This is a genomic window from Wenzhouxiangella sp. XN201 (assembly GCF_011008905.1).
In the GTDB taxonomy this organism is placed as follows: Bacteria; Pseudomonadota; Gammaproteobacteria; order Xanthomonadales; family Wenzhouxiangellaceae; genus Wenzhouxiangella.
This window is the reverse complement of record NZ_JAAIVI010000020.1, coordinates 287,754-344,419: the sequence shown is the minus strand read 5'-3', so window position 1 is coordinate 344,419 and position 56,666 is coordinate 287,754. Positions and strand designations below refer to the sequence as shown.

Genomic DNA, 56,666 nt, shown 5'->3' with positions numbered 1-56,666 from the left:
CCGCAAAGAAACGTCAAGAAACGACTGCTGACAATTAGCCAGCTTCAGCGAATGCCTGTCGCGTGAAATTCACCGGCTCGCTCTCGCTGACCAACACGTTGTCCTCGATGCGAATGCCGCCGAAGGGCGCCAGCCGATCGACGGACTGCCAGTCCACCCGGTCGGCATGTTCGCCGGCTTTGAGCTTTTCGAGGAAAGTGTCGATGAAATACAGCCCCGGCTCGACGGTGACCACATTGCCGGCCTCGAGTTTGCGGGTCAGCCGTAGTGCCGGATAGCTTTCGGGCGCTGGCAAATCCTGTCCGGACTTGTCCCTGAGCCCGGCCACGTCGTGCACCTGGGCACCGATGAAGTGCCCGAGGCCGTGCGGCAGGAAATGGGCGCTCACCCCCGAATCGACCTGTTCGTCGGGCGGCATGTCGACGATGCCGGCCTGCTCGAGAACCGCTGCCACCGCCAGGTGGGCCTGGCGATGCAGGTCCACGAAGCTGCGGCCCGGCCGGACCTGATCGACCAGGCGGCGCTGGGCCTCGTCCATGGCCTCGATCAGTGCGCCGAACTCGCGATGCTCGTCGAGCGTCCAGGTACGCGTGATGTCGGCGGCATAGCCGCGCCAGTCGGCGCCTGCGTCGATCAGGAAGCTGCGCGGGGATTTCGGGCGTTCGGGCGCGCGGAACTGGTAGTGCAGCACGGCAGCGTGATCGTTGAGAGCAACGATGTTGTTGTAAGGCAGCATGTCCTGATCAAGGCCGGTCGCAGCCAGGTAGGCCAGGTGAATCTCGAGCTCGCTGCCGCCTTCGCGGAAAGTCCGTGCGGCGGCCATGTGACCCTTCACCGCCAGGCGGTTGGCGTGCTCGATGCAGTCGCGCTCGAACGCCGTCTTGCGGGTTCGGATTTCGTCCAGGCGCCACATCAGTTCGGGCGGATTGAGATCGGCACCGTCGAGCAATTCGCCCAGCGCGCGTTCGTCACCGATGACCGCCAGCGCGCGCTGACGGCCGAAGCGCTCGTGCCACTGTTCAGGCGAACTGACGATCTCGATATCCAGCGGGTCGGCCAACCAATCGGCCGGGGCTTTCGGCGGCATATGCCAGAAATCATCGGGCTGGCAGAACCAGAGCGTCGGGCGCCGGCCCGGTCGAATCTCGAGCAGGCTGTCAGCCGCAAAGGGCTGCGGCACCAGGGCGACGAAGGGCCCGTGGGCGCGAAACGGCGGATGCGAATCGTCGAACAGTCGGTTCTCGGGGCGACCGGAGTGAATCAGCAGTCCGTCGTAGCCGAGTTCGGCAAGAATCGAGTCGATTTCCTCGCGGCGGTGCTCGATGTGCCGGGCATACAGCAGCGCGTCCGGATTGGGCATGAGTTCGGGCCTCGATCGGTTAGAATTTCAAGATGATCATTCTAGCGCGTCAGCGCCCGTTCTTTCCCCGATGAGCATCCGCGTTTACAACACCCTGACCCGGCAGAAGGAAGACTTCGTGCCGCTCGATCCAGAGCGGGTCACGATGTATGCCTGCGGCCCGACGGTCTACAACTACGCCCATATCGGCAATGCCCGGCCGGCGGTGATCTTCGATTTGCTCCATCGCGTGCTTTCGCGGCGTTTTGAGCAGGTCATTTACGCCCGCAACATCACCGACGTCGACGACAAGATCAACAAGGCGGCGGCTGAACAAGGGGTGCCGATCGACACCATCACGAAGCGTTTCGCCGACATTTACCATCAGGACATGGCCGCCCTGGGCGTTGCCCGGCCGACCGTCGAGCCGCGTGCCACCGAGCACATCGGCGAGATCATTGCCATGATCGAGCACCTGGTCGAGAAGGGTTGTGCCTACGAAGCCGAAGGCCACGTGCTGTTCAGCATCGAGTCGGCCGCGGACTACGGCGAGCTCTCGCGCCGCGACATGCGCGAGATGATCGCCGGCGCGCGCGTCGAGGTCGCACCCTACAAGAAGCATCCGGGCGATTTCGTGCTGTGGAAGCCCTCGAGCGAAGAGCAGCCGGGCTGGGACAGCCCCTGGGGCCGCGGCCGGCCAGGTTGGCATATCGAGTGCTCGGCCATGAGCGCGGCCCACCTGGGCGATGTCATCGACATCCACGCCGGCGGCCAGGACCTGATCTTTCCGCACCACGAAAACGAGATCGCCCAGAGCCGCTGCGCCCACGGCACCGACCACTTTGCCCGCTACTGGTTGCACAACGGCTTTGTCACGGTCGAGAAGCGCAAGATGTCGAAGTCGCTGGGCAACACCCTGATCGTGCACGATCTGCTCGAGCAGTGGCCGGGCGAAGTGCTGCGCTACGTACTGCTTTCAGCCCACTATCGGCAGCCGCTGGACTGGTCGGTCAAGGCGCTCGAACAGGCCCGGACCACGCTCGACCGCCTCTACGGCCTGCTGCGCGAAACGCCGCCAGGCGATGTCGCCGCTGAACCCGATCCGGTCGTGATCGAGGCTCTGGAAGACGATCTCAATACTCCCACGGCGCTGGCCGAGATCAACGGCCTGGCGCGCGAACTCGGCACGGCAGCCGCCGCTGACCGCCCGGCGCTGGCAACCCGACTAAAGGCCGCGGCCGGCCTGCTGGGTTTACTGCAGGACAATCCCGAAACCTGGTTCACCCGCCTGCCCGAGGGCGAGGACGAGATCGACGCCGAAGCGATCGAGGCGCTGATCGATCAACGCAACGCCGCACGCAAATCACGCGATTTCGCCACCGCCGATCGAATCCGCGACGAACTGGCCGAGCAAGGCATCGAACTCGAGGACGGCGCCGACGGCACGCGCTGGAAGGTGACGACATGAGCATCGAGGCCGCCCAGCGCGAGATCGTCGAGGAATTCGCCCTGTTCGACGACTGGATGGACCGCTACCAGTACCTGATCGACCTGGGGCGAAAGCTGCCCGAACTCGACGAATCGGAGATGACCGACGACCGCCTGCTCGCCGGCTGCCAGTCGCAGGTCTGGCTGATCACCGAAGGGGACGCGGAACGGCTCGACTTTCGCGCCAACTCCGATGCCGCCATCGTCTCCGGGCTGATCGCCCTGCTGCTCAAGGTCTACTCTGGCCGCAGCGCACGCGAAATCCTCGAATCGCAGCCACAATTCGTCGCAGACATCGGCCTGAGTGAGCATCTTTCACCCACGCGGGCGAATGGGCTCAATGCCATGCTCGGGGAGATTCGGCGCCAGGCTGAGCTGGCGCTCGCGCGCGCCTGACCGGCCGTCGGGATGGCGGCCGAAGCAGCCATTGCGTTTGGCTCGTCAGCTTCGCCGCCGCTCAGTTGTGCGGTGCTACCGCCGGGTTGGCGGCTTCGACCAGTCAACTTCTGTTCCGCCCGCCCGCTTCGCGGGCTGATGGCGGGTAACTTTTTTCCCGCGCGAAAAAAGTCACCAAAAAACGCGCTTAAAAGCAGGCGGTTACGCTTCGAAAACCTCGCCTGGGAGTGGCTTCACGGACTGTGACTGGGGCTTTGCTTTGGCCCGGCTGAGGAACATGCTGGCTTGCGATGACGCCTGCAGCGGCCCGCATCTGGCACTACGACTTCGAGTAGCGTTCCACCCTAGGAGCTTTAACCATCCTCAATCGAAGCCAACCCCGATCGAAGTCGTGCAATCTAGGTGCGGGCAACGCCAAGCCTTTATCGAAAACGCCATGTTTCACGACCGAGCCATCGCGAAGGCTCAAGCATAATCTCCGTTAAGCCCCGCAGCCATCTGGCCCTGCGGAACAACCGCGTCTTCTAAGAGCGCTTTTGGGTACTTTTGTCGCGACTGACAAAAGTACCTCGCCCAAAGAGCTTGCGAAGCAAGCCGGGCGAAACCGCCTTTGACTTGTCGAGGCCCGCCAACCTGGCGGTAGCACCACACTGCCCAGTGCCAAAACCCCAAAAACAGAAAAGCCCCGCCACAAAGCGGGGCTTTTTCAAAAACAGCGGCAACCGGGCCGCAACCCGGTCAGCGGCTATCCCGCATCTGCTTCTGCTTGAGCTCCCAGCGCTCCTGGGCATCCAGGCACAGCGTGGCGTTCGGGCGGGCCTCGAGACGGGCCAGGCCGATTTCCTCGCCGGTTTCCTCGCAGTAGCCGTAACTGCCGTCGTCGACGCGGGCCAGGGCCTGGTCGATCTTGTTGAGCAGCTTGCGGTAGCGGTCGCGGGTGCGCAATTCCAGGCTGTTTTCGGTTTCCCGGCTGGCGCGTTCGGCTTCGTCGCCGACGTCACGCACTTCGCCGCGCAGGTTGTTGATGGTCTCCTGCGACTCCTGGATCAGGTCCTCACGCCACTGCAAAAGCTTGCGACGGAAGTACTCCAGGTGTTCCTGGCACATGTATTCCTCCTTCTCGGAGGGCTTGTAGCCTTTCGGCAGATCGACAATCTTACTCGCCATCGAATCGTGGCCTCTACGCCTTGGTTGTTGCAAAACCGCCGATTATATATCCTGTTGCCGACCAACGAGCAACTCCATGCAAACTTTCCTTCTCGCCCTGATCCGGGCCTACCGCTATATCCTCTCGCCCTGGGTCGGCGGCCAGTGCCGTTTCGAGCCCACCTGCTCGGTCTACGCGATGCAGGCGATCGAGCTCTACGGCCCCTGGCGCGGCGGCTGGATGAGCGTCAAACGACTGCTGCGCTGCCACCCGCTGTGTGCCGGCGGCAAGGACCCGGTGCCGGGCAACGAGGACGATGAGCCGCGCTGAATGGCTGGTCATCCCGCCAGGCGACGGATATCGGCACCGAGCTGCCGCAATTTTTCCTCGATATTCTCGTAGCCCCGATCGATGTGGTAGACACGGTCGATGACGGTGTCGCCGCGGGCGACCAGTCCGGCCAGCACCAGGCAGGCCGAGGCGCGCAAATCGGTGGCCATCAGCGGCGCAGCGGTCAGGTGGTCGACGCCCCGGATGACTACGGCATTGCCCTCCAGGCGCATGTCGGCACCCAGGCGCTGAAGTTCGAGCACGTGCATGAAGCGATTCTCGAACACCGTCTCGCGCACCACGCCGGTGCCCTCGGCAATCGCGTTGAGCGCGGTGAACTGCGCCTGCATGTCGGTGGGAAATCCCGGATAGGGGGCGGTCGTGATGTCGACCGCGCGCGGACGACGGCCATTCATGTCCAGCTCGATCCAGTTCTCGCCGGTGCTGATCTGCCCGCCGGCTTCCTCGAGCTTGGCGAGCACGGCATCAAGCGTATCCGGCGCGGCATTGAGCGCGCGCACCCGTCCCCCGGTGATGGCCGCGGCGGTCAGGAAGGTGCCGGCCTCGATGCGGTCGGGCACGACGGTGTAGTCGTAGCCGGACAGTCGCTCGCGACCCTCGATTTCGATCCGGTTGCTGCCCTGTCCGGATATGGCCGCGCCCATGGTGTTGAGGCAATTGGCCAGGTCGACGACTTCCGGCTCCTGCGCCGCGTTCTCGATCACGGTCGTGCCGCGCGCCAGTGTGGCCGCCATCATCAGGTTCTCGGTGCCGGTCACCGTGGCGGTATCGAGCACGATGCGGGCCCCTGTCAGGCGTTTCGCCTTCGCCCGGATGTAGCCGGACGCGACGCTGATGTCAGCGCCCATCGCCGTCAGCCCCTTGAGATGCAGGTCGACCGGCCGCGCGCCAATGGCGCAGCCACCCGGCAGGGAAACCTGTGCCTCGCCGCGGCGCGCCAGCAATGGGCCGAGCACCAGGATCGAGGCACGCATCGTCTTGACCAGGTCGTAGGGCGCCACGTCGCTGTCCATGCTGCCGGCATCCAGCTCGACACTCAGTCGATCACCCAGCGAAATGCCCACGCCCATCTGGCCGAGCAATTCCATGGTTGTGGTGACGTCCTTGAGATGCGGTACGCCGGCGAGACGGCACGGCTCCTCGGTCAGCAGGGATGCCATGAGGATCGGCAAAACGGCGTTCTTGGCGCCGGAGATCTCGACCGAGCCTTCCAGCCTGCGGCCGCCGGTAATCTGGATTCTAGCCATGGGATCAGTCGCCGGAAGCCGTTTGGCCCGCCTCCTCGGGGGTCTTGAGATCAAGGCTCAGGGCGTGAATCTCGCGCCCCAACGCCTCTCCGATCGCCGCATGAACCCGTCGATGACGCTGGATTCGCGAGAGACCGGCGAAGTCAGCGTTCACGACATGTGCGACATAATGCACGTTGTCGTCCGATTCAACGCGAACGTCTGCCCCGGGCATTGCCTGTAAAATACGTGATTGGATTGCTTGAATGTCCATGACCTTCGGGGGAATGCAAGAATACAGATCGAGTGCGGTCGATAACCGCCTCGGCTAGTTTAACCCAATCGACCCTTCACCCCACCGCGACAAGCCAGGATGGCGAATGACCCTGACCATCGCTTTGATCCAAGTTGCTGCCGGAATCGTGTTGCTGATATGGGCAGCCGACCGGCTGGTGACCGGCGCCTCGGCGCTGGCCCGAAACCTGGGCGTGTCCACACTGATCGTGGGCCTGACCATCGTCGGCTTCGGCACCTCGGCCCCGGAAATGATCGTCTCGGCGATCGCCTCGCTGCAGGGCAACCCGTCGCTGGCAATCGGCAATGCCCTCGGATCGAACATCGCCAACATCGGCCTGATCCTCGGGCTGACGGCCATGATCTACCCGCTGCGGGTGGAATCGGCCACGATCAAACGCGAGGTGCCGGTGCTGGCCGTCATCATGGTGCTGACGCTGATCCTGATGCTGAATCTGCATTTCAGCCGTTTCGACGGCGTCATCCTGCTGGCCGGCTTCGGGCTGCTGATCGGCGCGATGATCCTGCTGGGAATCAGGAGCGGCGGCCGCGATCCGGTCGCAGTGGCACTGACCGGGGAAGTACCCGAGAAACTGCCGATGCGCTCGGCCATCCTGTGGACCATCGTCGGCCTGGTGCTGCTTCCGCTCAGTGCCCAGGTCCTGGTCAAGGGCGCGGTCACGCTGGCCATGGTTGTCGGCGTTTCCGATGCGGTGATTGGACTGACGGTGGTCGCTCTCGGGACCAGCTTGCCGGAGCTGGCAGCGGCCGCTGCTTCGGCCTACCGGCGCGAGGATGACTTGGTCATCGGCAATATCCTCGGCTCCAATATGTTCAATCTGCTGGGCGTCCTGGGCCTCGCCGCAGTCATTCAGCCGATGGCCATCGAGCCGGCGCTGCTGCACCGCGACATGTTGGCGATGTTCGCCATTTCGGTCCTGTTGCTCTTGCTGGCCTGGCGCCGTATCGGTCACGGCCGGATCAATCGCCCCGCGGCCGCCTTACTGTTCGCCAGCTATCTCGGCTATCAGGCTTTGGTCGTGTGGCAGGCCCTGCTCGCTCGATAGTCGATTAGAATCAGGGCCATGAAGATCAACGCACGGCGCCTGCTCGACACGGCCACCGAGGTACTCGACACGGAGGCAACCGCCATCCGGGCGATGAGCGATCGCATCGGCGAGGAATTCGTCTCGGCCTGCCGCTTGATCCTGGAATGCCGCTCCCACCTGGTGGTCACCGGCATGGGCAAGTCCGGTCACATCGGCCACAAGCTGGCCGCGACGCTGGCCTCGACAGGCACGCCGGCCTTCTTCGTCCATCCGGCCGAGGCCAGCCACGGCGACCTGGGCATGATTGGCGAGCACAACCTCGTGCTGGCCCTGTCCAACTCGGGTGAGACCGAAGAATTGCTGCGCCTGCTCCCCGGTCTCAAGCGCCTGGGCGTCGGCCTGATCGCAATGACCGGCAATCCGGATTCAACCCTGGCTCAGCACAGCGACGTGCATCTCGACACGAGCGTCGATCGGGAAGCCTGCCCGCTCGGCCTGGCACCGACCGCCTCGACCTCGGTCCAGCTTGCCCTCGGCGATGCCCTGGCGATCGCATTGCTCGATGCTCGCGGCTTCACGGCCGATGATTTCGCCCGCTCGCACCCGGCCGGCAGCCTGGGCCGCCGGCTGCTGCTGAGGATTTCCGACCTGATGCACAGTGGTGATGACCTGCCCACCATCCACAGCGGCGAGAGCATCGCCGAGTGCATCATGCAGATGACGCGAGGCAGGCTGGGCCTGTGCGCCGTGCTCGACACGGACGATCAGCTGGTCGGCATCGTCACCGATGGTGACCTGCGTCGTCACGTCGACGAGCTGGCCGATATCCGCCACACGCCGGTCGAGCGCATCATGACCGCCGATCCGCGCACCATCGGGCAGGATGAGCTGGCCGCCGCCGCGGTCGAGATCATGCAGAACCATCGTATTCAGGGCGTGCTCGTCACCGGCAACGGCGGGCGCCTGGTCGGGGCACTCAACTTCCAGGATCTGCTCCAGGCGGGGGTCGTATGAGCATTGGCGATGACCTGCTTGAACGCGCCGGCAAAGTCCGCCTGGCGGTATTCGACGTCGACGGGGTGATGACCGACGGCCGCATCGGCTATACCGACGACGGCCGTGAGTTCAAGACCTTCCACACCCGCGACGGGCTCGGCATCAAGGGCCTGATCAGCAACGACATCGAAGTGGCCATCATCACTGCGCGGCAGTCGGCCATCGTCGACCGCCGCGCTGATGAACTGGGCCTGACCCACGTCATCCAGGGCCGCGAGGACAAGGCCCGGGCACTGGACGAATTACTCGAGCGCACCGGACTTCATGGCGGCGATCTGGCCTACACCGGCGATGACCTGGTCGATTGGCCGGCGATGCGCGCGTGCGGCCTCAAGTGTGCGCCCGCCGACGCCAGCCTGTGGCTACGTCAGCGGGCGGATTTCATCACCACCCGGCCCGGCGGCCACGGCGCCGTGCGCGAGGTCTGCGAACTCATCCTCCAGGGGCATGGCCTGCTGGAGGCCTGGCAGGGTCGCTTCGTGTGACCTGGCGGATCGTGCTCACCGCCTGCCTGGCGCTGATCCTGGCACTGGGCATTCGCTGGCTGATGCCGACCGACCGCAGCGCCACCCCACCGACCAGCGTCCCCGACACGCGCTTCGACTACACCCTGACCGAATTCTCGGCGCGTTTTCGCGATGCCGACAACCGGGTCGAGCTGGTGCTGGCGGGACCGCGTCTGGAGCATGTCTGGGCCGAACGCGTGGCGCGGGTAGAAGCCCCTGAGTTTCACATCGAGCCCGAGGGCGCGGACTGGCGCGGCAGCGCCGCCAATGCCCGTGTGCTGCGCGATCAGGAAGTACTGATTCTCGAAGGCGACATCGAGCTCATCCACCGCGCCAGGCACGGCGAGCTCAGGGTCCGCACCGAGCGCCTGCGCTACGATCGCCGCACGCGTATACTTTCCGCCGATACCCCCGTTGAAATCACGCAGGCTGGATCGATTCTGCAATCGGGCGGTCTCAAGATCGAGCTGGACAACAATCTTCTGGAACTGACCGATGGTGTACAAGGCGAATTTGAGCCGGATACGAGCGACGATATGGCTGCCGATGATGCTGGCGATGATGGTGGCAACGGCGGCTGAAGCCCAGTTCGAGGGTCGCATCAGCATCGACGCGGAAGACGCCACCTACGACCACGAGCGCGGAGCCACTCACCTGCGCGACAACGTGCGCATCACCCGCGGCAGCTTGGAAGTCACGGCCGACGAAGGCTTCAGCTATCGTGGCGACAACGGCCTGCAACGCGTCGAGTTGTTCGGCGAACCGGTCCGCTGGCAGGCCCTGACCGAAGACGGCACGGAAACCACCGGCCATGCCGACCAGGTCGTTTACGATCTGCTCGCACGCACCGTCACCCTGATCGGCAACGCCTATATCGAAGAGCCGCGCGGCACCTTTTCCGGCAGCGAGTTGGTCTACAACCTCGACACCCAGAAAACCGAGGGTCGCGGCGGCATTCAGATGACCGTCGAGCCCGAAGCCATCGGGGAAGACGACGAAGACCCGCCGGAGCCGGACTGAGCCGTGCTGATCGCCGAGCAACTGGCCAAGCGCTACCGCGGGCGCGCCGTGGTCCATGGCATGTCCCTGCAGGTCGACACCGGCGAGGTCGTCGGCCTGCTCGGGCCCAACGGCGCCGGCAAGACCACCTGCTTCTACATGGTCGTCGGCCTGGTCGCCGCCGACGGTGGCCGCATCGTTCTCGACGACCGCGACATCACCCGCACCAGCATGAATCAGCGTGCCCGCTTCGGACTGGGCTACCTGCCGCAGGAAGCCTCGATTTTCCGCCGGCTTTCGGTGGCTGAAAACATCATGGCCGTGCTCGAATTGCGCCAGGACCTCGACCGCAACGGCCGGCGGCAGGAGCTCGAACGGCTGATGGAAGAGTTCGGCATCGCCCACCTCTCGGACCAGTCCGGGATCAGCCTGTCGGGCGGTGAACGGCGCCGTGTCGAAATTGCCCGCGCGCTGGCGACCAACCCCTCCTACATGCTGCTCGACGAACCCTTTGCCGGCGTCGATCCGATTTCGGTCGGCGAGATACAGCAGATCGTGCGCCATCTCACCGAGCGCGATATCGGCATCCTGATCACCGACCACAACGTGCGCGAGACCCTCGGCATCTGCGACCGCGCCTACATCATCAGCGAGGGCCGCCTGCTCATCCACGGCAGCCCCGCCGAGGTGATGGCCGACGACAACGTCCGCGATGTCTACCTGGGACGCGAATTCCGACTGTAGCTCAAACCCGTTTGGAAACCACGGAAGACACGGAATTCACGGACACGAAGCAGCTCAATTCGAAACCCGAGCGCAATGCACTTCAGTGTTCTCCGTGCCTGCCGTGTTTCCAGGTATGAAGGCCGGAAATACGGCGATGCAACTGGCCCGATACTTGCCGTGCGAGTAGAATCGAAGCCATGAAACAGGGTGCCCGTCTCCAGCTCAAGCTGGGCCAGAAGCTCAAGCTGGCACCCCAGCTGCGTCAAGCCATCGCATTGTTGCAACTCAACCGCATCGAACTGCGGCAAACAGTTCGCGAAGCACTCAATACCAACCCGCTGCTGGAACGGACCGAGGATACGGGCGAGGATACGGGCGAAACCGGCGACGAGAGCGACTTCGACAGCGAGGTCGACTACGAAGAGGACTACGGCTTCGACGACCTGCCGGACGGCTATTCGATCACTTCCGGCCCGGCGCCCAACTACGACGAATTCATCAGCGACCGTGCCGACGAATCGCTGCAGCAGCACCTGCTCTGGCAGGTCAACCTGTCGGGTTTCAGCGAAACCGACGAGGCCATAGCCCGTGCCATCATCTACGCGCTCGACGAAGAGGGCTACCTGCAGGACGACCTGGCCACGCTGCGCGCCTCGCTGGCGCCGGAGTACCTGGTCAGCATCGAGGAAGTGGCCGCGGTGCTGGAACGCATCCAGCACTTCGAACCGATTGGTGTCGCCAGCCGGAGCGTGGGTGAAAGCCTGCTGGTGCAGTTGCGGGCCATGCCCTCGAACACGCATGCACTGGGCCTGGCCTGTCACCTGGTCGAACACCACCTGGAGACGCTGGGGCGGCAGGACATCAAGCGCCTGGTGCAAACCACCGGCGTCGGCGAGGCCGAGATTCACGCCGCCCTCGATGTCATCCGGCGCTGCAACCCGCACCCTTGCTCGCGCTTCGGCAGCGACGACGAGAACTACCTGGTGCCCGATGTCTACGTCCACCCGGCCGAAGACGGCTGGCGCGTGACCCTCAATCCGGACAATGACCCGGGCCTGCGATTGAATGATCTCTACGTGCGCATGGCTCGCCAGGCCAAAGGCCAGGACAAGAAGTATCTCAACGACCGGCTGCAGGAAGCCCGCTGGCTGATCAGCGGCCTGGAGATGCGCAATCAGACCCTGCTGGCGGTGACTCGCGCGATCGTCGAACACCAGCAGGAGTTTTTTCGCGAGGGCGAAACCGGACTCAAACCGCTACTGCAGCGGGAGGTGGCTGAAGCGGTCGGTGTCCACGAATCGACGGTGTCACGCGCCACGACCCAGAAATATGCCCATACGCCGCGCGGTACCTTCGAACTCAAGTTCTTTTTCTCGGTCGGCATCGACACCAGCGACGGCCAACAGGTGGCCGCCACCGCGGTCAAGGCCCGCGTGCGCAAGCTGATCAGTGAGGAACTTCCCGGCCAGCCGTTGTCCGACCAGGCATTGGCCGACCACCTCGCCGAATCCGGCATCAAGCTGGCGCGGCGAACGGTCGCCAAGTACCGCGAACAGCTCGGGATACCGGGCTCCGCCCAGCGTCGGCGGGCGGCACGCCTGCATGCAGGCTGACCGCAATCGCCGACTGTATTAACATGGACTCTTGAAACAAGGAGCAAGTCGATGCAACTCGAAGTCAGCGGACAGAATGTTGAAATCACCCAGGCCCTGCGGGCCTACGTGGCCGAGAAGACCGAACGCCTGGAACGCCACTTCGACCACCTGATTTCAGCACACTTCGTGCTTCACCTCGAAAAACTCGTGCATACCGCCGAAGGCACGATCAGCGTTGGTGGCCGGACCAATCCAATCCATGCCGACGCTGCGGCAGAAGACATGTATGCGGCCATCGACGCCCTCATCGACAAACTCGATCGCCAGGTCCGCCGGCACAAGGACAAGGTCACCGATCACCGCGCCACGAGGCCGGCCGAGGCCGGCTAGCGGGCAACCCGACCAGGAAGGGGTCTGAACCGATGCAGCTAGTGGACGTGCTCGCGAACGATCGCATCGCGATCAATGTTTCGGTATCGAGCAAGAAGACGTTGCTGGAGAAGGCGGCCGAACTGTTGGCCAACGCGTCCGGCAGTGCAAACGCTCGCGAAATCTTCGACAGCCTGTGTCAGCGCGAGCGGCTGGGCTCGACCGGGCTGGGCCACGGCGTGGCCATCCCGCACGGCCGGGTCGACAACCAGGAGGCCGTTGCCGGGGCGATGATCCGGCTCAAACGGCCGATCGACTTCGATGCCCCCGACCACGAGAAAGTCGACCTGTTCTTCGCACTGGCCGTACCCGGTCAGTGCACCGACTCGCACCTGAAGCTGCTGGCCGAGATGGCTGACCGGCTCGGACGGCAAGTCCAGCGCGATGCCCTGCGCCAGATCGACGACGCCGACGAGCTGCTGCGTCTGCTGTCGGAAAACCCGGCCGAAACCGCGGCGCAATGAGTCAGCGCGTCACGCCGGCAGAGCTCTACGAGCAGTTTTCCGACCGCCTCGACCTGCACTGGGTCAACGGCAAGTCGGAAGCAGTCCGGCGCGAACTCGAGCCGACCGGCTTCCACTCGCGGCCCTCTCTGGTCGGATTTCTCAATCTCATTCATTCGACCCGCATCCAGGTCATCGGGCGCGAGGAATACGACTGGCTCGAAGGCCTCGATGCGCGCACCCGCTGGGAAACCCTGGCGCGCATCATGGACGCCCGTCCAGCGGCGATTATCGTCGCCAACAGCCTGGAAGTGGCCGACGATCTGCTCAAACAGGCGCGCGAGACCGACACCCCGGTCCTGACCTCCAGTCAGAACGATTGGGAACTGGTCAATTTCCTTGAATACCAGATCTCACGCCGCCTGGCGTCGCGGGAGACCCTGCACGGCGTGTTCATGGAGATTTTCACCATCGGCGTTTTGATCACTGGCGAGTCCGGCACCGGCAAGAGTGAGCTGGCACTCGAACTCCTGACTCGCGGCCATCGCCTGATCGCCGATGACGCGCCCGAGTTCACACAGCTCACGCCCGACATCGTCGAAGGTTCCTGCCCGCCGGTGCTCAAGGAATGCCTGGAAGTCCGCGGCCTGGGTATTCTCAACATCCGGCGCATGTTCGGCGATGCGGCAATCAAGGCCAGCAAATACCTGCGCCTGATCATTCACCTGAATATGCCGCGCGAGGCAGACGCCGACATCGACCGCCTAAAGGGCAACGACAGCCAGCGCCAGGTGCTCGATCTGAAAATCCCGCAGATCAACCTGCCGGTACTGGCCGGCCGCAACATGGCGGTGATCGCCGAGGCCGCGGTGCGCGACTTCATGCTGCGCATGAAAGGTTTCGACGCCGCGGCCGAATTCGTCGAACGCCACGGACGGCTGCTGGCCGACAAGCAATGACCAGGGCGCCTCTGAACAACGCTGCACGGGCACGACGACACCGTTGCGGGAGGCTCCCTATAGGGCCGGTGAAGCATGCAGGCTAGCCCGCTCATAATCATTTCCGGCCTGTCAGGCAGCGGCAAGACGGTCGCCCTGCACGCCCTCGAGGATCTCGGCTATTACTGCGTCGACAATCTTCCAGGCAACCTGCTGCCCGCGCTGGCCAGCGAGGTCCGCAGCCAGCCCGATCGCTACCCGCGCGTGGCCATCGGCATCGACGCCCGCTCCGGTCCGGAAGGGCTTGAGCGACTGCCGGAACTGCTCGCCTCGCTGTCCGGCGACCGTCCCTTCCGGCTACTTTTTCTCGATACCGATTCGCGCGTACTGATCCGGCGCTTCAGTGAAACGCGGCGACGCCATCCCCTGGCCGACCTCGGCGGCGTGGAAGCGGCCATCGAGGCCGAGCGCGGGCTACTCGCGCCCATCCGCGAACGCGCCGACTGGATCATCGATACGTCCGAAAACAATATTCACCAACTTCGGCGCCAGGTATGGCGCGCCATCGGCGTGACCGACAACGAGTCGGTGCAGTCGCTGGTGCTCGAGTCCTTCGCCTACAAGCGAGGTGTGCCGCGCGATGTCGATATGGTCTTCGATGCCCGCTGCCTTCCCAACCCGCACTGGCAGCCGGGTCTGCGCGCCCATACGGGACTGGAAGTGCCGGTGCGCGAGTACCTCGAGGCGCAACCCATCGTGGACGATTTTTGTAACGACGTGCTGACCTTCGTACGGCGCTGGCTTCCGGCGCTGGCCGAGGATCAGCGCAGCCTGGTCACCGTCGCCATCGGCTGTACCGGCGGGCAGCACCGTTCGGTCTACATTGTCGACCGGATCGCACACGAGCTACGCGAGGAAGGCGTTCGCGTACTCGTCAGTCACCGGGAACTCGGCCAGTGACGGGCATCGTCCTGGTCACCCATGACGACCTGGGCGAGGCCGTGCGGCGCCAGGCCGAGCACATCCTCGGCCGCTCTCTTCCGGTGGTGACGATCGCGGTCAGCTACCAGGCCGATGTCGAGGCGACGCTCGATGCCCTTCGCACTGCGCTGGCCGCCGCTGCCGACGGCGACGGCGCCCTGGTGCTGACCGACCTGCCGGGTGCCACCCCCCACAACCTGGCCTCACGAGCCGCCTCGGAAGCAGGCACCCCGGTCGTCTCCGGGCTGAACCTGCCGATGCTGCTCAAGGTGGTCAACCACGCGGCCCGAGCGCCGGCCGAACTGGCCAAACTGGCCGCCACCGGCGGCATTCAGGGGGTGGTGCAGACATGAAGCGAGTCGAGCTCGAACTGGTCAACCGGCTCGGACTGCACGCGCGTGCCGCCAGCAAGCTGGTTCAGGCTGCTTCCGGTTTCGACAGCCGGATCTGGCTGGCGCACGGCGACAAGCGCGTCAACGCCAAGTCGATCATGGGGGTGCTGTTGCTGGCCGCCCCTTGCGGCAGAGAGCTGACGCTGGAGGTGGATGGGCCAGACGAGGACGAGGCCGCCCGGACGATTGCCAAACTCGTGGCCGACCGCTTCGGAGAAGACGAATGAGCCTGACACTGACCGGCATCGGTGTCACCTCCGGCATTGCCCTGGGTCGGGTGCACCGGCTTACGCCGGGCGAGCTGACCCTGCCCGAATATCACCTCGATGCCGACGCCGTCGAGGCCGAGACCGAGCGCATGCGGCAGGCGGTTCAGCGCGGCGACCGCTTCCTGTCGGGGGTGCTCGAGCGCGTCGGCGGATCCGGCAATGAGACAGCCCGCGAACTGCTCGAGGCCCACCGCCTGATCCTCCAGGATCCGATGCTGATCGAGGCGGCCCGCGAGCGCATTCGCGATCAGCAAATCAACGCCGAGTGGGCCCTGGCCCTGCAGGGCGAAAGCCTGCAGGAAGAATTCCGGCGCCTCGATGACGAGTATCTCGCGCTCCGGCGCGAAGACCTCGAGCAGGTCGTCAGCCTGATCCAGCGCGAGCTGGCCGAGCAGCCTTCGGCGCTGTTCAGCACCCAGGTGCCGCACCGACTCGACGACACCATCCTGGTCGCAGCCGAACTGGCGCCGGCCGATCTGACCATTCTCAGTCAGCGCCGCGTCGCCGGACTGATCACCGAGCACGGCGGCCCCTGGTCGCACTCCGCCATTCTGGCCCGCAGCCTCGAGATTCCGATGGTACTGGGTGTACACCACGCGCTCGAGCTGTTGGAAGAAGGCGAGCTGGTCGTTCTCGACGGCCACTACGGCGCGGTGCTGGTCCGTCCGGACGAAAATCTACAGCGACACTACAGCGACAAGCAGGCGGCCAGCCTGCGCCACCGCAACGAGCTCAAACGCTATCTTGCGCAGCCCTCGCGCACCCACGACGGCCGCTCCTTTCACCTGTTCGGAAACGCCGAACTGCCAATCGAATTCGAAAACTGCCTGGAAGCCGGCGTGACGGGCATCGGCCTGATGCGCACCGAATACCTGTTTCTCGACGACCAGATTCCCGACGAAGATGCCCAGTACCGTGCCTACTGCAATGCCCTGCGCGCCATGGCCGGCCGACCGGTGACCATTCGCACGCTCGATGCCGGTGGCGACAAGCTGCCGGACGCCCTGGCACTGACCCGCGGACCCAACCCGGCTCTGGGCCTGCGCGGTCTGCGCCTGTCGCTGTCGGTCACCGACCTGTTCCGCGAGCAGTTGCGCGCCATCCTGCGCGCATCGGTCGAGGGGCCGGTGCGCATTCTCCTGCCGATGCTCACGACCACCGCCGAAATCGCCCAGGCCCGGCAGCTGATCGCCGAGTGCCGCGAGGAGCTTCGCGCCGAGGGCCTGACCATCGATCCGGAACTGCCCGTCGGCGGCATGATCGAGACCCCGGCAGCCGCCCTCGACGTCCAGGCCATGGCCAGGGAACTCGACTTCCTGTCCATCGGCACCAATGACCTGATCCAGTACGTACTCGCCATCGATCGCCAGGACGAGCTGGTCAGCTACCTGTACGATCCGACCCATCCCGGTCTGCTGGAGCTGTTGGCGCGCACCGTAGAGGCCGGCAGGCACCAGGGCATCGAAGTCACGGTGTGCGGCGAACTGGCCGGGGACGAGCGCGCCGCACGCATGCTGCTGGGTCTCGGCGTGACGCATTTCAGCATGCCGCCGGCCCAGGTCGCCGGCGTCAAGAAGAGCCTGATCGAGGCCGGCTATGAGCACTGCCGCGAAATCGTCGAGCGCTACCGAAAGGACCGCCGGGGCACCGACGACCTGCTCGAGGCCCTGCGACATTCGGGCAACGGGCGCTGAAGCGATGCGCATTCTCTACCTGACCGAGGAAGCGCCGTTCGAGGCCGATCGCTCGGCGACCGGTAACCAGCTGCGTAGCGCGCGGCTGATCGCTGGCCTGGAACGGGCCGGGCTCGAAGTCGAACATCACTGGCAGGAAGACTGGACTAACGAGGCAATCGCCGGGTTGCTGCCAAGCGTACGCCCCGACTGCCTGCTGCTGGGTTACTGGCAGCTGGCCGAGCGCCTACCCGATTCGCTTTCGCTGCCGGTCATCGCTGATTGCATCGCGCCACGACCCCTGGAGGCGCATTTCGTCGATCCGGTGGCCTCGCAGCATTACATCCAACGCTATTTGAAGGCGCTCTCTCGGGTCGACCTGATGCTGGTGGGTAACGACCGCCAGCGCAGCCTGCTGGCGGCCTGGCTGCTGGCCGACGGCGCCGATCTCAGGCGCGAAGTACCGATTGTCGAGGTTCCCTTGCCGATCCGTGCTCCGGCCCGGCCGCGTCTTGATCACTCGGAACCGCTGGTGCTCGCCACCGGCGGCCGCCAGTGGCCCTGGCGCCGAACCGACGGCTGGCTGGATCAACTGGTTCCCGAAGGGCAGTCCGGACGCGTGCGCCTGCATCATTTCGGACCGCGTCACGCCAGTGCCGAGGCCGAGGAGCACGGCCTGGTCCCCTGGCAGGACTGGCAGGACTTTCTCGCCACACGCGCGCACATCGGCGTGGAGCTCGCCCGGCCCAATCTCGAGCGCGAAATGGCCCAGCCCTTTCGTATCGCTTCTTTCCTGGAAGCTGGCCTGCCGGTCCTGATCAACAGTTGCCTGCCGATGGCCGAATTGATTCGCGCCCATGATGCCGGCTGGGTGGTCGATTCACCCGGGCAAGCCCGCAAGGCGGTGCTCGAGGCGCTCGAAAAGCCGGAACGCTGGCGCGAGAAAACGGCTGCAGCCCGCGAACTGGCCACAACGCATTACGACGACAAAACCTGCCTGGCGCCCCTGGTCGACTGGCTCGGCCGGGCACGCAAACGCCGTTTCGTAGCGTCCTCGGCCGGCGTGACCAGCGCTTCGACCGGCAGCCTGGAACGCCGTCCCAGCCTGACCGGCATGTTCACCCGAGCGCTGCTGCGACCGCTTCGGCGTGAGCTCGACGGCCAGGGCGTGGTCATCATCACCCGCTCCGACCTGTTTCCGACCGACCACGGCGCGGCGGTCAAGATTGTCGAGACGGCCCGGGGGCTTTCCACCGGCGGACGGACAGTGGCCATCGTGACTGCCGATCGTGGCCGCTACTACCGCATCGAAGATAGTGAGATCCGCGAAAGGCCCCTACCCGGGTGGCTACGGCTGTTGAGCCTGCCACGGGCCCTCAGCCACCTACTCCATCGCCTGCGCGGTCTGCCGGCCAGCAACGCCTTCCTGTACTGGCCGCTGTACGACCCCGGCTACGGCCTGCGCGCCGCCTGGGTCGGCCGGCAGATCGATGCCGCCACCGCGCTGGCCGAGTTTCCCGCCTACGCACAGTCAGCGCGCATCTGCCGGCTGTTCAACGGCGGACGCGCCGTGCTGGCCGAGCACAACGTTGAGTATCTGCGCCTGGCCGACCAGGTCGGCGACCTGTCGGATTCCGCGTTCGAGCGCCTGAAGGGTGTCGAACTCAAGCTGGCCAACTGCATGGATGCCGTCGTCTGCGTTTCCGACCGCGATCGACGCCAGCTTATCGACGACGGCCTGGACCCGGCCAACCTGGTCACCATTCCGCACGGGGTCGACATCGAGCGCTTCGACCGAGCCGAGCCCGAGATCCTGTCCGAACGCTTCGGGCTCGATCCCGATCGTCCGGTGCTGGCCTACCACGGCACGTTTTCCTACGGTCCCAACAAGCAGGCCCTGTTGACCAGCATCGCCGAGTTGCTGCCGCGCCTGGCCAAACTGGGACACCGTGTGCAGCTGCTGGCAATCGGCAGCGAGCCGCCAGCCGCTATCGACCACCCCGATGTCTACCTGCCCGGCAGCCTCGACCATCTGGCCGCCCCGCTCAAGGCCTGCGACCTGGCCATCGTGCCGCTGACCTCCGGCGGTGGTACACGCATGAAGATCCTGGATTATTTCGCCGCCGGTCTGGCGGTGGTCAGCACCCGCAAGGGTTGCGAGGGCCTGCCGGTCAACGACGGCCGCGAGCTGCTCATCCGCGACGACTGGGATGCCTTCGCGCGCGCCGTCGCCGATCTCCTAGAGGACGACGGGCGCCGCCGCAAACTGGCCGAGCGCGGTCACGCGTTTGCCCGGCGGCTGAGTTGGTCGGAAATAGCCAGTCGCTATGATCGGTTGTTCCGGAAATTGGTGTAAGGAAGACCAAGTACCAAGTTCCAAGCACCAATTTCCAAACAAATTCCAAGCACCAATGTTCGAATGATCGAAACAGACACAACCGCGGCCCACGTTTGGCGGAGCCAAGCTTTGCTCATTCGGTCATTGGAATTTCGAATTTGTTTGAGATTTGGTGCTTGAGATTTGTGATTTGATTCAACTCGTCACATCGTCGCGCACGTACTTCGGCTCCAGTTCCCAGGCGGGCACCGGTTCGATGGTCTCGGCCAGTACCAGAACGCTGCGGGCGTTGGGCCAGACCTCCGGCAGCGCCTGGCTCACCTTGCCGTCCAGTACGCTTTCAAGTTCCTCGCCGTAGTTCGCCAGGCCGGAACCGGCAGCCAGCCATGGGCCGTCGTGCGGCAGCTCGAGTTGCCGCGGCGGTACCACCACTTCGGGGTCCATGGCCACATGCGCGCCGTCGCGGCGTTCGAAGAAACCGGCATAGATCTCCGACATGCGCGCATCGAGCACCGCCAGGACATGCGGCGAGCGTGTCTCCGGGTCGGCCGCATGCGCCAGCGCCGCGAGGGTCGAGACCGGGTGGATCGGCAGATCGTGGGCCAGGGCAATGCCCTGCGCCGCACCCAGCCCGATGCGCAGGCTGGTGAAGCCGCCCGGTCCGCGCGAGACTGCCAGTGCATCGAGGTCGCAATAGCCGATGCCCGCCTCGGCCAGTAGTTCGCCGATCCAGGGCAGCAGCAGCTCGGCATGACGCCGTGGCGCGAGTTGCTCACGTACGCGCACATCGCCGTCGACGGCCAACGCCACGGCGCAGAAATCGGTTGCTGTCTCGATACCCAGCCGTATCATGCCGCCAATCGCTCGCGCAGGAATTCAGCCACTTCGCTGGCGCTGTCTGCACGCGTCATCGGCGGCAGGCTCTTGAGGAAGATCCGGCCGTAGGGCTTTTGCAGGATGCGTGGATCGCCGAGCACCAACACGCCGAAATCATCGGACTGACGAATCAGCCGTCCGGCCCCCTGCTTGAGCGCCAGCACCGCCTGCGGCAACTGCACCGTGGTAAACGGATTCTCGCCGGCCTCGCGCACGGCCTTGAGCGTGGCCTCCAGCACTGGATCGTCAGGCGCGGCAAAAGGCAGCTTGTCGATCACCACCACGCTCAGCGCCCGACCCGGCACGTCGACCCCTTCCCAGAAACTGGCCGCGCCCAATAGCAGGCTGTTGGGGCTGGTGCGAAAACGCTCGAGCAGCACATGACGCGGCGCGTCTTCCTGAATCAGCAACTTGAAGTCGGAATGCGATCGCAGCCACTGCGCCGCCCGCTGCAGGGCGCGATGCGAGGTGAATAGCAGGAAGGCGCGCCCGCCGGCGGCCCTGAGCAGTGGCAACACCTGCTCGAGCAGCGACTCGGTATGCGAAGGGTCGCGCGGTTCGGGCAGCTGGTCGGGAATCCACAGGCGGGTCTGGGCCGGATAGTCGAATGGGCTTTCCACGACCAGCTCTTCGGCCGAATCCAGGCCGAGCCGTCGGGTGAAATGCTCGAAGCGCCCGTTGACCGCCAGCGTCGCCGAGGTCATCACCCAGGTCGCCGGCACGCGCTCGCGCAGTTCTGTCAGCGGCGCAGCCACGTCGAGCGGTGTCAGATTGAGCTGGAAGCGCCCGTTGCGCGAGCTGAACCAGCGCACGTAGCCTTCGCGGCCGACGAGGAAGTCGTGCAGGCCGTCGTGCAGGACCGCCGCCCGCTCGGCACAGTTGCTCAGGTCGCGCGTGCGCTCGGCCAGTGGATCGAGCGCGCGGGCCAGGTCATTGAGTGCCCGAGCCAGTGCCTGCAACTCGTCGAGCTGCCTGCGCAGGCCGGAATATTCACCGCGCGGCGGCAGATCGGCACAGGCGCTCATGGCCTGCTCCAGGGCCGCACGCAGATTCTCGGTTGGCTCGCGCAGAAACTTGAGACTGCCGGCAGACCCGCCACAGGCCGCCAGGGTGTCGCGCGCGAGCTCACGGACCTGCCAGGCGCTCAAGCCGCGCGAAAAAAAGCGCATGGCCGTGTCCGGAACCTGGTGGGCCTCGTCGATGACGACCGTCTCGGCCCCGGGCAGCACTTCGCCGAAGCCGGTCTGTTTGAGGGCCATGTCGGCGAACAACAGGTGGTGATTGACAACCACCACGTCGGCCTCCTGGGCGCGGCGCCGCGCCTGCACCAGGTGGCAGTCGGACAGGAATGGGCATTCGCTGCCCAGGCAGTTGTCCTGGGTCGAGGTCACCAGCGGCCACACGCGCGACTGGCTGGAAATGCTGTCGACCTCGCTGATCTCGCCGCTTTGGGTCTGGCGTGACCAGCGCTGCACGGTGCGCAACTCCTCGGCAACCTCGTCGAACAACTCGGCTTCGGCGAGATGACGTTCGAGCCGGTGCAGACAAAGATAATTGCCACGCCCCTTGAGCAGGGCCGTCTTGCGCTCAACGCCCAGGGCCTCGAGCGCCATCGGCAGGTCGCGCCGGAATAACTGGTCCTGCAGATTGAGTGTGCCAGTCGAGATGATGGTGCGCTCGCCACGCAAAAGGACCGGCAACAGGTAGGCCAGGGTCTTGCCCGTGCCGGTCGCCGCCTCGGCCACCAGATCCTGGCCGCCGGCCAGGCAACGATCAATGGTTTCGGCCAGCTCGAGCTGGCCCGAGCGCGGCCGGAAAGCCGGCAGCCGTTCGGCCAGCGGGCCATCGGCACCGAAAAGTTCTGCCAGCGATCGGCTCACGGCCAGGTCGGGGTCAGAACCGCTCGGGCGGTTCGAGCGGGCACACGCGAGCCCGCTCACGCGCCTGCTCGGCCTGAACCACCTGCCCATTGCGTTCACGTGCCAGGGCCATGGCCTGCCAGTTGCGACGGCAGATATCACCGACCTGCGGACCCAGTTCCCAGGAGCGCTCGGCGTAGTTCTCCGCCTGCTCCCACTGGCCGCGCGCAAGCTGCAACTCGGCCATGTTCTGGAGTAATTCGGGATCACGTGCTTCGATCCGAAGGGCCCGTTCGAGCAGGCTCTCGGCACGCTCGAGATCACCGGCCTTACGGGCCGCCTCGGCCGCCTGCTCGAGTTCCTGCACGGCCGGATTTCTCAGCGGATAGACCTGCAGGCCGCGCGGTTCCTCGCCGCCCTCCGGCGCCCTGACCCGTTCTACCATTTCGGGGTCATCCATTGTCGGCTGCCAGGCGCAGGCCGCCAACACCAGGCTGGCCGACACGGCCAGAGCGAGGCCCCTGAAGTTATGTTCACGTTGCATGGTTGAAGCGTTACCCGCGCATTTCACATCGAGTCGTATGGTAACCCGCGGCGACCCGGCTCAGTTCCCGAACGGCCAGCGGCCGCGCCGCTCGATGCAGTCGGAGAACGTCTCGGGCTGACTGCCCGCCAGGAAGGGAATGGCCACGGCATTCGGGCAGTCCTCGTCGGCCAGGATAGGCTCGGGCCAGTCGATCCAGAACCACTCGATCGAGTCCGGCCAGCCGCGCCGGACCTGGCGCAAGGGCAAGGCAGCGAACAGTTCGGCCCAGACCGGCAGGGCGGTGTTCGCACCGCCGACCGCGGCGGGCTGGTTGTCGTCGCGACCGGCCCAGACCACGCCCAGCCAGTCGCCGGTGTACCCCACAAACCAGGCGTCGCGCCGGTCGTTGGTTGTGCCGGTCTTGCCACGCACGCCCGGATCCTGAGGCAGATGCGATGAAAGCGAGCGGCCGGTGCCGTCGGTGACCACGCGGCGCAGGGCGAAGTCCAGCAGGGCGAGGGCCTCGCGCTCAGCAAGGGGCTTGAGCCGTGGTGGGTAGCGTCCGATGACCTCGCCATCGCTGTCGACCACCTCACGGATACCGCGCACCGCCGCACTGTAGCCTTCTGCGGCCAGTGGCTGATAAAGCTGGGCGACCTGCAGCGGGGACAGCTCGACGGCGCCGAGAAAGGCCGATGGATGCGCATCCCGACCCGGCTCGACGCCGAGCTGGCGCATCAGAGCGAACAGGGCATCGACACCGATCTCCAGGCCCAGGCGGACCGTAGCCTGGTTGTAAGACTGCGCCAGGGCCTCGAGCAGTGGCACCGTGCCGTGACTGACCTCATCGTGGTTGGCCGGTCGCCACTCGCCCGAACCGGGGATGTCCAGCACCAGGGGTTCGTCCTCGAGCGGTGTGACCAGGCTGAAAACATCCGGTTGCGCCAGCGCCAGCAGATAGACCAGCGGCTTGATCACCGATCCCACCGGCCGCCGTGCATCCAGCGCACGATTGAAGCCACGGCGACCGCTGACGCGATCACCGACCAGCGCCCGTACCTCGCCGCTGGCCGGCTCGAGCAGGACGATGGCACCCTGCAGTTCATCGCCCGCACGCCCGGTCCGCGAAAGGCCCTGCTCCAGGGCATGCTCGGCCCGGGCCTGGGCCGAAGGTGACAGGGTGGTGAAAATACTCAGGCCGCGGCCGCGCAGGTCACGATCACGATAGTCGGCACGCAACTGGCGCTGGACCAGGTCGAGGAACGCCGCGTACTGAACAGCCCCCGAACGCAGGCCCGGGTTGAGGCCGAGGCCCGCGTCGGCGTAGCGCTGCCGGTCGGCAGCATCGATCAGGCCGGTCTGCTCGAAAATCGCCAGCACCCGGTTGCGGCGCTCGCGGGCGCGATCGGGATTGCGCAGGGGGTGATACCAGGACGCACCGCGCGCCATGCCGACCAGCAGGGCAATCTGACCCGGATCGAGCGCTTGCACCGATTGCCCGAAATAGTACTCGGCGGCGCGGCCGAAGCCGTGAATGGCGCGACCGCCTTCCTGGCCCATGTAGACCTCGTTGAGCCAGGCCTCGAGAATCGCCGCCTTGGTATAGCGCCGCTCCAGGCTGGCGGCCATGATCGCCTCGTTGAATTTGCGCAGCAGGTTGCGTTCTGGCGAGAGAAACAGGTTCTTGACCAACTGCTGCGTGATGGTGCTGCCACCCTGCACCACCCGTCCGGCGCGCAGGTTGGCCCACAGGGCCCGCAGCAGGCCGCGCAGGTCGATGCCGTGGTGATGTTTGAAGCGACGATCCTCCACCGCCTGGGCTCCGGTGACCAGCAATGGCGGGAACTCCGCCAGCGCGATCGGGGTGCGGATACGATCGTCGAGCGGCATCAGGCGACCCAGCTCGGCTGGCGGCAATCGCAGCACGCCGGACTCCCCGTCGAGATCGATCCCGTCAGTCGTCACGTTCAGGACGACTCGCTGTGCCGGCTGGACGCCATCGGGAAAGGCAAAGGCAGGCAGGTGCAGCTCGAAGCTTTGGCCGGACTGCCGAAAGTGGCCGGGGCGTTGCGGCGAGCCGGCGCGCAGACCCGCGGCTTCCAGTTCGACGATCAGGTCGCGGCGCGCGATCTGTACGCCGTCGTGCAGCTCCAGCGGCCGAGCGTAGACGCGGCTGGCCTGGGTCAGGTGCCGGTCGGCAAAGCGCAGGCCGGCCTCGCGGTCCAGCCACCAGATCCAGGGTCCAAACAGGCCGAGCAGCACTCCGGCCAGGAAGAGCACGGCATGCAAACCAAAACGGCGGGTCGATTCTGACTTGCCGCGGCGGCTCTTTCTTCGGGTTGATCGGGATCGTCGAGGCTTGCGGGCCATGGTCGAGGTGACAGCCGATGGGGATTGACGGATAATTGCGCGTTTGGACTGCCCGGCCCTGACCGGCCTGTCCGGCGTCCGTCAATTATACCCTTGGGCTCATGGTTTCTATCACTCCGACAAGGCCGATCATCGTCGTCCTGACGCGCCGGGGCGAGCGGGTCGATGCAGACTGGCTCAATCGTCTCGACAAGGTCCTGCCGGGCAAGCGCCTGATCACCGGCGGCGGGAAGGCACCCGAAGGTGAGAATCGCGGCCCGGACGACCGCAGCCCGTGGTGGCAATGGATCGGTTCCATGCCGGACACCGACACCGAAGACGGCGTGGTGATCATCGAGTCCGGCATCGAACTGCCCCGGCTGAGCGGCAAACGCATCGAGCGAATACTCGAAGACGCCGACTGCCCGCCGCTGACGACCTGTCCCGGCAATCACGAGTCAGCGCTGAACCCGATGGCCGGGCTGGAAGGACTGCCACGACCCGAAGTGCTCGATTCCCTGGTGTGGACAGCGGCCGAGCCGGGCTGGTCCTTTGTCCATCATGTCCCCCAGCGCTTTGCCATCGTGCCGCCGGGCCGCCTGGAAGCGGCCGTGGCGGCCGCCGAACGCGGTGTCTGTGCACTCTACGACGGCCTCTGGGCCCACGATCCGGCGCTACCGGCCAGCGCGGGCGATTACGATCAGCCCGATATCCGGGCGGCAACCGGGCATCTCCGCCAGGCCGCACAGACACTGATCGAGGGAGACATCGACCGCCCGCTACCCCTGTTCGGCCTGGACGGGAAACCGGTGGTCCTGCACATCAGCCACGACTGGGGCGGCGGCGTCGCCCGCTGGATTGCCGACATCATCGCAGCCGACCTCGAGCGCCACCACCTGGTGCTTTCGGCCAGCGGTCGCAGCGATGGCAAGCTGCACGGCGAGGTCCTCAAGCTCTATGCCGCCGGCCCGGGACGAGCACCGGTGCGCCAGTGGACGCTGACACCAGCCATCAGCGGCACACAGACCCATCATGAAAGACATCGGGAAGCGCTCGACCGGGTGATCGGCCGTTTCGCCGTCGAGCGCGTCGTCGTCTCTTCGCTGATCGGTCACGGGCTCGACGCCCTGGCCACCGGCCTGCCGACCCTGCAGGTGCTGCACGACTACTACCCGGCCTGGCCGGTGCTGGATTTCGACCCCTTCGCCTATCGCCAGGACGACGGTGGGTTTGACCTCGAACGCGCCATCGCGGAAAACGGCAAGGGCTTTCATTTTCTCGAGCGCCGGACGCAGGCCTGGCAGGCCCTGGCGCAAGACTGGCTCGAAATCGTCCAGCACAACCAGGTCGATTTGATCGCCCCGACCCGGCACGTTCTCGAGCGCTGGCAGGCGCTGGTCGACGACCCGCTCGATATTGCGCGCGTTATCGGCCACGGCTTCGGTGGATGGACCAGCGAAACGCCGTCGATCGCGCCTCGCCGCCTGCCCGACGGCCGCCTCAACCTGGTCGTGGTCGGCCGCCTGTCGGCCGGAAAAGGCAGCGGCCTGCTCGAGCAGTCGCTTGAACGGCTGACGGCTCACGCCCGGATCACCCTGATCGGCTGCGGCCGCCACGGCATGCGTTTCTTTGGCCGCCGCGGCGTCGACATCATCCTCGATTATGCGCACGACGCCCTGCCCGAATACCTGGCCCGGGTCGGTGCACAGGCCGTACTGTTCCTGTCGACCGTACCGGAAACCTGGAACTACGTGCTGAGCGAGACCCGGGCGCTGGGCCTGGTCCCCATCGCCACCCGCACGGGCAGTTTCCTCGAGCGCATCGAGCACGGTCGCGACGGCGTGCTGTTCGAACCCGACGCCGACAGCCTGGTGGCCGCGGTGGCGAAGCTGCAGGCCGACCCGCAGCGATTCGAAGCCATGCGACAGGCGTTGCCGGAAGAACCGGACGCTGCCGCACAACTGGCGGCTCTCGACGTTGATTCAGAACGCGCACCGGGGCGAACAGACACGATCAACCACTCGCTGATACAGGCGCAGTGGCAGGCCGCCGCAGCGGACCAGAGCGACGCCCGGCAGCAGATCGCCGCGCTCGAGGCCGATCGGCTAACGCTGCAACAGGACCTGGCCGAACGCACCGCCTGGGCACGCAAGCAGGAGCGATTGACCCGGGAGCGCACGCGCTGGGCGCAGCGGCTCGAAAATCACGACATTCCCCAGCTCAGGGCGCAACTGGAGGGGGAGCTGGAATCGCGCACCCGATGGGCGCAGTCGCTTGAGCGCGACCTTGACCTGGCCCAATCCCGCATCCAGCACCTGGATGACGAACTGCAGACCATCTTCGCCAGCCGTTCCTGGAAACTGACCCGGCCGCTGCGCGTGGTCAATCGCATGGCCGACAACGCCGTGCGCCGACGCATCTATAACCCCCTGCGCTGGCCGAAGCTGATCGCTCGGCTGCTGCACAACCTCAGGCTCTATGGCCTGCGCGGCACTCTGGATCTGATGCAGCAGTCCGATATGGCCGGTCCCGAGCCGCTTGCCCCCTTCGAGCCAATATTCGAGCCGCCGCCGGAAGCGCCGGAACCGGTACGACTGGAGACCGCCAACCGGCCCACAACGAGCATCGTCATCCCGGTGTTCAACAAGCTGGCCTACACGGCCGCCTGCCTGCATGCCATCGCAGAGGAAACCCGCAGCCACTCTTTCGAAGTGATCGTGGTCGACGACTGCTCGACTGACGCCACCGCGGAGTACCTGTCGCAGTGCGAAGGACTGACCATCGTCAGCAATGACACGAACAGCGGCTTCATTTACAGCTGCAATGCGGGCGCGGCCGTCGCCCGCGGCGAGTTCCTGGTGTTTCTCAACAACGACACCACGGTCACCCGCCACTGGCTCACCGCTCTCATTGACACCTTCGATCATTTTCCCGACACCGGAATCGTCGGCGCCCGGCTGGTCTATCCGGACGGTCGGCTGCAGGAGGCCGGCGGCATCGTGTTTCACGACGGCTCAGGTTGGAACTACGGCCGCGGCGACCAACCCGACCGGCCCGAGTACAGCTTCGCCTGCGAGGCCGACTATGTCTCGGGGGCCTGCCTGGCCATCCCTCGCGAGACCTTCGAACGGGCCGGCGGCTTCGACTCGCACTACGCCCCGGCCTACTACGAGGACACCGATCTGTGCTTTCGCGTGCGCGAACTCGGCTTGAAGGTGGTCTACCAGCCCGGCTGCACCATCGTGCATCACGAGGGCATCAGTTCCGGCACCGACGAGTCGTCCGGCACCAAGCGCTATCAGGCGGTCAATCGCGAAAAATTCGTCGAACGCTGGCGCGAGGCGCTGGCCGGGCAGCCCGACCCGGTGCCCGGACCGGAAGCCATCGACCAGGTCCGGCGCGCCCGGCACCACCGCAGCCTCGGCCGCGTGCTGGTTATCGATGCGGTCACGCCCGAACCCGACAAAGACTCCGGCTCGATGCGCATGGAGGCCATGCTCACCATCCTGCGCGACATGGGCTATCGGGTCAGTTTCATGCCGGAGAACCTGGCCTGGACCGACCGCTATACGCGCAACCTGCAACAGCGCGGCGTCCAGGTCCTGTTTCATCCCTGGGTGACCGGCACCGAAGACTGGCTGCATGAGCACGGCACGGCGCTCGACCTGGTGCTGGTCAGCCGCCACTACGTGCTCGCGCCCCTGATCGATTCGATCCGCAAGCACTGTCCGAACGCCCGCGTGATCTTCGATACCGTCGACCTGCACTTCCTGCGCGAACAGCGCATGGCCGAACTGACCGGCGACGAGCGTGCGCGGCGTATGGCCGAGAAAACCCGCAAGGCCGAACTCGGCCTGATCCGCTCGAGTGACGCCACCCTGGTGGTCAGCCCGGTCGAGCGCGACCTGCTGCAGCAGGCGCTTCCCGATGCCGACATCCAGGTGCTGTCGAACATCCACCACATCCACGGCCGCAGTCGCGACTGGTCCGAGCGACGCGACCTGCTGTTCGTCGGCGGTTTCCAGCACCCGCCCAATATCGATGCCGCCGAATGGCTGATGGATGAGATCATGCCGCGGGTCCGGGCCGAACTGCCCGAGGTGCGGCTGCACATCATCGGCAGTCGCATGCCGGAGAACCTGCGTGAGCGGAGCGTCGACGGCGTCGTCCTGCACGGCTACGTCGAAGACCTGAAGCCTTACCTCGAAGGTTGCCGGCTGTCCGTGGCGCCACTGCGCTACGGCGCCGGCGTCAAGGGCAAGGTCAACCAGGCCATGGCCTGGGGGCTGCCGGTCGTCGCCACCACTTGCGCGGCCGAAGGCATGTACCTGGAAGACGGCAAGGATGTGCTCCTCGCCGATAGCAGCGACGAGTTTGCCGCTGCCATCGTTCGAGCCTACAGCGATGAATCACTCTGGCTCGCGCTCTCAGACGGTGGTCTGGTCAATGTCGAATGCCATTTCAGCTTCGAGGCCGCCAAGAGCGCCATCAGTGAATTGCTGGGTTCCCTTACTCAGAAGCACTAACCGCAAAGACGCAAAGATCGCCAAGATTGCAGTGCACTTTGGTTGGGGACCGATCAGTGTCGTAGATTTCTTTGCGCTCTTCGCGTCTTCGCGGTTAGCTTGACTAACGAAGGCGACGCGCGGCCGTCACGGCGGGTATGGTCTGTAGGCGGTTGAGCAGCGCGGCGAGCTGATCGAAGTCCTCGACCTGAACGGTCAGCTCGATCTTCACGCTCCCGCCGGCCTCGGGTTGGTGGGCGTTCATGGCCGTGACATGGACCTTCTCCGCGGCCAGCAGGGTGCCGATATCCTTGATCAGCTCGTGCCGGTCCCACGCTTCCACGATGATCCGCGAGGGATAGCGGCTGCGCGGGCCCGAACTCCAGCGGACGTCGAGCACGCGCTCGGGCTGGCGCCGTTGAAGGTTGCGAAACTGCTTGCAGTCCTGGCGATGGATGCTTACGCCACGGCCGCGCGTGATGTAGCCGGCGATGGCATCGCCCGGCACCGGCTGGCAGCAGCGCGCCATCTGGTGCAGCAGGCTGCCAACGCCCGCGATGCGCACATCGTCGTCACTCCCGGACTCGACCGGCCGTCGCTGGACCGCAATGCCTTCGTCTTCCTTGCGCTCCCGTGCATGCAGGCGCTCGACCGCCCGGGCTACCTGAGTGGCCGTCACTTCCCCGGCGCCGACGCTCACGTACAGGTCCTCCACGCGCGTGGCGTTGAACCGCTCCATGACCCGGCGGATTTCGTCGGGATCAATGTCGAGACGGCGGAATTCCGCCTCGACGGAGTGCTTGCCGGCCGTCAGGTTCTCTTCCTGGTTGGCCTGTCGAAACCACTGCCGCGCCTTGGCGCGGGCACGCGCCGTGCCGATATAGCCCAGGCGCGGCACCAGCCAGTCGCGCGAGGGCCGGGCCTCGTTGCCGGTCAGGATTTCGACCCGGTCGCCGTTGCGCAGACAATAGGTCAGCGGAACGATGCGGCCGTTGACCCGCGCGCCGCGACAGCGGTGTCCGACTTCGGTGTGAATCAGGTAGGCGAAATCCAGAGGCGTGGCGCCGGCGGACAGGTCGCGCACCTCGCCTTTCGGCGTGAGCACGTAGACCCGATCCTCGGTGGTGAGGTTGCTGAAATTCTCCAGCAGCGCTTCATCATCGTCGCCGTCTTCCTGGGCTTCGAGCAGCTGACGCATCGCACCGATACGCTTTTCCAGCGCATCGTCGCGCGGGCCGCCTTCCTTGTAGCGCCAGTGCGCCGCCACCCCTAGCTCGGCATGGCGATGCATCTCGTGGGTACGGATCTGCACTTCCACCACTCGCCCGCTGTCGGTGCGAACGGCCGTGTGCAGCGACTGGTAGAGATTGGCCTTGGGATTGGTGATGTAGTCGTCGAATTCGCCCGGCACCGGCTGCCACTGGGTATGCACCAGGCCCAGCACGGTGTAGCACTGCTCGACGCTGTCGACCAGCACGCGCACCGCGCGCACGTCGAACAGCTCATGGAAGTCGAGGCCCTTGCGCTGCATCTTGCGCCAGATCGAGTAGATATGCTTGGCCCGGCCGCTGACATCGCCGGGGATATCGGAATCGGCCAGCAGCATGCGCAGACGGTTCATGAACTGCTCGATGAAGGCCTGGCGATCGGAACGCTTTTCAGCCACCAGCTGGCTGATGCGCTGGTAGGTTTCCGGCTCAAGATAGCGAAAGCTCAGATCTTCGAGCTCCCACTTGAGCTGCCAGATGCCGAGGCGATTGGCCAGCGGCGCGTGGATCAACTGCGTCTCGCGCGCCACTTCGCGGCGCGTCGCCTCCTCGTCATCGCGAACTGCGTGCAAGCGCGCGATCTGCCAGGCGAGCGCAATCAACACCACGCGCACGTCAGCCACCAATGCCATTAGCAGGCGCCGAAGGCCCTCGGCACGGGATTGGTCATCGGGGAGGTAGTTGCGGCCGAAGTGGCTCAGTGTGGCCAGTTGCTCGAGCAGGCGCAGCACCGAGTCGGGTAGCTGTTCCTCGACAGAAGTCGGAAGGCGGTCCGCCACCAGCACATGGGGCAGCATCACGGTTGCGGCAAGGGTATCTGAATCCGGGGAGAGCGGCTCAAGGGCCTTGAGTGCGCCGAGGACCAGTCCGGATTCGTCCAGTCCGCTGCCGGGCGCTCGTGAGCCTTCGACCAATTCTCGCAGCTGCCTACTGACCGCAACCTGGCGTGCGGCATCCGAGTTGTCGAGCCAATCGATCAGCTCGCGTACTAACCGCGTATCCGAGGCTTCGCTAGGCTGATGCACCTAAGTTCCACTACAACCAACTCGCGCAGCGTCTAGAGCGTGATCTCGAAAGGCTGGCTTCTGACGCTACTGAACGATTCGGTCGAGACGGCGCGCAATTCATAATCCGTACCCGCCGAAAGACCCAGACCTTGTGTCGAAAGGTTGGTAAATACTGCTTTCCCATCGATCACGTCGATATAACTCTGGAGTTCGGCCACGAATCCATTGCTATTGAACAGTTCCATGCTGATCTGGCCGGAGTTGTGACTGTTGACCAGGTTGTTGTTGGCATCGACGATGGCCACCTCGATGGGATCACCCTGGTCCGTAAGGACGAGATTACCGGCTACAGTACTGCCCGGCTGATTCCAAAACGCCATTGCCACTGCCTCACCGACAATTCCCAGGTCCACCTCGGCAACGTCACTCTCGACCTGGGACCCGGCACCGTTAACCAGCCCGGCGTACAGATTGAGGACTCCCTCCGAACCCGCCGTGACTTCACGGTTGATCTCGAAAACCAGCTGTGACTGGGCCGGTAGCGAAATACCCTGGAAACGAATCGAACCGGTACCGCTCGAAGCGGGGCAGGCGCCGTTATCCTCAAAAGTTTCAAACATTGCACCAATACAAATCCAATCCCCGGCGCTGAGCGATGCATCGAAGGGCGATGCATCCAAGGAATCGCTAGCCGGGAACAGTTCCTGAAAAGCCAGCGTTTCGGCAGCGCCTTCCCCAGTATTCGAAATGACCAGATCGTAAGTGATCAGGTCACCCGGAGAAACGGAAACGTTATCGAACGATCCGACCTCATTCGCGATGGATCCGTTAATCTTCAGGTTGGTGAATTCGATCTGAATTTCCGGATAAGTGGCGAAGTCGTCCTTGAAAAACCGGTCGGTAACACCGTCATCGGTAGAGTTACGCGACGGATTGACAGCTTTGCCGAACGGACCGAACGTGCCGTTGCTCGACTTGAAGAAGCACTGCACCGAACTCGCAGGCGACATGGAAATCGCGTTACCGGCCAGATCGTAACCAAGATCAGCACCCATGCCCACCGAATCCATCACCACATGGCCATTGGCATCGGTGGCAGTCAAGGTCACGCCTTCCGGGCTAGCGAAATCAAAACAGAAGAGCGGACTGTCGTATACGCCGGTCGAACCAACGGCAAAATCGATCCGGTCGTTGGCCAGATCGTAATTGAGCAGGCTGCCGGCCCCGGTATCGAGGATGTCGTGATAGGGCGAGCCGGAAATCTGGAAATCAAGAACACTGGGCGTCTGCGCGGAAGCCGCCGCGACGACCCCCAAAATCAGCAGGGCAGGCAAAAACTTGAACTTAGCTGGTCTCACTATCAGGAATCTCCTGGCTGGTCTGGGCGGTATACAACACAATTGTACCCATTTTTCAGACCCAGTGACTATCCCCAAGCCATAAAAGTTCCGTTAATTCAGGACTTTCTGGCCGAAATCTGAGACTTTAGTCACGCAATCTCCGCCAACACTTCCTTCCAGGCCGACTCGAGCCGCTGCCGGGAGGCCTTTTCGGCCGTACCCAGCTTCTGGGCGAATACCTGCACCCGAAATTCCTCGACCAGCCAGCGATAGCGGTCAAGCGTGGGCGTGTACCAGCCGCCCTCGGCGAGGTGATCGAGGTATCGCTGCCACCACGGCCCCACCTCGGCCATACGCTGCCTGTCGCGCACCGGATCCTGCTCCAGCACCTCGAGACGGACGTGCAGAGCCTCCAGGTAGCGAGGGTAGTGCCGCAGACGCCTCGCGTCAATATCATCGAGAAATCCGGCATACATCAGATCCTCGAGCTGGCTTTGCATATCCCTCACGGCTCCGGGCACGGCCTCTTCCAGACTGTTCAGCCAGCGATCCGCCTGGTGCCACAATACAAACATTTTATCGGCAATTTGCGCCAGTTCGGCATACTTTATAAGAAGATCCTGACGGATGGCAGCGACCCTCTGATCGAAAGCCGCCCGGTCGCGAACCGCCCAGGCTTCGTTCAGCAGGTCCCGCAGGGCGAGGCTGCGCAGGCTTTCGGTCATGGCCGCCGGATCCTCGACGCGCGCCCAGGCCAATTGGGCGTCGCGACTCAGGGCATGGTTTTTCTGCAAGTATTTCCACTTGTCACGAATCGCTTCGCGCGCCAGGACCAGCAGTCCATTGCGATGGGCCTGGCGCGCCTCGATCTCGCTGTCGAACAAGCGCACGCCGGCCCGGCGGCCCTGATCGACCAGCGCCGGCCAGGCACGGTGGCCACCGCGGGTGGTGATCGCTTCGGGCAATTCCGGGAAGTCGGCCGGCCCGAGATCGTCACGCTGCCACTGTCCCGCCTGGCGATCCATGAACTCGCGCCGGGCCCGCTCGCTGAATCGCTCGATCAATTCAGCCACATCGCGGCTCTCACCCAGCACCTGACCGCCGTCATCGCGCAGACGAATCAGAAAAAACAGGTGCCTGGGCAGCTTGTCGAGCTTGAAGTCGGCGGGCTCGATTTCCATGCCCGACATGCGCGAGAGCTCGCCTGCCAGTCGGTCGAGCAAGGCGCCCTCTGGCACGCCGAGCGACTCGATGGCGGCCCGGGCGTATTCGGCCGCGGGCACCAGGGAACGCCGCTTTGCCTTCGGCAGACTGGCAATCAGCGCGGTGACCTTCTCCTCGAGGAGGCCCGGCACCAACCACTGCAAGCGGCCGGCGTCGAGCCGATTGAGCAGGTGCAACGGGCAATCGAACATGACGCCGTCGCGCTCGCTTGCCGGATCGAAGTGATAGTTCAGGCGAAAGCGCTCGGGGCCGAGTTCCAGGTACTCGGGGAAGGCGTCCTGGCCAGCCAGCGGCGCATCCTCCCGCAGCAGCGTGGCGCGATCGTAGAGCAGCTGGTCGCGCTCGTCGTCGCTGAGCCGCTCGTACCAGCGCGCAAAGGCTTTCGTGGTGAAGATGTCCGCGGGCAAGTGCCGGTCGAAGAAGACTTCCAACTCGGCCTCGGCCGCCAGTACGTCCCGCCGCCGGCGCTTGTGCTCGTGGGCAGCGAGCTCACGCTTGAGGGCCTCGTTGCGCCTGAGAAACCCGGCCTTCGAGTCGATCTCGCCACGCACCAGCGCATGGCGGATAAAGATGTCTCGCGCCGTCTGCGGGTCACGCGGTCCGTAGTGGACGCGCCGCTTCTCGACCAGGATCAATCCGTGCAGGCTGACCTGCTCGTAGCCCATCACGCGGCCCGAACGCCGGTCCCAGTGCGGGTCGTACACGCGTGATTTCAGCAGGTGTGCGCCCTGCTCTTCCAGCCATTCGGGCTGAACCGGCGCGGCCATGCGCGCGTAAGGCCGCGCTGTCTCCACCAACTCGGCGGCCATGATCCAGCCCGGGTTGCGCTTCGCGAGCACGGAGCCGGGAAAAATGCGGAACTTGTGCCCACGCGCCCCCTGGTACTCCCCGCCTTCCTCGTGCTGGCCGATCATGCCCAGCAGCCCGGCCAGCAGGCTGCGATGGACGGCTTCCGGATCGGCCGCCCCCAGCCGACCGAACTTCCATCGCTCATCGCGGGCGATCTGCTTCAACTGCGCATGGAGCTGGCCCCATTCGTGCAGGCGCTGGGGCGCAAGAAAGTGCCGGCGCGCCAGCTTGTCGGCCTGACTGCGGGAGTTCTCGGACCGTACCTGCTGCCACCACTGCCACAACTTGAGCAGGGTAAGAAAGTCCGAGCCCGGCACCACGAACTGCGCATGGGCCTGGTCGGCGGCCTGCTGCTGATCCAGCGGCCGCTCACGCGCATCGGCCACCGACAGGGCCGCGACCAGCACCAGCACCTCGGCCAGCGCACCGCGCTGCGCCGCCTCGATCAGCATGCGGCCGTGGCGGGCATCGACCGGCAGCCGGGCGAGCTGGCGGCCCGACGGGGTCAGTCGCCGCTCGCCGTCGATCGCGCTCAGCTCGAACAGACTTTGCCAGGCCTCGCCGATCAGGCGTTTCGGCGGTGGATCGACAAAAGGAAATGCCTCGGGATCACCCAGGCCCAGCGCGAGCATTTCCAGCAGCACGCCGATCAGGCCGGCGCGCTGGATCTCCGGCTCGGTGAACTCCGGGCGGGCGAGAAAATCGGTCTCGTCGAACAGGCGCACGCAGGTGCCCGGACCTATCCGGCCGCAACGCCCGGCCCGCTGGTTGCAGGACGCCTGCGAGACCGGCTCGACCGGCAGCCGGAGCACCTTCGAATGCGCCGCATAGCGCGAAATGCGCGCCAGGCCGGAGTCGATCACGAAGCGGATGCCAGGCACCGTCAGCGAGGTTTCGGCCACGTTGGTCGCCAGCACGATGCGCCGGCCCGTATCCAGCTTGAAGATCCGGTCCTGCTGGGCGGCGGGCAGGCGGGCGTAGAGCGGCAAGACCTCGGTATGCGAGAGATTGGCGCGCTTGAGTGCGCGCGAGACCTGGAAGATTTCACGCTCGCCGGGCAGGAAGACCAGGATGTCACCGCGCGAATCGATGCGACTGACCGTGTCGACAGCCCGTCGCACCTGCTGCGGCAGGTCCTCGCCCTCCTTGGGTGCCTGATATTGGATGTCGACCGGATAGCCGCGGCCCTCGACGGTAATCACCGGCGCCTGGTCGAAGTGCTCGGCGAAACGCTCGGTATCGATGGTCGCCGAGGTGATGATGATTTTCAGGTCCGGACGACGCCGGGTCAGACGCTTGAGATAGCCGAGCAGGAAGTCGATGTTGAGACTGCGCTCGTGCGCCTCGTCGATGATCAGGGTGTCGTAGGCATCGAGCAGACGGTCGTGGTGGATTTCGGCCAGCAGGATGCCGTCGGTCATGAACTTGATGTAGCTCTGGTCCGAGACCCGGTCGGTGAATCGCACCTGGAAACCCACGGCCTGCCCGAGACCACTGCCGAGCTCCTCGGCCACCCGCCGCGCCACCGAGCGCGCGGCAATGCGCCGGGGCTGGGTACAGCCGATCAGGCCACGCTCGCCCAAGCCGGCATCCAGGCAAAGCTTCGGCAACTGGGTCGATTTGCCCGACCCCGTCTCGCCGGCGACGATTACGACCTGGTTTTCGCGAATGGCTTCGACAATACTTTCGGCGTGTGCGCTGATCGGCAGATCCGGCGGCTCGCCGGTATCGGGCCGGTTCTCGGCCCGCAGTTGCCGCCGCGCCTGCGAGTCGTCGAGCAACTGCCGGTATTCATCGAGCAGGCGCTGGCGCTTCTCTTCGGGCCCACGAAAGCGGGCCAGCTGCTTGTGGCGCCGCTTCAGCCCGGCGATATCGCGCTGCATCACCTCGATCGGATCGAAAACGGGGAGCTTGCTCATGAAAGGAGTTCGTGAAACCGCAGATTGCGCAGATTTTCGCAGATTGAGTAAGGAATCATTGGAATGAACAACCTGGGTACCGGTTCCGTTGACTCGACAGGATAATCCCCAACCCGCCAGTAAATCGCCTACCGATCTGCGTTAATCTGCGCAATCTGCGGTTCCAGATAGTCTGTCAAAACGATGAATTTCAAAAGCGACAACGAAGCACCGGCCCATCCGGCCATGATCGAGGCGATTTCCCGCGCCAACGACGGCTTTGCCACGGCCTATTCCGAGGATCGCTTCAGTCGCGAGCTCGACCGTCGCTTCGCAGATCTGTTCGAAACCGATTGCCATGTGCTGCCGATCGCCACCGGCACGGCCGCCAACGCCGTGGCCATCGCCGAGCTGAGCCCGCCCTGGGGGGCAGTGCTGTGCCACGAGCTGGCCCATATTCACAACGACGAGAACGGCGCACCCGAGTTCTACTCGGCCGGGGCCAAGCTGCTGCCCCTGCCCGGGGAAGACGGCAGACTCGATGCCGACAGCGTCGCCCGCACCATCGACAGTGCCGGCGCCCATGGCGTGCATAACGTCAAGCCTTCGGTGGTCTCGATCACCCAGGCCACCGAATGCGGGACAGTCTATCGACCCGAGACGATTGCCGAAATTGCCGAAGCGACCCATTCACGCGGACTGCACCTGCACATGGACGGCGCGCGTTTTGCCAATGCCGTGGCAACGCTCGGCTGTTCGCCGGCCCAGACAACCTGGAAAGCCGGCGTCGACGTACTCAGCTTCGGCGTCACCAAGAACGGTGCCGTGACCGCCGAGGCGATCGTCGTTTTCGGCCATCCCGAATGGCTCGAGGGCATGGCCCGGCGACGCAAGCGCGCCGGACACCTGCTGTCGAAGATGCGCTACGTCTCGGCGCAATTGCTGGCCATGCTCGACGATGACCTCTGGCTGGAACTGGGTGGCATCGCCAATGCGCGAGCCCGGCAACTGGCCGAGGGCATCGAGGCCTGCCCACATGCCTCATTGCACTGGCCGGTGGAATCCAACGAGGTTTTTATGAAGGCCGCGCCCGAAACACTGGCCGCGCTCAAGGAAAAGGGCTTCGAATTCCACATCTGGCCCGGCCACGAAGACCTGGCCAGACTAGTCTGCTCCTGGGCAACCACCGAAGATCAGGTGACGGCTTTTCTCAAGGCACTGAACGCGTAGAACCAGCCAACATCATTTCACGTGCTTGCCGCCCGTCCACCCACCTGACTTGAGCACCTTCTCGCCGAGCTGCCGCGGCCCATCCTCCAGATCGGTGGCCATGGAATCATTCCAGCGGTTGAGAAAACCGTACAGGCAGACGGCGGCCAGCAGCTCGACGATCTGCTCGTCGCTCCAGTGCTGTTTCAAGCGCGCCATGAGCGCTTCATCGACGCCGTTGGGCACACTGCCAGCAGCCAGGGCAAAATCCAGGGCGGCGCGCTCGGCGTCGGAGTAATGCGCGCTGGTCTGGTACTCCCACAGAGCCTCGAGCTTTTCGTCCGGCAGGCCGCTGATGCCGGCGGCCACCAGCGAATGCGCCTCGCAGTACTGGCAGCCGGCCGCACGGCTGGCGAAATGCGCCAGCAGCCGTTTGAAGGCCGGATTCACGCTACCCTCGGGGTCCATCACGGCTGCCGTCAACTGGCCGAACGCTTCGACGATCTTCGGCCGCCGCTGCATCGTCAGCAGGCTGTTGGGAACAAAACCGAGAATCGCCTCGAAATGCCGAAAGGTCTCGCCCAGCTCCGGGGTATGATCAGCTGGCAAAGGATCAATATGCGCCATCGGGAATTCACTCGTCAGATTGCAACCAGCCGACACTATAACGTCACCCCACCCTTGGTCCCTGGTCCCTGGTCCCTGGTCCTTGGTCCCTTAAACTAGCCCCATGCCCCACGACCAACCCGTCATCCCCGTCGACGTTCATGACGGCCACCGCTTCGAGCTGATTCACGTCAGCGCGGAGCGACCGCAACACCACTTGCTGTTCCTGCCCGGCATGGGCCTGAGCGCGCGACTATTCATCGGCTTCGCCAGGGCGCTGGCCAAGCGTGGCATCGAGGTTTTCATTCACGAGTGGCGCGGCAACGGGTCCTCGAACCGGCGGGCATCGCGACAGTCGGACTGGGCCTACCGGGAGTTACTCGAGGACATTGCGGCGGCCCGCCGGGTCGTGGCGGAACACGCTCAGGACGGCCACCTGCTCGGCGGCCACAGCCTGGGTTCGCAATTAGCCTGCCTGGCCGCCGCGGCCGACGCACAGGACTGTCGCGGACTGGTCATCATCGCCGGCGGTGCGCCCTACTGGCGTGTGTTTCCCTGGCCGATGAAGGGCGTGATGATTGGCACGATGATCGCTTTTCCCACATTGGGCAGCCTGTTCGGCTACTACCCGGGCAAGCGCGTCGGCTTCGCCGGCAACGAAGCCCGCAGCGTGATGGCCGACTGGGCGCGCAGCGCGCGGACCGGAAACTACCGTCCCTCCGGCGTGAAAACCGACCTGGAAGCCGGCCTTGGCAAGCTTGAGATACCCGTGCTGGCGCTCGACATGGCCGATGACTGGTTCGTGCCGCCCGGATCGCTTGACTGGCTGATCGGCAAGTTGGCCGGCTGCCAGGTGTCAAAGCAAACGATCGGCTCCAGACGCGACGGCAAGAAGGCAGATCATTACGCCTGGATGAAACGCCCGAGTGCCACCGCCGATGCGATCGAGCAATGGCTGGGCCGTCACTCGTCCAGCATCGCGGCGACCAGGCGCGCGTAGGCCCGCTCGCGCAGCGTTGCCGGTTCGGCCAGCCCCAGCCGCGCGAGCGCCTCGACATGATCGCCGGGCCGGCCACGAAATAGCGCGCGCACCAACCGAGCCTTGCTTGCCGAAAGCCGTTTCAGTCGCTGCAGGGCAGGAATCAGGCGCTCCTCGATATCGGTGAAGTCACTGCCCATGGGGTACTCGGGGAAATCATCGCGCAGGGCTTCGAACGACTGCGCCAGGTGATCCGGCGTGTTGCGCCGCGCCGAATCGGGCACCTGCCATTCCGGATCGAGCTTGCCGGCCTGCTTCGCCTGGTCGACCAGATCGTCCTGGAAGTCGACATCCATGATGCCGACCAGGGCCTGGATGCATTCCTCATCGGTGCAGCCACGCAAATCGGCCACGCCGTATTCGGTCACGACGATGTCGCGAAGATGGCGCGGAATGGTGGTGTGCGGATACTCCCAGACGATGTTGGAAGTACGCTCGCCGTCACTACCGGTGCGGGTCGAGCGCAGCAGCAGGATCGAGCGGCCGTCGTCCATGGCATGCGCCATGGCGACGAAGTTGTACTGACCGCCCACGCCGGAGACGACCTGGTGGTCGGCCAGCGCATCGGAAACTGCTGCGCCCGTTGCAGTGACCATCATGCATGTGTTGATGAAACGGGCATGTCGGCGTTGGGCCAGTTCGAGTGTTTCCGTACCACCGTAGAGCTGATTGATGCGACCCACGCCGTGCATGCGGAATCGCGGTCGCTCGCGCGCATCCAGCTTGCTGAGAAACTCGTAGAATTCGCCGGATCCGAGGAAGAAACCGCCGTCCATGATCGCCCCGCTGCCGGCCTGTTCGATGTGCTCGCCGGCATTGACGCGCTGCTGCAGATCGAGGTCATCGAAGACTTCACGCTTGAGAATTCCGGCGCGGTAGAGGTGCATGAACCCATCCATGAACATCTCGCTGGCGCCGTAGAGCCCCGCCTCGAAGGGCTGGTGTTCCTCGATGGTCTGCCGCTGCTTTCCCAGCAGATCGACCAGCTGTCGCCAGGCCCGGTTGTGATGCTGGCGATAGATCAACGCATTGACCAGCGCATCCGACAGCGAACCGATCCCGATCTGCAGGGTGCCACCGTCGGCTACCAGGCGAGAGGCGTGCAGGCCCACCGCATGATCCTGCAATGACACCGGAGTGCGGGGCAGGCCGAACAGGCGCTGATCCGGGTCAGCCTCGATAATCTCATCGAAGAATTCCGGGTCGACCACGGCGTCGCCGTGCATGAAGGGCAGGTCCGGATGCACCTGCGCCACTGTCATCCAGGGCCAGTCGGCCTGGGTGCGCAGTCGCCCGACCAGGTCCAGGGTCACGTCCGGGTTGCACGACAGGCTGTAGCGCCCATCGACCGGGGCGGAAACCAACTGCATGACCACGTTCACGCCGCGATCGACGAGATCGCGCGCCACGTGGGTGTAATTCGAGGAAACGTAGCGGCGCTGCATTATGGATTGACCCAGTGCCGCACCGGACTGAAAGTAGAATTCGGTAATGCGGATATTGTCGGGCACGCGCCCGGCTCGGAGGTCGTCGAGGTAGTCCAGGCGCGGATAGTCACGTCCGAACAGCCGCTCGACGATCGGATCCATCAATCGCCCCTCCAGCCAGTGCCCGGGCTGGGGCACGTCCAGCGACAAGGCCGTGACGATCTGCAGATCAAGCTCTGAATCCTCGCAGGCACGGTGATAGAGCGCATTGATCAGGCGGTTGGGCTTGCCCAGTCCGAGCGGCAGCCCCACGACCAGTTGGCGGCCGATGCGCTCGACTATGCTGTCGATTACGGCTTCAAGCGTGGAGTCCGGCTGCGTTGCCACGGTCATCATCCTTTTCAGGCGCGATGCTTCAAGTTACCACCAAACGCCGACGCGCCGTTGCGACTAGAATGCGGACCGAACTCTCCAACCCGGCCGATCGACCCCATGGAATACTACCTGCCGATCAAGTACGCCCATATCCTGCTGGCCCTGCTCAGCGGCCTGGGCTTCGCACTGCGTGGCTTCGTGCGCCTGGTGCTCAATCGCGCCCTCGAGCACCGGTTGCTGAAGGTCGCTCCGCACGTCATCGACACCCTGCTGCTTGCCTCCGGCGTGACACTGTGGGTCATCGTCGGCTGGCCGCTGCTGTCCTGGCTGGGCCTCAAGCTCATGCTGGTCGTCGCGTACATCCTCCTGGGCATGATGGCCTTCAGGTCCATGCAGCAGACCCGGGCCGTCTGGCTCTACCTGGCCGCACTGGCCGTCTTCCTCTCGATTGCTGCGCTGGCACTGCATAAACCACTGTAGTTTGTTCAGAGTATCCCGAACACCATTAAAAAGCCCCGGCAGGGCCGGGGCAGCCAACAACGCATGAATCGTCGCGGGAAGGGGAGACGACGATTCAAGCGCCCATTGGTCAAGTCAACCTGTGTCTTCAGACCCCGCTTACGGAGTCAGGACGAAACCACGATCGCTTTCCCACTCATCGTCGGCTGAAGAACCGCCCGACCCAGGCAGGAATGCCACCAGGAATTCATTCATGCCAGCATTGTCGATCTGGTGAACGACGACATGCGCACCGTTCTCATCCACGACAACTTCGGCAACCCCCCATGCAGCAGCGCACGGGGCACCCTCGGTAGCCGAACCACTACCGGAACCAGCTACTTCGAGTCCAAAATCGGACACACAGCTCTCGCCCGCCGAACCACTGCCAGAGCCGGCCACGTCCTTGCCGCTGCCCGAACCAGCAACTTCCTTGCCACTGCCCGACCCGGCAACTTCCTTGCCGCTGCCCGACCCGGCTACTTCCTTACCACTGCCCGAACCGGCCACTTCCTTACCACTGCCTGAGCCGGCCACTTCCTTGCCGCTACCCGACCCGGCTACTTCCTTACCGCTGCCGGAACCGGCCACTTCCTTGCCGCTGCCCGAACCGGCGACCATTGGCTGGAGGATGGCACCAGATCCTGAGGGGCCCACGGCGGAGTAGAGTGCGACCTGAAAGTAACCGGAGTCGTCCAGAATGGCACCCCGACCTACCAGGATTCCCTGCTCGGTATGCACGGAGACCAAGATCTGTTCGTCGCCGGCCGTTACCAGAACCTCGGGATCGCTGGCAAGGGCTGGAGCCGCAAACAACGCGGCCGCCAACAGGGTGGTCACGTGCCAGCGACCACGGGCCATGCCGGTCCCACTCTTTTCGATACCCGTACCGCTCTTCTCGATACCCGTACCGCTCTTCTCGATACCCGTTCCCGACTTTTCGATTAAATTGAACATTATGTGTGCTCCTTACTCTCTCTTAATGAAGTTTGTTTATGACATATTTCCCGGTGACCGGACGTCTGTCGGAGAGGACTCCTCCCAGTAGTACCAGCCGATACCAACGGAATGCTCCGAGTCCTCTGATGGCCTTTTCTCCTCGGATTCAAGGTATTGCTCCATTTCAATGATGTGTCGCTCGAGAATCGTCCGGACCTCGGTTCGAATGATGTCGAGGCGATCCTTGGGGATACGAAAGGACCAGCGATCCTGTTGCAGCCAGGTCGGCTGCGTGCTGGGAACGCGACTGGTGTTGTGAACCACCGCGCGACCGAGTCGATTAATGGCCAGGCTGCCTGCCTCGATTGCGGTCTTCTCCGATTCCTTGACGGGCTTGTAAAATGGATCGATCAGACGCACCCGCGTATCGTTGTCAGTGAGCTCGACGTTGCCGCTTTCGAGCAGGCGATCGAGTGCAGTCTGAGGGGTCACGGCACGACCGGCCGCGCGGCTGACCAAGCGCTGGAAAGTGCCCTGAGGGCCATGGATCAACAGTTCAGCCGGGTTGCCTCCGTCATCGAGAAAGGTCTCGTCGTTGTTCCACATCTCAAGAATATGAGCTTCCGAACACACGTCGGACGCAGCGTAGTTACGTTCCGGGCTGTCTTCGAAGGCCTTGATCGCACGGCCATCCATGCCGCATAGCAAGGCGAGTGCGGAGCGGGTGACCTTACGATCGGGATTTTCTTTTTGCAGATAGCCTCTGGCCTCCTCTACATAAATTTCCCGAACGAGCTGGACCAAGGCGCTACAGGAAACGCGACCGATGGCAAATCGCACAATCGGTCTGACCATGCGAGTCATCGCCTCGATTAGCCAACTGATGTCTTCACTTTGTTCTTGTCGGACTACTGCCTGACTCATCTTCAGACCTCCAGCAATTGCGGCTTCTGAAACAAGAACCCCTGTGCGTACTCGATCCCCATTCCGCGCAACGCCTCTGCCTGTTCAGCGTGCTCCACGCCCTCGGCGATAACGCTGGCACCAATCCCGCGCCCGAGCGTGTTGATGCTTTCAACAATCGCCCGCTGGTGCGGGTCGCGATGAACGTTGCGGATGAAGTTGATGTGAATCTTGAGCAGATCGACGATGCCGGTCGCGCACAGGTCGAAACAGTTGACCCGACTGCCGAAATCGTCCAACGCGATCAGCACCCCTGCCCGGCGCAGTTCCTGGGCGTTGCGAACGAGCGTTTGCTTCTCGCGGCTGACCCCGAATTCGATCAATTCCAGGCAGACCGAATGCGAAGCGCTTTGTGCACGCGCCTGCAACGCCAGCACACGGTCCACGAAGCGGCGACTGGTGAGCGACTGTGGATGGGTGTTGATGCTCACGCGCACCGGCCGGTCTTGATTGAGCAGCCACTGGCCCATGCGATCGAGTACTTCCAGGTCGGTCTCGAGGGCGGGCCGCTCCAGGTAGAGACGGTCGATGAAATCCGATGGCGACCAGTGCCGATGAGGACCCTGCGGCCGAATCAGCGCCTCGTACCAGGGGCGATCCGCGCCGAAACCGTCCTGGCCGGGTGTCAGCGCATGAATCTGGTGAACCGCGAACGAGCAGAACTCGCCGGTCGCCTGCAGGGAGCTGGTTTTTAGAACTTGGGCATCCATGGCAGGATTCCTCATTTTCGTCGTTTGCCATTTTTGTAGAATGACAATATCGGCATTTTATTCAGATTGCAAGCACTTTTTTTGTGTAATCTGGTCGGCGAGAGGGACTTGTGAGACAAACGAAAAATCCGATAGGGTGGGCGGCGAGCCGGCCCGGCCGGTACCCGATCCAGAGGGGATGCTTGATGTTGCCAGCGCGATTTGCCTGCCTGCTCGGACTGGCCGTGATGCTCTTGCCCGGCTGCCAGCAGCTAGACTCGGGGACGGATCAGCCGGCTCGCACCTATCGTCATGCCCTCGACGGCGCGCCGGCCAGCCTCGATCCGGCGCACGCCGACAACGTCTATGCCGCCACCCTGGTCAACAATCTCTACGACACCCTCTATCGCTACAAATATCTGACCCGACCCTGGGAACTGACGCCCAATCTCGCGGCCGACATGCCCGAGGTATCCGACGACGGCCGGGTCTACACCATTCGGCTGCGGTCCGATGCGCGCTTCGCCGACGACCCGGCATTTCCAGACGGAATCGGACGTGCGGTCGAAGCCGACGACGTCATCTACTCTCTCGAGCGACACTTCCGGTCCGAAACCCGCTCGCGCGGGGCCTGGCTGTGGGAAGACCGAATCGAATCGATGACGGCCGAGGACACCCACACCCTGCGCTTCGAGTTGAGCGAGCCCTACCCGCAATTCACGCATACGCTGGCCATGGCCCTTTCGGCTGTCGTTCCGCACGAGGCGGTGGCGCACTACGGCCGGGAATTCGGCATCCATCCGGTCGGCTCCGGCCCTTTTCGCCTGACCCGCTTCGACGAGACCATGGCCGTGCTGGTGCCCAGTGAGTCCTACCGGCAGAGTCCGGTAGACCTCACGGCGGAAGGCTTCGATCCGGCGCGGCATGATGGCTACGGCCTGGAAGCCATCGACGGGAAATCGCCACCCTTCATTGACCGCCTCGAGATTCACTTCATCAACGAACCGACGGCACGCTGGAGCAGCTTCGCCTCGAACGGCGGTGTCGATACGGTAATGGTGCCGCCTGAACTGGCCGACCGTGTTCTGGCCGAACGCGAGCCGCTGCGCTTCGAAGATGAAATCACCGCGCGCTACCACACCCTGGCCGAACCGGAGGCCGGCTTCGTCTTCTACGGTTTCAACATGGCCAACCCCGAGATCGGCCACCATCCCGACTCGCAGCGCGCTGATCGCAATCGCGCCCTGCGCTGCGCCATGCGCGACGCCTTCGACTGGGATCAACGCAAGAGGTCCTTCTACCATGGCCTCGGGCAGACCTTCCCAGGGGTCATCCCCCCCATGCTGGCGGCATACGATCCGCAACGCTCGCGTGAATCACTCGCCCATGATCCGCAGCGCGCGCGCCGACGCCTGGCCGAGCAAGGCTGGCAGCCGGAATCGCTCCCGTCCCTGGTCTATGGCCTCGAGTCCAGCGTCCACCAGCGCCAGATGTTCGAGCAGTTCCGGGCCTGGATGCAGGCCATCGGCTTTCCCGCCGACAGACTGAGCTCGCGCAGCTTCGCCAGCTTCGGCGAATACTTTCGCGCCATCGGCCAGCGCGAGCTCGACCTGTTCCTGCTCGGCTGGACGCTGGCCTATCCCGACGCCCAGTACAGTCTGCAACTGTTCTACGGTCCCAACGCCGCGCCCGGGGCCAACAGCTTCAATTACGCCAACGACGAATACGATCGTCTGTTCGAACAAGCCGCGACCCTGCCCGCCGGTCCTGAACGCACCCGGCTGTACCGGCAACTCAACGACATGGTCATCGACGACTGCGTGCTGATCGGTTCCCTGGCACGTACCCGCCTGCACTTGTGGAAGCGCCAGGTCGTGATGTGGCCGGATCGTGAAATGGGCGGCGGCGGCTTCCTGCGCTTTGTGACCGTGCAGGACAAGGCGCAATGAGCGAGACGCACAGCACCGGCGCCTGGCTGTTGCGGCGACTGCTGGGCGCCGTGCCCCTGCTGCTGGGCGTGACCGTGATCAGTTTCACCCTGACGGTCCATTTCGGGCCGGAGCAGACCTGGGAACTGCTCGGCCGCAACCCCTCGCCGGAGCAGATCGAGCAGGTCCGTCAGCAGCTCGGCTACGACCGGCCCTTTGCGCTGCGCTACCTGCATTACCTGGGCGATCTGGCCCGATTCGACCTGGGTCATTCCCAGGCCAGCGGCGAACCCGTCTACAGTCTGCTCGAGCGAACCGTGCCGGTTTCGCTCGCCCTGCTGCTGCCCGGTTTCGTGCTCGGCATCGCCATCGCACTGGCGCTGGCCCTGCGCGCCGCGTGGCGGCCCGGTGGCTTTGTCGATCGGTTCTGCGACCTGGCCTCGGCGCTCGGCATGAGCCTGTCGCTGGTCATCACGGTCATTGCCGTTCAGCTAGTCTTCGGCGTGTGGCTGGGCTGGTTCCCGGTGCGCGGCTGGCAAGTCGGCGGTGCGGCTGACTATCTGCAGCACGTGGCCGTGCCGACACTGGCCATCGTGGTCGCCAATTTCGGATACAACCTGCGTTTCTTCCGCGCAGTCTTGCGGGAGCGATTGGCTGACGCTCCGGTGCGTACGGCGCGCGCCTATGGTTTCGGTCCGGGCCGCATCCTCTCGTCCTACGTGCTGCGCGCCGCCGCATTGCCAATCCTGACCCGCATCGTGTTTGCGGTCCCGCTGATCCTGATCTCGGGCAGCCTGATCATCGAAAGTCATTTCGGCATACCGGGTGTCGGGCGGATCACCTACCAGGCGATTCTTTCCGGCGACCAGCCGGTCCTGATGGCCGTGGTCAGTTTCAGCGCCGTTCTGTTCGTGCTGGCCCTGACCTTCGCCGACCTGCTCGGGCGGCTGGCCGACCCGCGGGCGGGCCAGCCATGAACGCAACCGCAGGCACGATGACCGCGAATGCCGACCGACGCCACTGGATTGCGCCGGTCATCATTGCCGTCTACCTGGCGGCCGCCATCGGCGTCTGGCTGGGGTGGTGGGGCAATGAATGGGCCGCGATCACAGGCGATTTCCGCGAACCGCCCTCAAAACAGCACTGGCTCGGCACCAACCTCCTCGGCCAGGACATTTTCTCCCGGCTCCTGGCCAGCACCGCCGCTGCTTTCGAAATCGGGATGCTGGTCGCCCTGACCTCGACCCTGCTCGGCGCGATGCTCGGCGGCCTGGCCGGCTACTTCGCCGGGCGCTGGATCGACGAGCTGATGCTGTGGCTGGCCGGCACGCTCGACGCCATTCCCTTCTACCTGTTCGTTGCCGCACTGGCCTTTGCATTCGCGGGCCGACCCGGCGCCATGCAGGCGGCCATGATCCTGACCTTCTGGACCCTGACGGCGCGCCTGGTGCGGGCCGAAACCCTGCGCCTGCGCCAACTCGACTTTGTTGCCGCGGCCCGCGTCAGCGGCCTCACGCCGGGCCGGATCGTGCGCCGTCACATCCTGCCTAATACCTGGCACATCCTGCTCGTCCAGGCCACGCTGGTGTTCGTGGCTGCGATCAAGGCCGAAGTGGTACTCAGCTTCCTCGGCCTGGGGCCGGACAACAGCATCAGCTGGGGCGTGATGATCGCCGAGGCTTCGCAAGAGGTGCTGGCCGGTCACATCACCAACTTCATCGCCGCATCGAGCGCGCTCATGGCGCTGGTGCTGACCGTCAATCATCTGGCCGACCGGCTGCAGGCACAGCTCGACCCACGGACCCGCCGGCACCCGGCGCGGCGACCCGATGCCTGAGCCCGGCCCGGCAGCCCGGCATTGGCATTATCATGACGATTCAGCCGCTATTGATGCCCCAATGGAGAGATTCGTGAGATCACCGCTGATCACACTGGCAGTGTGCCTGCTCGCCGCCTGCGGCAACATTCGCGACGTCACCGGCGAACCTCCCTTGGCCGGCATCGACGGGCTGGCGCGCCAGGGTGACGAGCTGGTAATCGAACTGGCCCTGCGCAACGTCAACGACATGCACATGCAATTGAGCGCAATCGAGTTCGAACTCGATCTTGACGCGCAGCCACTGGCAGCCGGGCGCGAGGATCTGCCTCTGAGGATCTCCGCGCGCGGCCGCGAAGTCATACGGCTGAGGGTGAATGGCCACCAGGCCGGTCTGAACCGGCTCGAGGCGCTGGCCAGCGGCGAGCGTGCCAGCCTGCCCTGGTCCCTGGAGCTGACGCTGATCAACCAGGAAGATCGCTTCAACCGCGCCAGCGCGCAAGGTTGGCTGCACCCGGCACCCGGACAGCCCGATCGATTCCGCTGAGGTGTCCGGCTTGGCGCGCTGGCCAATCACGGCCATGCTGCTGGTGCTGACGGCCGGATGCAGCGAACAAGCACCGCCGCACTATCAGGTCCGCATCGCCGCCTTCGGCACGCTGGTGGAACTCACGATCGTCGCCGACGATCAGGCTCTGGCCGAGCGGGTCACGACCGCCATCGACACCGAGTTCCAGGCCCTGCATCGCCGCTGGCACGCCTGGGAGCCGGGGACGCTGGACGACATCAACCGGGCCATCGCCGAAGGCCGGCCGATCGAAATCGATCCGGCCATGGCCGACCTGATCAAGCGCGCGCAGGATCTCGAGCACGCCAGCCTCGGCCTGTTCAACCCGGCCATCGGCCGTTTGCTCTCGCTTTGGGGATTCCACGCCAGCGAGCTGCCCGAGGGCCCACCGCCGGAGGCCGAAAACATCGCCCGGTTGGTGGCTCAGGAGCCCTCACTCGACGATCTCGTCTTCGAGGGCCGCCGGATGCACAGCCGCAACCCGGCGGTACAGCTGGATTTCGGTGCCTTCATCAAGGGGCATGCCGTCGACCGCGCCATCGAATTGCTGGCCGGGGCCGGCATCGAGCGGGCCATCGTCAATGCAGGCGGCGACCTGAGGGTGCTGGGCAAGCGCGTTGACGAGCCCTGGCGCGTGGCCGTACGTCATCCCGACGGCGACGGTCAACGGATACTGGCCTGGTTGAAGGTGCACGACCGCGAGGCTGTCTTCACATCCGGCAACTACCTGCGCTACCGGGCCGACGAGGGATTGCGCCACGGCCATATCCTGGATCCACGCAGCGGCTACCCGGCCGACCACGTGGCCTCGGTCACGGTGATCCACGGCAACGGCGCGACCGCCGATGCGGCGGCCACCGCCCTGGCCGTGGCCGGCCCGGACGAGTGGCCCCGCATCGCACGGCGCCTGGGTGTCGATCAGGTCATGCGCGTCGATGCCGACGGCATGGTCTGGATGACACCCGCCATGGCCCGGCGCAGCGAATTCCGGGACCCGGTCCAGTCCCGCGTCCAGTCATTACCGCCCCGGTGGTGAGGATTCCCCCCAGGCGTCGATCAGCGCCTCGAGCGGCATCGGCCGGCCGAACAGAAAACCTTGCAGCATATGCACACCCAGGCCGCCGAGATGATCCGCCTGGGCGGCGGTCTCCACGCCTTCGGCCACGACCTCCAGGCGCAGCGCCTGGGCCATCTTGATCAGCGCCTCGACCAGGGCCAGCTGTTCGTCGCTTTCTTCCATGTCCCGCACGAACTCGCGATCGATCTTGATCTGCGAGATCAGGAACTTCTTCAGGTAGGTCACCGACGAATACCCCTGGCCAAAGTCATCGATCGCCAGGCGGATGCCCTCGGCATTGAGCCGACGCAACAGCTGATGCTGTCGGGCCCGGTCCGGCATCAGCACCGACTCGGTAATTTCGAAGATCAGGTGATCGCGCGCGACGCCGTGGCGGTCGACGATCTCGATCCAGCGCATCACGGCGGCGCGGTCGTTGAACTCGCGCGGAGAGCGGTTCACGGCCAGGTGCGGATCGAGTCCGGCGCGCTGCATCTTGCGCAGGTCGGCGCAGGCGCGATGGAGCACGAAATCGCCCAGCTCGCGGATCGCGCCCGTGCGCTCGGCCACCGGAATGAACGTGGCCGGCCCGACCAGCCCGCGCTTCGGATGCTGCCAGCGCAGCAGGGCCTCGACCGCCACCAAGCGCCGGCTGGAAGCATCGACCATGGGCTGGTAATAGACCAGGAACTGATCCTCGGCCAGGCCACGCTTGATTTCGTTGTGCAACTGCAGGTGCGACTCGGCATGCTGCCTGAGGGAGTCATTGAAGAAGTAGCTGGTGCCGCGACCGGCCGACTTGGCCGCGTACATCGCCAGGTCGGCATGCTTGAGCAGATCGCCCGGTGTGTGGCCGTCTTCCGGGTACACCGCAATCCCGACCGAACCATCGACGGTCACATCTTGCCCGCTGATCGTCACTGCCGGATGCAGGGCTGTCAGGAGCTTGCCGGAGACCAGCTCGGCGTCGACCGGATCGTCAAGCTCGCGCAGCAGCACGACGAACTCGTCACCACCGAAGCGACCAATCAGGTCATTGCCTCGCACCACGCCACGAATCCGCCGGGCAATTTCCTGAAGCAGCTCGTCACCGGCATCGTGGCCAAGCGAATCGTTGATCTCCTTGAAATGATCGAGATCGATGAACAACAGCGCGAATTGCTCCCGCTGGCGCCGCGCCCGGGCAAGCGCCTCGCCCAGCTGGTACATGAAGTACTGGCGATTGGGCAGTTGGGTCAGGGGATCGAAGCGGGCCTGGTGGCGAATGGTCAGCAGTGCACCGCGCAGGCGATTGCGGCTGCTCAGCAGGCCGAAGAAAAGCAGCCCCATGGCCAGGTTGATTCCGCTGCCCGCCGCCCACTGCCACTGAAACGTGTGCATCGGCTGCTGCCACCCGCCAGCCGGTGGAACTGCACCCAGCACCCACTGGCCCACCGGCAGGTCGACCGGCATGGTGACCGGTTGGCGCAGCCACAACCCCGGGTCCCCCAGAATCACCGCACCGGCCATGCCGAGGCCGTCGTAGCCACGCAGCCCGATCTGCCAGCGGTCGGTTCGCAAGAGCCCGGCGTCGCGAAACAGACGCTCGTGGTCGACGACCACCGAGATGACGCCCCAGAAACGACCGCTGTCGCGCTCGTGCACCGGCACCCGGCCGATCAGCGCGCTGCCACCCTGAACCAGGTCGATCGGTCCGTTGATGACGATATCGCCGGCCGCAATGGCCTGCTCGATCGAGGCCAACTGCTCGGGGTTGTCCCGATAATCGAAGTGCATCGCGGATGCATTGCCCTCGATCGGATAGATATGACGAATCACCAGATCCGGCGCCAGGGCGATATGGCGCGTGTGCAGATCAGCCGTCAGCAGTTCCGAAGCCAGTCGCCTGAAACGCCGGGAATCAATTTCGGGATTGAGCGCGATATCGGCGCGCAGGGTCCGAATGCTGATCAGATTGGCGTTGATATGTCCCTCGAGCCGGGCGCGATAAGCAGACAGTTCCTGCAGCGCCATGAAGCGGTCCAGTTCGGCGATGCGCTGACGCTCACCGTGAATGAAGCGCGCCAGCAGCAGCTCGCCCACCAGGAAAACCGCCAGCGCGGCAAGCAGGCTCAGACCGAGACGCACGACGACGATCCCGAACGATCAGGATGACAGGACCTCACGACTAGCTGGTATCCCCGTTTTATTGTTGGTTATAAATGGTTGACCATCTTGATGGCCAAGCCTACTGCCCTGCGCCGGTCACAGCAAGTAGCCGTGGCCCGCGCAAGCGTGACTTCTGACGGGTCCAGCTGCCATGCCCGGTGGTGTAGACTTCTCCTTTTTGCGGGAGAACTGTCGTGACCATCGCGTTCTGGTGCGTACTGATCGCCGGCCTGATGCCGATCGTCTACGCCGGCATTGCCAAGGCCGGCGACAAGAGTTTCAACAATCGCCGGCCGCGCGACTGGTACGAATCGATTACCGGCTACCGCCGGCGCGCCTGGTGGGCCCAGCAGAACAGTCTGGAAGCCTTTCCGTTATTTGCCGCCGCGGTCATCATTGCCCAGCTTGCCGACGGCACGCAGTCTCTCGTCGATGCACTGGCCATCGCATTCATCGCCTTTCGGGTGGCCTATGGCGTGTGCTACCTGGCCGATGTGCACCTGTTCCGCTCGCTGATGTGGCTGGGCGGACTGCTCTGCTGCATCGGCCTGTTCATTGCCGCGGCCTGAACAGCCGCCATTGACGCGTGACCGGCCGCGTTCTAGGCTATGCGCCAGGCTGAGTCACTACTAGTAACGAATCAGGAAATCGACCCATGAGCCTCAGAATCACACTCGACCTTTCCGACAAGGATCTCAAACGCTTCCGCGACATGGCACGCAAGGCCATGAAAACCACCGGGCAGCAGCAACCCAAACAGATCATCGATGGGGCCAGGAAACTCATCGAAGAAGCCTCCGGACGTGGCAAGAGCAGCGAGTTCGTGCGCGATCGCCTCAAGATGCTCAAGCTGCTGATCGACATGCTCGAAGACGAAGGCTGGGGCATGCAGGAAGTCGGCCGCAATCGCGTGCTGGCCGCGCTGGCCTATTTCAACGATCCGGAAGACCTGATTCCCGACAACATTCCCGGCCTGGGCTTCCTCGACGACGCGATCATGATCGAGCTGATGACGCGCGAGCTCAAGCCCGAAATCGAGGCCTACCAGGATTTTGTCACCTACCGCGCAACCGAGGCCAAACGCCGCGGCATGAAGCCCGATGAACTCAACCGCAGCGACTTCCTCCAGTCGCGCGAACAGGCACTGCTTTCGCGCATGCGGCGACGTCGTCGCCGCAGCGGCGGCAGTGGACGACGCAAATCACCGCTATCGATGTTCTAGGGAACCTCTGAACAACTCTGCACGGAGCGCGTTTTGTCGGAGAAGCCGCAGATCGTGTGGTGCGACGCGAGTGACAGTAGCCATAGCTACGGCCGAGCGGCGCAACGCGCGAGATGCGTCTTCTCCGGCAAAACCCTTCGGGACGGGCCTTTGCGGGGTCTCCGCCCCGTTTCGGCTCACTCATTTGGAATGACCAAACCACGCTCGCCGAAGCCGGAACGGAGCCTCCCGCAAAGGCGCCGTCGCGCCCGCGCAGAGTTGTTCAGAGGTTCCCTACGGCCTGAACATTTCCAGGTGTGGGATGCCGTCTTCGGGGTAAGGGTCGCTGACCGTCTCGAATCCCAGTTCGCGATAGAACCGCTCCAGGTACTGCTGCGCAGAAATGCGCAGCGCCTGGCCGGGAAACGCCTGCTCCGCCGCAGCCAACGCACGATGCATCAACGCCCGACCCAGCCCGGTGCCGCGCACCGATTGGACGGTCAAGACCCGGCCAATGGACGGTTCGGCGAATCGAGTCTCGGGTGGCAGTACACGCGCGTAGGCGCACAGCTCGCCGGAACCGGCCAGGCCGCTGACGTGCAGCCCGACATCATCGAGCCCGTCGAGATCCTGGTAAGGGCAATCCTGCTCGACCACGAACACCGCCGCGCGAGCGGCAAGCACGGCATAAAGCTGTCTGCACGACAGTTCATCGAAACGCTGCACACGCCACTCGACTTCGAGACTCTTCACCATTCAAAGACCATCGATTCATGACTGACAGCGTGCATCATATCCGCCTGCTGGCCGGACTGGAAATCGAACCCGGTCAGTCGCCGACACGCGTGCTCGACCGTCACCAGGCCGACACCCTGGCCGGCCACCTGGCCGAGGACCTGCACCGGGTCGCACCCGACGTCGAACAGGCCATGCTGGTACTCGGTGGCAGCCTGTTCGAACCCGCCGAACTCATCCGCCCCGGTTTTCCGGCTTGGCAAGGCCTGGAAGAACTGGCCGAAGCCACCTTGCGCGAGCGCGGCTTCGCCCCGCGCATCCTGGCCATCGGTGCCCACACCGGGCGCCTGCCACACGCCTCATTGCAGCCGCCGGATCAGGCGCCACTGGGCCAGATGCTGGCCCTGCCGATGACCTTGATCTGTCCGGCCCGACAGGCCGGGGCGCTGCAGAAGAAACTGGAAGCCGTGCTGTTCGAACAGGGCAGCGTTCACCCGCCGGCGCGCGCCCTGCTCGAACAGGCGGCCGGGCTCGACTCGGTGCACGGCCAGCTGCTTACCCTGGCCGACCTGATCGCCCTGCAGCATGTCCAGCTCGACGCTGCCGGTCTGGGCGGATTCTGGCCGGTAGTCGAACAGGTTCTGGTCGATCCCGACATGTCGCAGGAGCACGAGCTGCCCGGCGGGCTGGCGGCCCACTGGCGCCCCGACGAGAATTGCGTCGACATCGACTTCCTCACCCTCGACCAGCATGGCGGCCCCACCGATGTCTATGCGCTCTGGCTGCGCGCCTTCCGCACCCTGACCGCACTGCTAGACAGCCACGGCATCGGCTGGCAGGCGCAGCCTGCCAACCCGGTGATGCACGATCCAGAGACGCTCAGCATGATCGAAGCCGCCGGCGAATTCGACAGCGCCAACAGCCTGACCGTGCACCAGCATCCCGATATCGGCCTGCTGGCCTGGAGCGTGGTCGAAGACGGCCGCCTGGTGCACATCTATCCCCTGAGTCCCGAATCGACCGAGCGCGTCATGGGCGACCTGGCCGCACGTGGGCTCGAACGCTTCGACCAGCGCCAGCAAGTACACGTTGACCCCACTAGCGGCCGACTGCGTCCGGCCACCCAGGAACGCGACGAATGAGCAAAAAGAAATACGACAACAACCCCCGTGCCTACGTGGCCGATTCTCCCATCCACGGCCGCGGCCTCTTCGCCCGCCAGCCGATCGAGGCTGAAGAATTCATCGGCACCTACGAAGGCCCGGCAACCCAGAAGGACGGCATGCACGTGCTGTGGCTGTGGAACGAAGACACTGAGCAATGGGAAGGCATCAACGGCAAGAACGAAATGCGCTTTCTCAACCACGACAAGGAGCCCAACGCCGACTGGTGGGGCGAGGACCTCTATGCCCTGCGCCCCATCGCAGCCGACGAAGAGATTACCTTCGACTACGGCTGGGACGAGGAGGAGTAGCCCTCAAGCACCGCAACTGCAGCCGCACCCGGCTTCCTCCGGCACCGACTCCGCCTGTGGCACATCACCCTTGACCACGAATACTTCCCAGCGATGCCCGTCAGGATCGGCGATCCAGACCTTGTCCTGGACGGCATGGCAGCAATCCGTATCCGTTTCGACCAGGGTTTCCAGGCCCGCTGCCTGGAGCCGCTCAATCGACTCGAACACCGCTTCGCGATCAGCCACCTGCACCCCCAGGTGTGACACGCTGGATTTCTTGGCCTCGTTCAAAGCCAGCTTCAACGGCGGATTGTCCAGCTCGAAATTGGCATATCCCGAGCGAACCTTGGCCGGCTCGGCCTGCAGGAAGTTTCGGTAGAAGGCCACGGCGGCGTCCAGGTTCTTCACGTCCAATGAAATATGGGTCTTGTTCATGTCTTGCTCCTGTATTTCTGCAAATATCGAAGTAATGAGTCAAAAAAAGCCGCTGAAACAACCGGGCAATCGGCCTAGCAACAGCGACCAGCCAAGTCCGAATCCACCACCGCATTGCGGCTGCAGCATTCGGCATAGAGAAAATCGAGCAGGGCCTGCAGGGTGTCGTCCCGCGCGGCGTAGCGAATCCACTGGCTCTCGCGCACCGAGACCACCAGCCCCACCTCGCGCAGGCGATGCA

At 64.6% G+C, this 56,666-nt stretch carries 51 protein-coding genes (1 of these 51 only partly in view); 31 read left to right on the top strand and 20 right to left on the bottom strand.

Features of this window, described 5'->3' with window-relative positions; genetic code table 11:
* Positions 1–34: 34 nt before the first annotated feature.
* Complete coding sequence (pepQ, locus tag G4Y73_RS11005) at positions 35–1,360, bottom strand: Xaa-Pro dipeptidase (protein WP_164231689.1); 1,326 nt, start codon at positions 1,358–1,360, stop codon at positions 35–37.
* Between the two features lie 70 nt (positions 1,361–1,430).
* On the opposite strand from pepQ, the gene cysS reads away from it, so the two are divergent.
* A complete protein-coding gene (gene cysS / locus G4Y73_RS11000) occupies positions 1,431–2,807 on the top strand; it encodes a cysteine--tRNA ligase (RefSeq protein ID WP_164231688.1) in 1,377 nt (458 codons plus the stop codon).
* Positions 2,804–3,223 carry a SufE family protein gene (locus tag G4Y73_RS10995; protein WP_164231687.1) on the top strand — a complete coding sequence of 140 codons (420 nt, stop codon included), beginning with the start codon at positions 2,804–2,806 and terminating at the stop codon, positions 3,221–3,223. The genes cysS and G4Y73_RS10995 overlap by 4 nt, the downstream gene beginning before the upstream one ends.
* A gap of 738 nt (positions 3,224–3,961) precedes the next feature.
* On the opposite strand, the gene dksA is transcribed toward G4Y73_RS10995, so the two are convergent.
* The gene (dksA, locus tag G4Y73_RS10990; protein ID WP_164231686.1) at positions 3,962–4,390 is read right to left on the bottom strand and encodes an RNA polymerase-binding protein DksA; all 429 of its coding nucleotides are present in this window, start codon (positions 4,388–4,390) and stop codon (positions 3,962–3,964) included.
* A 76-nt stretch (positions 4,391–4,466) separates the two neighbouring features.
* Between dksA and yidD the strand changes: the two genes are divergently transcribed.
* Positions 4,467–4,700, top strand: a complete 234-nt coding sequence (yidD, locus tag G4Y73_RS10985; RefSeq protein WP_164231685.1) for a membrane protein insertion efficiency factor YidD — start codon at positions 4,467–4,469, stop codon at positions 4,698–4,700.
* 8 nt (positions 4,701–4,708) lie between these two features.
* On the opposite strand, the gene murA is transcribed toward yidD, so the two are convergent.
* Both murA and G4Y73_RS10975 read right to left on the bottom strand, forming a co-directional pair.
* Positions 4,709–5,968: a UDP-N-acetylglucosamine 1-carboxyvinyltransferase gene (murA, locus tag G4Y73_RS10980; RefSeq protein ID WP_164231684.1), complete on the bottom strand. Its 1,260-nt coding sequence runs from the start codon at positions 5,966–5,968 to the stop codon at positions 4,709–4,711.
* A gap of 4 nt (positions 5,969–5,972) precedes the next feature.
* Positions 5,973–6,182 carry a BolA family protein gene (locus G4Y73_RS10975; protein WP_240451281.1) on the bottom strand — a complete coding sequence of 70 codons (210 nt, stop codon included), beginning with the start codon at positions 6,180–6,182 and terminating at the stop codon, positions 5,973–5,975.
* Between the two features lie 145 nt (positions 6,183–6,327).
* Between G4Y73_RS10975 and G4Y73_RS10970 the strand changes: the two genes are divergently transcribed.
* The 15 genes from G4Y73_RS10970 (at position 6,328) to G4Y73_RS10900 (ending at position 19,653) form a co-directional block, all read left to right on the top strand.
* Positions 6,328–7,308, top strand: coding sequence for a calcium/sodium antiporter (locus tag G4Y73_RS10970; RefSeq protein ID WP_164231682.1), 981 nt, complete (start codon positions 6,328–6,330; stop codon positions 7,306–7,308).
* Between the two features lie 18 nt (positions 7,309–7,326).
* Positions 7,327–8,304 carry a KpsF/GutQ family sugar-phosphate isomerase gene (locus G4Y73_RS10965; protein WP_164231681.1) on the top strand — a complete coding sequence of 326 codons (978 nt, stop codon included), beginning with the start codon at positions 7,327–7,329 and terminating at the stop codon, positions 8,302–8,304.
* The gene (locus tag G4Y73_RS10960) at positions 8,301–8,831 is read left to right on the top strand and encodes a phenylphosphate carboxylase subunit delta (RefSeq protein WP_164231680.1); all 531 of its coding nucleotides are present in this window, start codon (positions 8,301–8,303) and stop codon (positions 8,829–8,831) included. Before G4Y73_RS10965 ends, G4Y73_RS10960 begins: the two co-directional genes overlap by 4 nt.
* Positions 8,828–9,433: an LPS export ABC transporter periplasmic protein LptC gene (gene lptC, locus G4Y73_RS10955; protein ID WP_164231679.1), complete on the top strand. Its 606-nt coding sequence runs from the start codon at positions 8,828–8,830 to the stop codon at positions 9,431–9,433. Before G4Y73_RS10960 ends, lptC begins: the two co-directional genes overlap by 4 nt.
* Positions 9,399–9,872, top strand: coding sequence for a lipopolysaccharide transport periplasmic protein LptA (gene lptA, locus G4Y73_RS10950; protein ID WP_164231678.1), 474 nt, complete (start codon positions 9,399–9,401; stop codon positions 9,870–9,872). Before lptC ends, lptA begins: the two co-directional genes overlap by 35 nt.
* 3 nt (positions 9,873–9,875) lie before the next feature.
* On the top strand, positions 9,876–10,595 hold the full coding sequence (lptB, locus tag G4Y73_RS10945; RefSeq protein ID WP_164231677.1) for an LPS export ABC transporter ATP-binding protein: 720 nt from the start codon (positions 9,876–9,878) through the stop codon (positions 10,593–10,595).
* Positions 10,596–10,774: 179 nt separating this feature from the next.
* Positions 10,775–12,190 (top strand): RNA polymerase factor sigma-54, encoded by a 1,416-nt coding sequence (locus G4Y73_RS10940; protein ID WP_164231676.1) that lies wholly within the window; start codon positions 10,775–10,777, stop codon positions 12,188–12,190.
* A 51-nt stretch (positions 12,191–12,241) separates the two neighbouring features.
* Positions 12,242–12,562 carry a ribosome-associated translation inhibitor RaiA gene (gene raiA / locus G4Y73_RS10935; RefSeq protein ID WP_164231675.1) on the top strand — a complete coding sequence of 107 codons (321 nt, stop codon included), beginning with the start codon at positions 12,242–12,244 and terminating at the stop codon, positions 12,560–12,562.
* Between the two features lie 32 nt (positions 12,563–12,594).
* The gene (locus G4Y73_RS10930) at positions 12,595–13,065 is read left to right on the top strand and encodes a PTS sugar transporter subunit IIA (RefSeq protein WP_164231674.1); all 471 of its coding nucleotides are present in this window, start codon (positions 12,595–12,597) and stop codon (positions 13,063–13,065) included.
* Positions 13,062–14,003, top strand: coding sequence for an HPr(Ser) kinase/phosphatase (gene hprK / locus G4Y73_RS10925; protein WP_164231673.1), 942 nt, complete (start codon positions 13,062–13,064; stop codon positions 14,001–14,003). The genes G4Y73_RS10930 and hprK overlap by 4 nt, the downstream gene beginning before the upstream one ends.
* A gap of 75 nt (positions 14,004–14,078) precedes the next feature.
* The gene (gene rapZ, locus G4Y73_RS10920; protein ID WP_164231672.1) at positions 14,079–14,942 is read left to right on the top strand and encodes an RNase adapter RapZ; all 864 of its coding nucleotides are present in this window, start codon (positions 14,079–14,081) and stop codon (positions 14,940–14,942) included.
* Positions 14,939–15,316: a hypothetical protein gene (locus G4Y73_RS10915; protein WP_164231671.1), complete on the top strand. Its 378-nt coding sequence runs from the start codon at positions 14,939–14,941 to the stop codon at positions 15,314–15,316. The genes rapZ and G4Y73_RS10915 overlap by 4 nt, the downstream gene beginning before the upstream one ends.
* Positions 15,313–15,582: an HPr family phosphocarrier protein gene (locus tag G4Y73_RS10910; RefSeq protein ID WP_164231670.1), complete on the top strand. Its 270-nt coding sequence runs from the start codon at positions 15,313–15,315 to the stop codon at positions 15,580–15,582. The genes G4Y73_RS10915 and G4Y73_RS10910 overlap by 4 nt, the downstream gene beginning before the upstream one ends.
* Positions 15,579–17,318, top strand: coding sequence for a phosphoenolpyruvate--protein phosphotransferase (gene ptsP / locus G4Y73_RS10905; RefSeq protein WP_164231669.1), 1,740 nt, complete (start codon positions 15,579–15,581; stop codon positions 17,316–17,318). The genes G4Y73_RS10910 and ptsP overlap by 4 nt, the downstream gene beginning before the upstream one ends.
* Positions 17,319–17,322: 4 nt before the next feature.
* Positions 17,323–19,653 (top strand): glycosyltransferase, encoded by a 2,331-nt coding sequence (locus tag G4Y73_RS10900; protein ID WP_164231668.1) that lies wholly within the window; start codon positions 17,323–17,325, stop codon positions 19,651–19,653.
* 177 nt (positions 19,654–19,830) lie between these two features.
* Here the strand turns inward: G4Y73_RS10900 and tsaB are convergent, their stop codons facing one another.
* The 4 genes from tsaB to mrcB are packed head-to-tail and all read right to left on the bottom strand — an operon-like array spanning position 19,831 to position 25,176.
* Entirely contained in the window at positions 19,831–20,487 is a 657-nt protein-coding gene (tsaB, locus tag G4Y73_RS10895) for a tRNA (adenosine(37)-N6)-threonylcarbamoyltransferase complex dimerization subunit type 1 TsaB (RefSeq protein ID WP_164231667.1), read from the bottom strand.
* Positions 20,484–22,391 (bottom strand): ATP-dependent DNA helicase, encoded by a 1,908-nt coding sequence (locus tag G4Y73_RS10890; protein WP_346426851.1) that lies wholly within the window; start codon positions 22,389–22,391, stop codon positions 20,484–20,486. Before G4Y73_RS10890 ends, tsaB begins: the two co-directional genes overlap by 4 nt.
* A 13-nt stretch (positions 22,392–22,404) precedes the next feature.
* Entirely contained in the window at positions 22,405–22,914 is a 510-nt protein-coding gene (locus G4Y73_RS10885) for a tetratricopeptide repeat protein (RefSeq protein WP_164231665.1), read from the bottom strand.
* A 60-nt stretch (positions 22,915–22,974) separates the two neighbouring features.
* The gene (mrcB, locus tag G4Y73_RS10880; protein WP_164231664.1) at positions 22,975–25,176 is read right to left on the bottom strand and encodes a penicillin-binding protein 1B; all 2,202 of its coding nucleotides are present in this window, start codon (positions 25,174–25,176) and stop codon (positions 22,975–22,977) included.
* A 191-nt stretch (positions 25,177–25,367) separates the two neighbouring features.
* On the opposite strand from mrcB, the gene G4Y73_RS10875 reads away from it, so the two are divergent.
* Positions 25,368–29,771: a glycosyltransferase gene (locus G4Y73_RS10875; RefSeq protein ID WP_164231663.1), complete on the top strand. Its 4,404-nt coding sequence runs from the start codon at positions 25,368–25,370 to the stop codon at positions 29,769–29,771.
* A 103-nt stretch (positions 29,772–29,874) separates the two neighbouring features.
* Here the strand turns inward: G4Y73_RS10875 and G4Y73_RS10870 are convergent, their stop codons facing one another.
* The 3 genes from G4Y73_RS10870 to hrpA form a co-directional block, all read right to left on the bottom strand.
* Positions 29,875–32,043 carry a bifunctional (p)ppGpp synthetase/guanosine-3',5'-bis(diphosphate) 3'-pyrophosphohydrolase gene (locus G4Y73_RS10870; protein ID WP_164231662.1) on the bottom strand — a complete coding sequence of 723 codons (2,169 nt, stop codon included), beginning with the start codon at positions 32,041–32,043 and terminating at the stop codon, positions 29,875–29,877.
* Between the two features lie 32 nt (positions 32,044–32,075).
* Positions 32,076–33,383, bottom strand: a complete 1,308-nt coding sequence (locus G4Y73_RS10865) for a hypothetical protein (protein ID WP_164231661.1) — start codon at positions 33,381–33,383, stop codon at positions 32,076–32,078.
* A 131-nt stretch (positions 33,384–33,514) separates the two neighbouring features.
* Complete coding sequence (gene hrpA / locus G4Y73_RS10860) at positions 33,515–37,357, bottom strand: ATP-dependent RNA helicase HrpA (RefSeq protein WP_164231660.1); 3,843 nt, start codon at positions 37,355–37,357, stop codon at positions 33,515–33,517.
* A 183-nt stretch (positions 37,358–37,540) separates the two neighbouring features.
* On the opposite strand from hrpA, the gene G4Y73_RS10855 reads away from it, so the two are divergent.
* Positions 37,541–38,566: a low specificity L-threonine aldolase gene (locus G4Y73_RS10855; protein ID WP_164231659.1), complete on the top strand. Its 1,026-nt coding sequence runs from the start codon at positions 37,541–37,543 to the stop codon at positions 38,564–38,566.
* Between the two features lie 12 nt (positions 38,567–38,578).
* Here the strand turns inward: G4Y73_RS10855 and G4Y73_RS10850 are convergent, their stop codons facing one another.
* Entirely contained in the window at positions 38,579–39,154 is a 576-nt protein-coding gene (locus G4Y73_RS10850) for a carboxymuconolactone decarboxylase family protein (protein WP_205596601.1), read from the bottom strand.
* A 121-nt stretch (positions 39,155–39,275) separates the two neighbouring features.
* Here G4Y73_RS10850 and G4Y73_RS10845 point away from each other — a divergent pair, with 121 nt between their 5' ends.
* Positions 39,276–40,151: an alpha/beta fold hydrolase gene (locus tag G4Y73_RS10845; RefSeq protein ID WP_164231657.1), complete on the top strand. Its 876-nt coding sequence runs from the start codon at positions 39,276–39,278 to the stop codon at positions 40,149–40,151.
* Here G4Y73_RS10845 and G4Y73_RS14295 read toward each other — a convergent pair.
* Positions 40,115–42,004, bottom strand: coding sequence for an acetyl-CoA hydrolase/transferase family protein (locus G4Y73_RS14295; protein ID WP_205596600.1), 1,890 nt, complete (start codon positions 42,002–42,004; stop codon positions 40,115–40,117). The two genes, G4Y73_RS10845 and G4Y73_RS14295, sit on opposite strands and share 37 nt — an antisense overlap.
* 105 nt (positions 42,005–42,109) lie before the next feature.
* Between G4Y73_RS14295 and G4Y73_RS10835 the strand changes: the two genes are divergently transcribed.
* The gene (locus tag G4Y73_RS10835) at positions 42,110–42,472 is read left to right on the top strand and encodes a SirB2 family protein (RefSeq protein ID WP_164231655.1); all 363 of its coding nucleotides are present in this window, start codon (positions 42,110–42,112) and stop codon (positions 42,470–42,472) included.
* Between the two features lie 138 nt (positions 42,473–42,610).
* Here the strand turns inward: G4Y73_RS10835 and G4Y73_RS10830 are convergent, their stop codons facing one another.
* The 3 genes from G4Y73_RS10830 to G4Y73_RS10820 all read right to left on the bottom strand — a co-directional run bounded on the left by G4Y73_RS10830 (position 42,611) and on the right by G4Y73_RS10820 (position 45,102).
* Positions 42,611–43,447, bottom strand: a complete 837-nt coding sequence (locus G4Y73_RS10830; protein WP_164231654.1) for a hypothetical protein — start codon at positions 43,445–43,447, stop codon at positions 42,611–42,613.
* Between the two features lie 36 nt (positions 43,448–43,483).
* A complete protein-coding gene (locus G4Y73_RS10825) occupies positions 43,484–44,284 on the bottom strand; it encodes a DUF6502 family protein (RefSeq protein WP_164231653.1) in 801 nt (266 codons plus the stop codon).
* A gap of 71 nt (positions 44,285–44,355) precedes the next feature.
* The gene (locus G4Y73_RS10820; protein WP_164231652.1) at positions 44,356–45,102 is read right to left on the bottom strand and encodes an EAL domain-containing protein; all 747 of its coding nucleotides are present in this window, start codon (positions 45,100–45,102) and stop codon (positions 44,356–44,358) included.
* A gap of 185 nt (positions 45,103–45,287) precedes the next feature.
* Here G4Y73_RS10820 and G4Y73_RS10815 point away from each other — a divergent pair, with 185 nt between their 5' ends.
* The 5 genes from G4Y73_RS10815 (at position 45,288) to G4Y73_RS10795 (ending at position 50,429) form a co-directional block, all read left to right on the top strand.
* The gene (locus G4Y73_RS10815) at positions 45,288–47,030 is read left to right on the top strand and encodes an ABC transporter substrate-binding protein (protein ID WP_164231651.1); all 1,743 of its coding nucleotides are present in this window, start codon (positions 45,288–45,290) and stop codon (positions 47,028–47,030) included.
* Positions 47,027–47,986, top strand: a complete 960-nt coding sequence (locus G4Y73_RS10810; RefSeq protein ID WP_164231650.1) for an ABC transporter permease — start codon at positions 47,027–47,029, stop codon at positions 47,984–47,986. The genes G4Y73_RS10815 and G4Y73_RS10810 overlap by 4 nt, the downstream gene beginning before the upstream one ends.
* Complete coding sequence (locus G4Y73_RS10805) at positions 47,983–48,846, top strand: ABC transporter permease (protein ID WP_164231649.1); 864 nt, start codon at positions 47,983–47,985, stop codon at positions 48,844–48,846. The genes G4Y73_RS10810 and G4Y73_RS10805 overlap by 4 nt, the downstream gene beginning before the upstream one ends.
* Positions 48,847–48,919: 73 nt before the next feature.
* Positions 48,920–49,372, top strand: coding sequence for an LEA type 2 family protein (locus tag G4Y73_RS10800; RefSeq protein ID WP_164231648.1), 453 nt, complete (start codon positions 48,920–48,922; stop codon positions 49,370–49,372).
* Positions 49,373–49,382: 10 nt separating this feature from the next.
* Positions 49,383–50,429 carry an FAD:protein FMN transferase gene (locus tag G4Y73_RS10795; RefSeq protein ID WP_240451280.1) on the top strand — a complete coding sequence of 349 codons (1,047 nt, stop codon included), beginning with the start codon at positions 49,383–49,385 and terminating at the stop codon, positions 50,427–50,429.
* Here the strand turns inward: G4Y73_RS10795 and G4Y73_RS10790 are convergent.
* Positions 50,412–52,577, bottom strand: a complete 2,166-nt coding sequence (locus G4Y73_RS10790) for an EAL domain-containing protein (protein ID WP_164231647.1) — start codon at positions 52,575–52,577, stop codon at positions 50,412–50,414. The two genes, G4Y73_RS10795 and G4Y73_RS10790, sit on opposite strands and share 18 nt — an antisense overlap.
* 215 nt (positions 52,578–52,792) lie before the next feature.
* Here G4Y73_RS10790 and G4Y73_RS10785 point away from each other — a divergent pair, with 215 nt between their 5' ends.
* Both G4Y73_RS10785 and G4Y73_RS10780 read left to right on the top strand, forming a co-directional pair.
* Positions 52,793–53,167 carry an MAPEG family protein gene (locus tag G4Y73_RS10785; protein WP_164231646.1) on the top strand — a complete coding sequence of 125 codons (375 nt, stop codon included), beginning with the start codon at positions 52,793–52,795 and terminating at the stop codon, positions 53,165–53,167.
* Positions 53,168–53,253: 86 nt separating this feature from the next.
* Complete coding sequence (locus tag G4Y73_RS10780; RefSeq protein ID WP_164231645.1) at positions 53,254–53,820, top strand: YkvA family protein; 567 nt, start codon at positions 53,254–53,256, stop codon at positions 53,818–53,820.
* A gap of 273 nt (positions 53,821–54,093) precedes the next feature.
* Here G4Y73_RS10780 and G4Y73_RS10775 read toward each other — a convergent pair whose 3' ends face one another.
* Positions 54,094–54,555 (bottom strand): GNAT family N-acetyltransferase, encoded by a 462-nt coding sequence (locus G4Y73_RS10775; protein ID WP_164231644.1) that lies wholly within the window; start codon positions 54,553–54,555, stop codon positions 54,094–54,096.
* Positions 54,556–54,572: 17 nt separating this feature from the next.
* Between G4Y73_RS10775 and G4Y73_RS10770 the strand changes: the two genes are divergently transcribed.
* Together G4Y73_RS10770 and G4Y73_RS10765 are read left to right on the top strand one after the other, a co-directional pair.
* On the top strand, positions 54,573–55,676 hold the full coding sequence (locus G4Y73_RS10770; RefSeq protein WP_164231643.1) for a hypothetical protein: 1,104 nt from the start codon (positions 54,573–54,575) through the stop codon (positions 55,674–55,676).
* Complete coding sequence (locus tag G4Y73_RS10765; protein WP_164231642.1) at positions 55,673–56,008, top strand: SET domain-containing protein; 336 nt, start codon at positions 55,673–55,675, stop codon at positions 56,006–56,008. Before G4Y73_RS10770 ends, G4Y73_RS10765 begins: the two co-directional genes overlap by 4 nt.
* A gap of 3 nt (positions 56,009–56,011) precedes the next feature.
* On the opposite strand, the gene G4Y73_RS10760 is transcribed toward G4Y73_RS10765, so the two are convergent.
* Both G4Y73_RS10760 and G4Y73_RS10755 read right to left on the bottom strand, forming a co-directional pair.
* Complete coding sequence (locus tag G4Y73_RS10760) at positions 56,012–56,425, bottom strand: ArsI/CadI family heavy metal resistance metalloenzyme (RefSeq protein WP_164231641.1); 414 nt, start codon at positions 56,423–56,425, stop codon at positions 56,012–56,014.
* A 74-nt stretch (positions 56,426–56,499) separates the two neighbouring features.
* On the bottom strand, positions 56,500–56,666 hold the end of the coding sequence (locus G4Y73_RS10755) for a metalloregulator ArsR/SmtB family transcription factor (protein WP_164231640.1). Its footprint extends 181 nt past the window's final position; 167 of the gene's 348 nt are visible here — the last part of the coding sequence; its start codon lies beyond the right edge, outside the window; the stop codon is at positions 56,500–56,502.

What these genes read in the sequence shown, in the direction of transcription:
- cysS (WP_164231688.1), top strand. Translation starts at nt 1,431, where the DNA reads ATGAGCATCCGCGTTTACAACACCCTGACCCGGCAGAAGGAAGACTTC.
- G4Y73_RS10970 (WP_164231682.1), top strand. Translation starts at nt 6,328, where the DNA reads ATGACCCTGACCATCGCTTTGATCCAAGTTGCTGCCGGAATCGTGTTG.
- G4Y73_RS10775 (WP_164231644.1), bottom strand. Translation starts at nt 54,555, where the DNA reads ATGGTGAAGAGTCTCGAAGTCGAGTGGCGTGTGCAGCGTTTCGATGAA.
- lptA (WP_164231678.1), top strand. Translation starts at nt 9,399, where the DNA reads ATGATGCTGGCGATGATGGTGGCAACGGCGGCTGAAGCCCAGTTCGAG.
- G4Y73_RS10780 (WP_164231645.1), top strand. Translation starts at nt 53,254, where the DNA reads ATGAGCCTCAGAATCACACTCGACCTTTCCGACAAGGATCTCAAACGC.
- G4Y73_RS10960 (WP_164231680.1), top strand. Translation starts at nt 8,301, where the DNA reads ATGAGCATTGGCGATGACCTGCTTGAACGCGCCGGCAAAGTCCGCCTG.
- G4Y73_RS10910 (WP_164231670.1), top strand. Translation starts at nt 15,313, where the DNA reads ATGAAGCGAGTCGAGCTCGAACTGGTCAACCGGCTCGGACTGCACGCG.
- G4Y73_RS10770 (WP_164231643.1), top strand. Translation starts at nt 54,573, where the DNA reads ATGACTGACAGCGTGCATCATATCCGCCTGCTGGCCGGACTGGAAATC.
- G4Y73_RS10805 (WP_164231649.1), top strand. Translation starts at nt 47,983, where the DNA reads ATGAACGCAACCGCAGGCACGATGACCGCGAATGCCGACCGACGCCAC.
- G4Y73_RS10855 (WP_164231659.1), top strand. Translation starts at nt 37,541, where the DNA reads ATGAATTTCAAAAGCGACAACGAAGCACCGGCCCATCCGGCCATGATC.
- ptsP (WP_164231669.1), top strand. Translation starts at nt 15,579, where the DNA reads ATGAGCCTGACACTGACCGGCATCGGTGTCACCTCCGGCATTGCCCTG.
- G4Y73_RS10975 (WP_240451281.1), bottom strand. Translation starts at nt 6,182, where the DNA reads ATGCCCGGGGCAGACGTTCGCGTTGAATCGGACGACAACGTGCATTAT.
- G4Y73_RS10835 (WP_164231655.1), top strand. Translation starts at nt 42,110, where the DNA reads ATGGAATACTACCTGCCGATCAAGTACGCCCATATCCTGCTGGCCCTG.
- G4Y73_RS10830 (WP_164231654.1), bottom strand. Translation starts at nt 43,447, where the DNA reads ATGTTCAATTTAATCGAAAAGTCGGGAACGGGTATCGAGAAGAGCGGT.
- G4Y73_RS10885 (WP_164231665.1), bottom strand. Translation starts at nt 22,914, where the DNA reads ATGCAACGTGAACATAACTTCAGGGGCCTCGCTCTGGCCGTGTCGGCC.
- pepQ (WP_164231689.1), bottom strand. Translation starts at nt 1,360, where the DNA reads ATGCCCAATCCGGACGCGCTGCTGTATGCCCGGCACATCGAGCACCGC.
- G4Y73_RS10810 (WP_164231650.1), top strand. Translation starts at nt 47,027, where the DNA reads ATGAGCGAGACGCACAGCACCGGCGCCTGGCTGTTGCGGCGACTGCTG.
- yidD (WP_164231685.1), top strand. Translation starts at nt 4,467, where the DNA reads ATGCAAACTTTCCTTCTCGCCCTGATCCGGGCCTACCGCTATATCCTC.
- G4Y73_RS10940 (WP_164231676.1), top strand. Translation starts at nt 10,775, where the DNA reads ATGAAACAGGGTGCCCGTCTCCAGCTCAAGCTGGGCCAGAAGCTCAAG.
- tsaB (WP_164231667.1), bottom strand. Translation starts at nt 20,487, where the DNA reads ATGATACGGCTGGGTATCGAGACAGCAACCGATTTCTGCGCCGTGGCG.
- G4Y73_RS10760 (WP_164231641.1), bottom strand. Translation starts at nt 56,425, where the DNA reads ATGAACAAGACCCATATTTCATTGGACGTGAAGAACCTGGACGCCGCC.
- G4Y73_RS10995 (WP_164231687.1), top strand. Translation starts at nt 2,804, where the DNA reads ATGAGCATCGAGGCCGCCCAGCGCGAGATCGTCGAGGAATTCGCCCTG.
- hrpA (WP_164231660.1), bottom strand. Translation starts at nt 37,357, where the DNA reads ATGAGCAAGCTCCCCGTTTTCGATCCGATCGAGGTGATGCAGCGCGAT.
- hprK (WP_164231673.1), top strand. Translation starts at nt 13,062, where the DNA reads ATGAGTCAGCGCGTCACGCCGGCAGAGCTCTACGAGCAGTTTTCCGAC.
- G4Y73_RS10930 (WP_164231674.1), top strand. Translation starts at nt 12,595, where the DNA reads ATGCAGCTAGTGGACGTGCTCGCGAACGATCGCATCGCGATCAATGTT.
- G4Y73_RS10825 (WP_164231653.1), bottom strand. Translation starts at nt 44,284, where the DNA reads ATGGTCAGACCGATTGTGCGATTTGCCATCGGTCGCGTTTCCTGTAGC.
- murA (WP_164231684.1), bottom strand. Translation starts at nt 5,968, where the DNA reads ATGGCTAGAATCCAGATTACCGGCGGCCGCAGGCTGGAAGGCTCGGTC.
- dksA (WP_164231686.1), bottom strand. Translation starts at nt 4,390, where the DNA reads ATGGCGAGTAAGATTGTCGATCTGCCGAAAGGCTACAAGCCCTCCGAG.
- rapZ (WP_164231672.1), top strand. Translation starts at nt 14,079, where the DNA reads ATGCAGGCTAGCCCGCTCATAATCATTTCCGGCCTGTCAGGCAGCGGC.
- G4Y73_RS10900 (WP_164231668.1), top strand. Translation starts at nt 17,323, where the DNA reads ATGCGCATTCTCTACCTGACCGAGGAAGCGCCGTTCGAGGCCGATCGC.
- G4Y73_RS10815 (WP_164231651.1), top strand. Translation starts at nt 45,288, where the DNA reads ATGTTGCCAGCGCGATTTGCCTGCCTGCTCGGACTGGCCGTGATGCTC.
- G4Y73_RS10845 (WP_164231657.1), top strand. Translation starts at nt 39,276, where the DNA reads ATGCCCCACGACCAACCCGTCATCCCCGTCGACGTTCATGACGGCCAC.
- G4Y73_RS10765 (WP_164231642.1), top strand. Translation starts at nt 55,673, where the DNA reads ATGAGCAAAAAGAAATACGACAACAACCCCCGTGCCTACGTGGCCGAT.
- G4Y73_RS10820 (WP_164231652.1), bottom strand. Translation starts at nt 45,102, where the DNA reads ATGGATGCCCAAGTTCTAAAAACCAGCTCCCTGCAGGCGACCGGCGAG.
- G4Y73_RS10965 (WP_164231681.1), top strand. Translation starts at nt 7,327, where the DNA reads ATGAAGATCAACGCACGGCGCCTGCTCGACACGGCCACCGAGGTACTC.
- G4Y73_RS10875 (WP_164231663.1), top strand. Translation starts at nt 25,368, where the DNA reads ATGGTTTCTATCACTCCGACAAGGCCGATCATCGTCGTCCTGACGCGC.
- raiA (WP_164231675.1), top strand. Translation starts at nt 12,242, where the DNA reads ATGCAACTCGAAGTCAGCGGACAGAATGTTGAAATCACCCAGGCCCTG.